Here is a 42,154-nt window from a genome sequence, read left to right as displayed (position 1 = left end):
TCAGGATGTCAAGGCAGTGAAGAACTGGAGAACCTGGCGTCGCACGGAAGTCCGAACGCGCTTCAAGCAGATTGCACCTGTGAGGAAACGGTTTTTTACCCGCTTTCCCCGGTTTTTTTAACCATGTATCATTCTTTGCTGCTGGAGGCCGGGTGAGGTTGTCCGTCTTACGAAACCGCACGCCGCATGACCTGGAACGAGGTGGATGATCAAAGAACAGCCCGTTTGCTTTCCTCAAGGAAAGCAAACGGGCTATTCGGGCGATACGCTTGATGGACAAAAGACAGGATGTAAAGTCAATTGTTATAAAACAGATTAATAATAAAAAAACAGTATTGCACAATGGTAAGTATTGTGATATAAAATATATATGAAATTCAAAACTGTATTAATACATTGGAGGAGGGGAGAACGACAATGGACTGTCCGAGATGTCACGGTAACGGAGAATTGGAGAGCAGCGCCGGGAGTGGAGCTTCAGGTTTGAATGAAGAGAAACATTACGGAGCGGACCGGGAGCGGGGAGCTTGGCCTGCCACCTGCCCCACCTGCGAAGGCAGCGGTTATTTAGAGGAATCGATGTAACTACAATATTAAAGGAGATTGATAACGATGAGTGATCGACAACAACAACAGGAACAATTGCAGGCAAGCTGGAGCTCCAAACGGTATGAAGGGATTACACGGCCTTATTCGGTTGAAGATGTGCTTCGTCTTCGCGGTTCTGTCTTGATTGAGCATACGTTGGCGGCTCGGGGGGCCAAGAAGTTTTGGGAGCTGGTCAACTCGGAAGATTTCGTTCCTGCTCTCGGTGCGCTCACGGGCAACCAAGCCGTGCAGCAAGCGAAAGCCGGACTTAAGGCGGTTTATTTGAGCGGTTGGCAGGTAGCTGCCGATGCGAATTTGTCCGGTCACATGTACCCAGATCAAAGCTTGTATCCGGCTAACAGCGTTCCGCAAGTCGTGAAGCGCATCAATCAAGCGCTGCAGCGGGCCGACCAGATTCAACATTCCGAAGGCCAAAGCAGCATCGACTTCTTTCTGCCGATCGTGGCGGACGCTGAGGCCGGCTTCGGCGGACCGCTCAACGTGTTCGAGCTGATGAAGGGAATGATCGAAGCGGGGGCGTCGGCCGTTCATTTCGAGGATCAGTTATCCTCGGAGAAGAAATGCGGCCACTTGGGCGGTAAAGTGCTGCTGCCGACGCAGCAGGCCGTTCGAAACCTGATCGCCGCACGGCTGGCAGCCGACGTCCTGGGCGTAGAAACGGTATTGATCGCCAGAACGGATGCGAATGCCGCTCGCCTGTTGACAAGCGATATCGATGAGAACGATCGTCCTTTCCTGACAGGCGAGCGTTCGCCGGAAGGCTTCTACTATGTAAACGACGGCTTGGACCAAGCCATTTCCCGCGGCCTTGCCTATGCGCCTTACGCCGACATGATCTGGTGCGAGACGTCCGAGCCGAATCTGGAGGAAGCGCGCCGGTTTGCCGAGGCGATTCATGCGAAATTTCCAGGCAAATTACTCGCTTACAACTGCTCCCCGTCCTTCAACTGGAAGAAGAAGCTCGATGATGCCACGACGGCCAGGTTCCAACGTGAGTTAGGGAAAATGGGCTATAAGTTCCAGTTCGTAACGCTGGCCGGCTTCCACGCCCTGAATCACAGCATGTTTGAGCTGGCGTACGACTATAAGGATCGCGGAATGGCTGCATACTCCGAGTTTCAGCAAGCCGAATTTTCCAGCGAGGCTCGCGGGTATGAAGCGACCCGTCACCAGCGCGAAGTAGGAACGGGTTACTTCGACGAGGTGTCGCAAGTGATTACGGGCGGTACCTCGTCTACCACAGCGCTTGAAGGCTCGACCGAGCAAGAGCAGTTTACCCATTGAGGACAGTCGACCCAAGAAGGAGAGGAATCGGATGGCCGGTAAGACGCTGCCGACAGGCATACAAATAACGGGCGAGGTTTCCAGCCCTGAACGGGAACATATCCTTTCGGCGGAAGCGCTTGAGTTCGTGGCCGAATTGGAACGCAAGTTCGGCGGGAGGCGGCAAGAACTTCTGCGCGAGCGCGACGTCCGGCAGGCTCGTATCGATGCCGGAGAACGACCCGACTTTTTGCCGGAGACGGCATCGGTTCGGGAAGGCGACTGGAGCATTGCTCCGGTCCCTGCGGATTTACAGGATCGACGCGTCGAAATAACGGGCCCGGCCGGTGACCGGAAGATGGTCATCAATGCGTTTAACTCCGGAGCTTATGTGTATATGGCCGATTTTGAGGATGCCAATTCGCCGACATGGGACAACTCGATGGACGGTCAGGTCAACTTGCGGGATGCGGTTAACGGTACGATCCGGTATAGAAATCCGGACGGAAAAGAATACCGGTTGAACGACAAAGCGGCGACTCTCAAGGTGCGCCCCCGCGGATGGCATCTCGAAGAGAAGCATATTCAAGTGGACGGCAAGCCCATTTCCGCTGCATTGCTCGATTTCGGACTTTTCTTCTTTCATAATGCGAGAGCTTTGCTGCAAAAGGGCAGCGGACCTTACTTTTATTTGCCGAAAATGGAGAGCCATCGGGAAGCCCGGCTGTGGAACGACGTATTCGTCCATGCCCAGGATGCGCTCGGCATCCCTCAGGGCACGATCAAGGCTACGGTGCTGATCGAGACGATTTTAGCGGCTTTCGAGATGGACGAGATTTTGTATGAATTGCGGGAGCACAGCGCAGGCTTGAATTGCGGCCGGTGGGATTATATTTTCAGTTACATCAAAAAACTGCGCAAACAGCCCGACGTCATTTTGCCCGACCGCGGTCTTGTTACGATGGAGACGCCTTTCATGCGATCCTATTCGCTGTTGGCCATCCAGACCTGCCATAAACGGGGGGCGCACTGCATCGGCGGCATGGCTGCGCAAATTCCGGTGAAGAACGATCCGCAGGCAAACGAAGAGGCGATGCATAAAGTGCGCGCGGACAAATTGCGGGAAGTCAGGAACGGCCACGACGGAACATGGGTTGCGCATCCGGGGCTCGTTCCGGTCGCCCAAGAGGTGTTCGACGAGCATATGCCGTCGGAGAATCAAGTGGACCGCCAACTGACGGATATCCGGATCGCCGCGAAGGATCTGCTTGAGGTGCCTTTAGGCCCGATTACGGAGAAGGGCGTTCGTACGAACGTGAGCGTTGGCCTGCTGTATTTGGAAGCATGGCTGCGCGGATATGGAGCCGTTCCCATCCACAATCTGATGGAAGACGTGGCGACGGCCGAAATATCCAGAGCCCAGCTGTGGCAGTGGATTCATCATCCGAAAGGGGTGCTGGAGGACGGCCGCAAGCTGACGGCAGATCTGTTCCGCCAAATTCAATACGAAGAGCTGGCGCGTATCGAAGCCGAGCTGGGCGAAGATACGCTCCGCACCCGGAAATTCGACGTGGCCTCCGCGCTATTCACGCAGATGACCGTCTCGCCGGAGTTTGAAGATTTTTTGACGCTGCAAGGCTACCGGTATTTAGATTAACAGAACAGCATCCGAACAGCATCCTTTTGGGGATGCTGTTCTTTTTGCGCCAAGTATACTATAATTGTCTAAATATTATAGTACAGTTCGGTGGGGTGCGGAACATGAACCTGGGCCATTCGGAGCTCAATACGAAGCATGAGCAAATTACGAAATACATCGAGTCGTTGAGTGTGGGCACGAAGCTGTCCGTACGGAAAATCGCTCAAGAACTGGATGTCAGCGAAGGAACCGCTTATCGGGCTATCAAGGAGGCGGAGAACAGCGGATTGGTCAGTACGAAACGCCGGATCGGCACGATCCGCGTAGAGAAGAAAGAGGAGCCCCACATCGATAAGCTGACGTTCGAAGAAATCGTCAATGTGGTGGAAGGGGTCGTGCTGGGCGGAGCGGCGGGCATCCAGAAGTCTTTGAACAAGTTCGTCATCGGCGCCATGCAGCTCGAAGCGATGCTTAAATATATTGAAGCCGGCAACCTGCTGATCGTCGGCAATCGTGTACAAGCCCATATGTGCGCGCTCGGTCAAGGCGCGGGGGTATTGATTACGGGCGGATTCGATACGACTCCGGAGGTCAAGAAGCTTGCCGACGATCTGGAACTGCCGATCATCGGTACGACTTTCGATACGTTCACCGTGGCGACGATGATTAACCGGGCGATCGAGGACCGGTTGATCAAGAAGCAAATTATGGTCGTCGAGGACATCATCCGCAAGGATTCCCCGGTCTATTCCTTGCGGCCGACCAATACGGTGGAAGAGATGCAGGAGCTGGTCGTGGAAACGACCCATACCCGTTATCCGGTCGTGGATGAAGAGATGAGACCGGTGGGCATGGTGACGACGAAAGATATCCTGGGGGCCAAGCCTTCCGAAACGATCGGCAATTTAATGACGCTCCATCCGCTTGTCATCAGCGCGCGAACGTCCGTCGCTTCCGCCGGTCATACGATGGTGTGGGAAGGCATTGAGCTGCTGCCGGTTATTGATGCAGAGCGGCGCATGATCGGCGTCATCAGCCGTAAAGATGTCATGAAAGCGATGCAATACATGCAGAAGCAGCCGCAAAATGCGGAAACGTATGAGGTACAAATTTGGTCCGGATTTGAAGAATTGCGCGACAAGGACGGCAAGCTGTTCTTCAAGGGGACGGTAACCCCGCAGATGACGAATTTTGAGGGCCTGGTCTCGGAAGGCGTCTTGTCGACCGTCATCATCAGGGCCGCTTACCGAACGGTACAGGAGCAGAAGAAGGGGGATTTGATCATCGACAGCTCCTCCAGTTATTTTCTGGTGCCTTTGCAAATTGACGATGTGATCGAAATCATACCGACGATCGTTGAGCTAAGCCGCAGATTTTGCAAAATGGATCTGGAAATAAGAAGCAATGGGATTCGAGTGGCGAGAACGATGGTAACGGCGCGCATTTTGTAAGGCCGCCGTCCCTGGAGTTTCATCGATAAGGAAGCACTGGCGATGCGCGAAGGCGCAATCGGCCGGTGCTTCTTTGGTTAAGACGCATACACCTTTCACGAATGTTATATAATAATGAATAAAAGTCTTGAACTGTTTCGAATACTGTTATATAATAAAACACATCAGATCAAAATATTATATGATAGTGGAGGGTTTTATGATGATGAAATCAACCCGGTTTCTAGAGACGCTCGAGCCCAAATGCTGTGAGAAGTGCGGACAATCGGTGGAGCAGCTTGCAGATTGTCACACGAACGTTTGCTTTCAATGCAATGAGTCGAACTTTTATCCGTTATCCCCGGTCAATACAAACAAACCGTTTCACACCGTTGTTTACGAATGAGGGAGGGTGCAGCCATCGCAGCCGTCCAAACAACAGAAGATCGCAACCCATGAAGCCAATACGGTTCGTGCGGGTGCGATCTTCTTTGTTGTTTTTGGGATCCCCCAAACGCAAACGAAATCGACAGCTTGGGTCATGCGGTATAGAAAAAGCCGGACTTTCCAAGAGATCGACTCTTGAAAAAGCCCGGCTAAAGCCATGATGGCGGTTTATACGACCGTATACCTTCGAATTACCTGCTGAAGCTCCTGCGCCGAAGCATGCAGCGCCTCGGCGGATGCATGAATTTCCTGCATGGTCGCAAGCTGCTCCTGCGACGATGAGGACACCTGCAGCGCATTGTCGGCGGATACGCGGGAAATGCTGACGATTTCGCCCATGGAGGCGGTCACCTGCTGCGTACCGGCCGACATTTGCTCCGCGGCCGCCGATACTTCTTGAATTTGATGGGCCACATGCTCGACCGCGCTCATGATCTGTTCGAACGCGTCACCGGTTTGCTTGATGACCTCTTGACCTCGTTTCGTTTCAAGTACGCCTTCGTTCATATGTACGGACGCATCCTTCGTTTGCCCTTGAATGTGTTGAATCAGCTCGCTAATTTGAGCGGCGGCCGTCTTCGTTTGTTCTGCCAGCTTCTTCACCTCGGAAGCGACCACCATAAACCCGGCCCCGTGTTCGCCGGCTCTAGCGGCTTCAATAGAGGCGTTAAGCGCCAGCAAATTCGTTTGGATGGCGACGTCCGTAATCAAGCTGCTGATGCTGCCGATTTCTTGCGATCGTGCGCCCAGCTCCTCAATGACCTTGGCGGAAGTGTCGACGTGCTTGTAAATATTTTCCATCTGCTTGACAGCCTTGCGGACAGCGTCGTTCCCTTTCTGCGCAAGCTGGGACGTTTGCGTTGCGGCTTCGGAGACACTGGAGGACGTCTCGGCGATCCGCTGTACGCCCTGAGCCATTTCTTCCATGGCTGTGGACGTTTCTTCCGCGCCCTTCAGCTGTGTATTCGCACCCTGGGCAACTTCCTGAATGGCATCCGTGATCCGATTGCTGGTCTCGGTCGACTGGGAAGCGCTTTGCGTCAGCGACTGGGCGGAGACCGCCACCCGTTCCGATACGGTAATGCTCGTCTGAATGGCGTTGCGGAACGCCTCGGTCATCTGATTGAACGAGTTGCCCACAATGGCAAGCTCGTCCCGGGTTTGAAGCTGTACCCGCGAGGTGAGATTACCGTTTGTCACTTCCGTGGCCGTTTGCTCCAACGCGGAGACGGCTCGTTTGACTGACAAATAAAAGCTGATAAAAATGTAGAGCAAAGCGAGCGGGATGAGCAGACCCAACAAGACGAACAGCGTGTTCTTCTGATGCAAGCCAGTCAGCCTCGTCTGCAGCAGATGCTCGTAAGCCTTCAGCTCGGTGTCGTAATGAGTTTGAGTTTGCTTGATGAGATTGGACAGGTCATCGAATACCGCTTTGGGAGTCTGATCTACTTGTTTAGGTATGATGATCTGATTGTTTATCCAGCGATTCAGTTGGAGTACGAGCTGGTTATGCTCCTGCCAAGCATCGAGAAGTTCGAAGCTCAGCATCTCGTTCTCCGTTCGGAGCGATTCAAGGTTGCCTTTAACGGTATCCATCGACGTGCGGATTTGGTCCAGCAGCGATGTCAGGGTTCGTTCTTCCGTGGTGAAAATCGGCGTCTTTGACCCCGCGTAATGAACGGCCAGAGCACGTGCTCGTCCGACGCGATCCATCAGAGTGGGAAATTGGCGGACTGTCGAGTCCATTAAATAATAGCTGTCCAGCTGGGAATCGAGCACGAGATGCGACGCATTGCCGATTTTCGTGATGATCGCCCGGGTATCCGTCAAGATGGCACCGTATTGGTCCAATGCATCTTGACCCGTGAGGCTGACGCCCCTTCCTTTCAGTTCCGACCATTTCGATTGAAGAGCTTTCCATTGTTCCGTCGAATTCAAGCTCTCGCCTAACCGGCCATCCAATTCGTTCAGCCCGGCCACGATTTGATTCAGGGCTTCCTCATTGGCGGCTAATTGGGACTTCAAATCTTTATCGCCGTGAATGGAACCGACAATCAATGCGCGGTGAACATCGACCGCGATCAGAAAGTCGTTTAACCGGCTCACGTACTCCAGACCGACCTGCTTTTGCTCGGTGAGAGCGATTTCTTTGGCGGACGCGGACAATTGCAAATACAAGAAGATGCTGAGCGGTACGAGCACAAGCAGTCCGATTAATAAAAACTTACTGGCATATTTGAAGCGGTTCATAAGCCCGATGCCGGGGGTGAAAATAATGAGGAACTTCTGACTGCGCTGAGTTCGATTGCCCTTTACCATGCTAATGCCCTCCTGATTGTTGATTGAATACATAAAAAAGAGACCAGCCATCACCGGTCTCCGCGCCAGGTACCAGAGCCGAGCGTTCGGAAGCTGGCTGGCATACGAAACTCCCGTTTCGTGAAGCCCCTGTAGCTTTGCGGCCTGCACTTTCGTACAGTGTGCCTTTTCGTGTCTTATTTCCTAGATCCAGTCGTTTATATGAGCTTATCATACTATTATGTAATAGAATTGTAAAGATTTGTAGAAAGTTGTTCCATAATGTAGAATGGAAGGGTTTTTCGTCTTAATGCTATCGCACTAGAGTCGGAGAGCGGCGGCCGGCTTTCGCCTCCGGTGCAGGTCCGGATTTGCGCAGCCTGGCCGCTTGGGACGCATCCTGCCGCTTTACTTCGCCTTAAAATGAACGACGGCGCTGTACGACAACTTGCCCGCATTGGGATCAAATACGGTGTGGTGCTGAACGGCAAATACGTCCAACATGAGCGCTTTGTTGTTTTCGATTTGCTGGTCGATTTGACGCTCCAGCGATTTCAAGTCGTACGCTTGAAAAAACTCCACCTTGTTTTCGATTCTTTCCAAACGGAACTCCACGGTAAATCCTCCTCGATCTCGGGTAGTATGCTGCTCTTATGATCACATCTTAACAGTATGCCGGGACGGATGCACGTACTTTCCGTTATCGGCTCCTCCCTCCGCGAACGCCTATCCCATCGCCTGCATAGGATGTAGGGCTTCACGAGTCAAGGCGGGAGGGTGGTTTCGAGTGGATATTCAACTGGTTCCTCTGCATGGCGTGTACCTCGCGTTTATCGTTTTCAGCATGGCGCTTCTTAATTATGAGACGCGACACGGCCATGATTTGCGTGGTCGGGATTTTGACGCTCGGCCTGCTGGCTACGGAAACCTTAAGCGTCTCCGTAGCCGGTATTTTTAACAGCTTTATTTATGCCACGAAGGAATTGATCGGCACCATTTTCATTATTTCCATCATCGTGGCGATGAGCAGGGTGTTGATCCAAACCGGCGTGAACGAGATGATGGTCGCGCCGCTGACCCGATTTTTGCGTACGCCGGCCTTAGCGTTCTGGGGGATCGGTCTGATTATGATGGTTCACCGAACTGTTCGGCAAACCGCCTTCCCCAAGGCTCGTACGGCATCGTCAACGACCTTGGCGTTGCGCTCGCTCACAATGTTCCGTTAAACGATGCGGTTGGTGCCCTCACGTTGGCCGTTACGGGTGCGATTACGGGTCTGGACGGCTCCGGGTTCTCCGGCATCTCGCTCGTTGGCTCGGTCGCGCAGCTGTTTGCAGGCGCAAGCGCCGCAGCTGCGGCCACCTTGACCGCGCTCGGGCAAGTGGCGGCCGTCTGGGTGGGCGGCGGAACCCTTATTCCGTGGGCGCTCATTCCGGCGGCGGCGATTTGCGGCGTGAGCCCCTTCGAGCTGGCGCGGCGCAATCTGAAGCCGGTGCTGATCGGCTTGGCGGTCACGACGATCGTGGCGATGTATCTGATGTGAGCAGGGAAACCGCGTTCCGGCAGCGAATAGATGAAGGTATATACTTGGGGATGAGGCTATGAATATAAAAAAAGAGCAGAGCTCTTCGTGAGCTCTGCATGTTTGCAGTCAAGCTATGAGATAATAAAATAATGGCCTAGAGGTATTCCCCTTATTTAATCACGCGACGTGCTGTTACGTAAGTCTTGTCCCAAATGCTGCCTTTAAAATTGGAAATGGTAACTCCCACGCCGACTTTATACGTATGAAGTATTTTTCCGTCGCCCATATAAATGCTGACGTGATTAATAACCCCGTCTCTGTTCGTATCCGAGAAGATTAAATCGCCCGGCTTCAACTTGCTTTTTGGAACATAGGTGCCAGCTTTAGCCTGGTCCCTGGACGAACGGGGAATGTTGATGCCGTTTCGTTTAAATACATATTGCGTGAACGAGGAGCAGTCAAAGGCTTTGGTATTTCCGGCTTTAGCTCCGAATTGATAACGTGTCCCGAGATATTGTTTACCCGTTGAGATCACTTTGTCCGCTACGGAAGCATTGCTTGCGACGGCCGCTTGAGCCGACTGAGGCGCCAAGAACATGCTGCCCGAAAAAAACAGGGAGAGGCTAAGGCTGACTCCCACCAAGGTTTTACCGAGACGGTTTTTCTTCGTGTTGTTCATCTCTTATTTCCTCCCTTTAGGTTGTTGTTTGGATACGGCTTGTCCGCAAGAACAACGATACCATATCTTAAACTTCCATGAATTACCGGCGGTCGGAGCGAAGCCCTTCGCGCCTGGGATGAGCCGCTACTATTAAAATTTCATTAGAAAAGTTTAATGAAAAATTTCTTGACATCGATAAATCTCAATAGCAGGGGGAGCTAAGCATGGTTTCAAGCCAAAATGACTTGCAGGAAGGGAGTCCGGGGAATTTGGCCCAAACGCAGCTAACGGATACGAATCAAGTCTTTGCCGGCATTAGAGGATGGCTGAGCCTGCCGGCTGTAGGCCTTGTTTATTCGTTGGCGGCAACGCTTGTCAGTTTGTTTATGAGTGACTCGAATGCTGCGGTCAGCAAGCCGCTTTATTACTTTTCTTATACGTTAAGCCTGCTGTCGATTCCTGTATATCTGATCCTCATTGCGAAATGGTGGAAGAGAAGCCGGACGCTCCCAAACTTAATGAAGGCTTATTATCTCGTAAATATAGGGGCTAGCTTGATGATCGCTATGTATTTGTACGCCGTTCAAAAGGAAAGCATCGATGAGATGAAGCTGGCAGCGAATACCGGCTTGACGGTAATCGTATCGTGGATCTGGATGATGTATTTTCATATATCCAAACGGGTAAAAGCTACTTTTACCGAGTAACGGTTTGATGAACGGAATTCAAGCCGTTAGAATCGTTTTCCCGCAAATGGGGTATACTCGTCGTAAACGTTGCAGCCGCGGCCGCCTCGGGCATTCGCTGGGGCGGAGCCGGATGCGCACTTTGCACCTTTGTGGGGGCCTTCTGCTGGAGCGCCTGATTTAACAAAATGTTTACATAGTTCACGTATGCGGTTAACATCCGTCTTCTATCCTATACCTATAGACTGAAGTACTCTCAGGAGGCGGATCTCATTGAAACATTGGCTTAAGAAATACGCTGCTCACCTCATGCTGCTGATCCTTCTGAGCTTGACCGCTATCCCGTTTGAAGCGATTGCGGGAAGCATCGGGCCTGCCGCGGCATTCCGGAACGAAGTCTTGCGTACGTCTACCGGGGAAGCGCCGCTCGTATCCGTAATGGAAGCAAAAGACCTCCCCGGTCAGCTCGTCACCGTACAAGGGGTCGTCGTGAAGAATCAGGTGCGAATCCGCGGCGGGAAGCGGTCGGTCCATATTCAAGACGAAACCGGAGGCATTCACATCTATGATTATCGGGGTCCCGATGCGAAGGCGGGGAATCGGATTCAGGTGACGGGCGTGGTTGGCGACCGCCAAGGCCTTCTGGAGATTCGTCCGACAACCGCCCCGATTCAGGTGCTGCAAAAGAATAAGTCCGTACCTGCACCGAGCTCACTGCAAATGGCCGATTTGAATCATGCCGGACGAGCGGAAGCGTTGAAAGGACAGCTGGTAAAGCTGCCCGGACAAATGAAGGAGCTTCCTGCCGGGCCCACGGATGGCGTTTACCGCATTCCGGTCGCGGATGAAGCAGGGAACGTCATTACGCTGGTTGCGATGGAGGGTCTGCTTGATCTTCATGAGATTCGAGTTGGGGGCACCTATGAAATTACAGGCATTTTGAGTCAATACGAAACGTACGAAATCATTCCGCAGAGCCCTGCAGATCTGGTTGCGATAAATCCGAACAAATAGAACGACCTATTCAATGCCGGCTGCTGCTTCAAGCCGGCCTTATTTGTTTTTCTCAAGGAAGCTTCCTATAATGAAAGAATCACACGTTTACTAACTTTAGAAACAGAAGGCGGAATGAAGCAATGTTAACGGTTACCGGATATGAAGTGGAATTGATCAAGGACCCTTATGGAATATTAGCGGGCAAGCGGTACGAGTTCGTCCTGGATATCGAGGTGCCCGAGGATGACGAATTGTACTCCGAACAGGGCCTGTATATTCGGGTCATTTATAAAGTCGAAGAAGACAGCAGCGGAATTGTCAAATACGAAATTTTCGAGCGAACGACGGAACGTTATCTGGAGTTTGAGATGGAAGACGATGAGATTGCGCTCGTGGATGCGTTTTGTAAAGAGCATTTGGCGCAAGCGGCGGAGTAGGATAAGGGAATGCCGACAGGCTCTCCCGAATCCCAAACCCGTTCGACCGTTTACAGGGCCTCTTCTTCGTTCGGATACCCCTGCATGCAAAAAGACTGCCTCTCGGGTAGTCTTTTTGCATAGGAAATTACGCTTCTATCGACTTATTAATCAGAACAGGGAGTTGTCTCGTGCCTTGTACCATATCCGAATTGCAAAATGGACAGACGGGACTTTTTTCAAACGTGAAGTTTTGTCTCATCCAACCGGTGCAGCTCTCTTCGCCGCACAGCCAGATGGATGTTTCCTCAATGGGGACCGGATCCGGTTTCCTGTACAATTGACGGCCTCCTCCTCGGCATCATGTTTGCCAGTGCATTTCTTACATGATATGCAGCTTATGGAGTGTTAGACCGAAAACTTGTCCGCGAGGAGCCAGGTGCCCATTAAGCTTACGAAGTGCTTATCCTTTACGGGGCAGGGGTTGGACGGACCTGTTGAAACAAGTTGATCGTGAACAGGATAACGCCGATGACGACCAACAGTGAACTCACGATCGTGATGGGCAGGAATGCCATATTTTCGGTCGTAATTTGCAAAGCGATGCTGATCTGCATGATCGGGAGGCCGATATTGTGGAGCCAGAAGTGTGTTTTGGCTAATTTGGTTTGCCCCGCACCCGGATAGAAATGATAGATAAGACCGAATAAAGCCATCGAGACCCAGCCGAGCAAGTTAAAGTGAGCGTGAACCGAGGTCAGCCTGAAATCGTGAATGATGCCCATCACCATACCGAGCAGGACCCCCACCGTAAAATAAATCGCTGCCAGCTTCAAGTAACGTTGTGCCACTAAAATCCCTCCATTTTCCATAGTCGTACTTTTCTCAGTATATGAGCCTTTCGTCATTTCAAGAAGTTACACGTGCCATATGCATCGCCCATTCATTGCTCGGTGCATGCCCTTTTTTCGAGGGTTAGAAGACGTCATTGTTCCGTATAATCTATGAAACTATTACCAAATGAATGGAAATGTATAGTTGTCCTCCGGCTTCATCTATGCGACATACTTTATATGAAGTGGGTTCAAGTTAATCTACTTGTATCGGCTAAAAATATGGAGGTGAGCAAAGTTGCCGCTAAACAATATTGTAGTAAACGGGGGGTTCGAAACCGGGTCGCTGGTCCCTTGGCTATCGCTGAACGCGTCTATTAACAGCGCTAACAGCCATTCCGGGTTCTTCAGTGCGCAACTGAATGGAGGAGGCTTAAACTCGTTCATCATCCAATTCGTTCCGATCACGGCGGGGGATAATCTGGAGCTGTTGTTTTCGTTGGCCAAACTTGGCGCCCTGCCGAACCCGATCGTCAGTACCTCGGTTTCATACTATGACGCGTTATTTAACTTTCTGGGGACCGGTTTGATTGTGAACAACATCTCCTCCCGTCTTCCGGATGCGGCGACGGACGATACTTGGCTCGAAGTGTACAATGTGACGACTCCGGCACCTGCAGGCACGACGCAAGCGTTGATCGCGATTAATGCGCTACCGCAAGCCGGAACGGCTGACGTACTGGTAGACGATGTCGAGGCTCTGGTGGTCACAGGTGCAGGGGGAGCGACAGGAGCGACGGGCGTAACGGGAGCAACGGGGGCAACGGGAGCAACAGGACCTACAGGTGTAGTAACACAAATTTTAAACCAGCAGTTTACAGATATTGTTCCGTTTGATGTCCAAAATAACGTAACTCTAACGGTTTAAACCCGTAACTTTAGAGTCTTACACCCTTATTCTCACGATTGCGTAATTTCTCATTGATTTACGTCGTTGTCGCTCGTTGTCGCCCTTGACATGGAGCCTCCAGCGGGCATGATTTTTCGCGATAGGGCGATGCGGATAACACATGCATCGCGAGGCTAACAAGCCTATCATGCCCGCCCCTCCATGTAAAGGGCTTTATCCATCATACCTTAATCACAAGCGGTTTTACGGCTTGCTGATGCATAGCTTGATGAAACTCCTGCGGGGATAGATCATACAAACTGCCATGGATCCGCCGCTGATTATAAAACAAGAGATAGTCAGATACGATACGGTATGCATCCTGATAACTCTCAAATTCATGCCTGGAGAGACACTCTTGTTCTAAAATGGCATGAAATGCTTCGATATGCGCATTTTTATTCGGCGTTTTCGGAGGAATCCGTTCATGTTCTACACAATACTCCAGGCATGCTTCTTCAAAAGCATGGCTGATAAATTGCGGGCCGTTATCGGTACGAACCACTGGCAGCTGATCTTTCTCAAAGAGCTGCCGTTTCCATAACGCTCTCTGCAGGATCTGCGCGGCATGCTTCCCTTCGCAAGAGAGGCCCATGTGGTAGTCGATAATCGATCGGTCGTAGACGTCAATCAGGCTGAGCAAGAAAAAGAAACGCTGCTCTGCTGCAATATAGCCGTATTTCACGTCCATCTCCCAAAGCTGATTCGAAGCGCGGATCTCACGGTTGTTCGCCAGCTTTCGGGGATATTGGATTCGCTTCCGACGTTGTGGCTGCAGGATGCCCAGTTCCTGACACAGCCGGTATACTTTTTTCTTGTTAATGATCAGCCCATACTGTCGTTTCAGGCATATGGTTAATTTACGGTAACCGTAAGTCGCTTCTTCCCCGGCAATAAGCTCCAGCAGCCATTCCTTGATCTGCTCGTCGCTGACGGGACGCCGCTTATGATCCAAGGAAAAGCCGGGAAGCGGCCGTCCGCCGTTATACACTCGCTCTTGCTTGAAATGTTTCTTACGGTAATAGTATGTCGCTTCACTGACGCCGACGATTCGCAGCACCACTGCAGCTTTATATCCCCGCGCAATCCATTTGTCGGCAATCTCTATTTTGTCCGATAGGCGGGGTTCACCTTTTTTACGAGATCACGAAGAATCGCAATCTCCAGATCCTTCTCGCCCAACAGCTTTTTCAATTTGTCGTTTTCCTGCTCTAATGCTTGAAACTCTTTAGATGATGGAGTGTAGGCTGCAACTTTTTTGGATTCTGGTGATGTGTTTTTCCAGTTTGCATGCTTCGATTGACGAATCCAACGAGCGAGCATTTTCCCGTCTATTCCATGTCGTCTTGCAACTTGACTTGCATTGCCTGCTTCTAAGGCCTCTTGGATGAGCTGCTGTTTAAATTCGATACTGTAACTCTTGCGCTGCATCTTTGATCCCTCCACTTTCGTTCATTCATATTGTAGTGGATAAGGATAAAAGACTCAAAGGTAATTATGGGGCTTTAGAGCTAACACTGATCGCCACATTAGGTCCAGGTCAAAAAATAAAACTGGACGGGAATGTTTCAGGAGTTTTTGAGCAATCGGCTAATTCCACCCTTATCTATGGATTTAACAACTTCTTTAGGAGAGGCGTAACCATTCTTAGCTAATGAAATTGATGATGTAGTTTATTTCCTTAGTGGCGGTATTACCATTCAAGTTTTTTTTCAACAGATAAGTACGATTACACGGGTAGATGATCCGCCGCCAGGAACTTATACGCACACTTTCTTTATTATAGCCAGTACGGGTCCAGGAGTGAATTTGGCAAACAGCAACTTTGGGGAAAGAAGTTTCACGGGTACCATTTATAATGGATAGACAGTGGACGGGCACTTGCCGATGTGTCTCATGATGAAGCAATGAAGGCAAGGAATCAGAGGAAGGGCTGGTAAGCAGCCTTTCCTCTCTTTTTATGAATCTTATATTTAGTGTTAATAGAACCAAAAAATGGTTACTTGAAGTCAAATGGGGCTCTGTTTTTCTACAAATCTACTAAACAATAGAGTAAGAATGGATGTTTGTCCTTTGGCATACGCCGACTCCATTCTCATTATGGTGACATACCGTAAATTAAGTTGGTTCAAGGCAACATATGTGAATCGACTTAAATGAACTGGAGGTGAGTTAAATTGCCGTTAAACAATGTTGTTGTGAACGGCGGATTTGAAACGGGAACGCTGGACCCTTGGCTTTCGCTGAACGCGTCTATCAACAGCGAACACAGTCATTCCGGTTTTTTCAGTGCGCAGTTAAATGGCGGAGGATCAAACTCTTTTATATCCCAATTCATTCCAATTACGGCGGGAGAAAAATTAGAGCTGCTGTTTTCGGTGGCCAAGATCGGCGACTTGCCGAACCCAATCGTCAGTACGAGTGTTGCATATTATGACAGTGCATTTAATTTCCTCGGTATTGGCCTGATCGTGAATAACATCTCCTCCCGGCTTCCAGACGCGGCGACGGATGATACTTGGCTCGAAGTTTACAATGTGACGACTCCGGCACCCGCAGGCACAACACAAGCGTTGATCACGATTAATGCGCTGCCGCAAGCCGGAACAGCTGACGTACTGGTAGACGATGTTGAAGCTCTGGTGGTCAGCGGAGCCACGGGAGCGACAGGAGCCACAGGAGCGACAGGAGCCACGGGAGCCACAGGAGCGACAGGCGCAACGGGAGCGACAGGCGCCACGGGAGCCACGGGAGCCACTGGAGCGACAGGCGCAACAGGAGCGACAGGAGCCACTGGTGCAACGGGAGCCACAGGCGCAACGGGAGCCGCAGGCGCCACTGGAGCGACGGGAGCGACAGGAGCCACGGGCGTAACGGGAGCCACAGGAGCGACAGGAGCAACGGGAGCCACGGGCGCGACAGGCGCCACGGGAGCCACGGGAGCCACTGGTGCGACAGGAGCGACAGGAGCCACGGGCGTAACGGGAGCTACGGGAGCCACAGGAGCGACAGGAGCAACGGGAGCCACGGGCGCGACAGGCGCAACGGGAGCCACGGGAGCCACAGGAGCGACGGGAGCGACAGGAGCCACGGGAGCGACAGGTGCGACAGGAGCCACGGGAGCGACAGGAGCGACAGGAGCCACGGGCGTAACGGGAGCCACAGGAGCCACGGGAGCCACAGGTGCGACCGGAGCGACAGGAGCTACGGGAGCGACGGGAGCCACAGGAGCGACGGGCGCGACAGGCGCAACGGGAGCTACAGGAGCCACTGGAGCGACGGGAGCGACAGGAGCAACGGGAGCGACAGGCGCCACGGGAGCCACGGGAGCGACAGGAGCGACGGGAGCCACTGGTGCAACAGGCGCAACGGGAGCGACGGGAGCCACAGGCGCAACGGGAGCGACAGGAGCGACAGGAGCCACAGGCGCAACGGGAGCGACAGGAGCGACAGGAGCCACAGGAGCGACAGGAGCGACGGGAGCGATAGGCGCCACGGGAGCCACGGGAGCGACAGGCGCCACGGGAGCGACAGGAGCGACAGGAGCCACAGGAGCGACAGGCGCCACGGGAGCAACAGGAGCAACAGGAGCAACAGGAGCAACAGGAGCGACAGGAGCCACAGGCGCAACGGGAGCTACGGGAGCTACGGGAGCCACAGGCGCAACGGGAGCGACAGGAGCGACAGGAGCCACTGGTGCAACGGGAGCCACAGGCGCAACGGGAGCGACAGGAGCGACAGGAGCCACTGGTGCAACGGGAGCCACAGGCGCAACGGGAGCGACAGGCGCAACGGGAGCGACAGGCGCCACTGGAGCGACGGGAGCCACAGGAGCGACAGGAGCCACAGGAGCGACAGGAGCCATGGGAACAACAGGAGCGACGGGAGCAACGGGAGCCACAGGAGCGACCGGAGCGACAGGAGCGACAGGAGCCACGGGCGTAACGGGAGCGACAGGAGCGACAGGCGCCACGGGAGCCACAGGAGCCACAGGAGCTACTGGTGCCACGGGAGCGACAGGATCCGGTTCGTTACTGTCCAGTACAGATGCAGTTGCAGCGCAAATCATTACCATCGGAGATCCTCCAGCAACGGTTTTATCGTTGGGGGTAGTCGCTACAGGCACCGATTCGTTCAAAATCGACTCCATGGTTGAAGTCGAAATTGTATCCGGCGCTGTCATCAATGCTGTTGAATACACTATTACGTACCAGTTGCTGCTCGATGGAACTCCTATTGCCACCATAACAAGAGAAGACAACTCGGCTCAGAGTATCGCTATTGCCCGTACCATCATTGAAATTCCCAACATGACCTGGGTGGATACGCCTGGAGCTGGGGCGCATACGTATTCCATAGCAATCGCCGTAAATGGTACCAATATTACGGATGCGCAAGTTAACATTCGCGCATTGAACGTCATACAATTCACGTAATACTTGGTTGGGGATTCGGGATGCCTTCTTCAGGAGAAGGCATCCGTTCCTTTATTTTTTCTCCTCTCTATAACTTCCGGAAATGAGGATGATTCATGATAACCATCAGTTTGTGCATGATTGTCAAAAACGAAGAAGAAGTGTTGGCCCGTTGTCTGGATTCCGCCAAGGATATCGTCGATGAAATCAACATTATCGACACAGGCTCCGAAGACCAAACCGTGGAAATTGCGAAACGGTACACGGACCGCATTTTTCATTTTCCGTGGACAGGAAGCTTCTCGGAAGCGAGAAACCATGCCTTCACCTACGCGACGAAAGAGTACATTCTTTACTTGGATGCGGATGATGTCATCTTGGAGGAAGATCGCCGTCAATTTCTCGAGCTCAAGAAAACGTTGAATCCCGCGGTCGATTCGGTCTCCATGTTTTACAACGCCGGCACGGATGAGTTCGGCAACGTCACGCTGCGCTACCGGCGCAACCGGCTCATCAAGACGGCCCGCAACTTTCAATGGCGCGGCGACGTGCATAATTATTTGGAGGTCTCCGGCTACATTATTAATTCGGACGTGGCGATCACGCACAAGAAAACGAGACATAAAGTAGGTCGTAACCTGCAAATTTATGAGCGTAAAATCGAACGCGGCGACAAGTTCAGTCCCCGGGATTATTTTTACTACGGAAATGAACTCAGAGAAAACGGTCATTATGAGAAGGCGATAGATAACTATAAAAACAATTTGGACCTTGCCGAAGGATGGGTCGAGGATAAAATTAATGCGTGTATCAACATGGCGGACTGCTACCGGTTCCTCGGCGATTTGAAAAAAGAACTGGAGGCTTTATGCAAATCGTTCGATTACGGCAAGCCCAGAGCTGAAGTAGCCAGCCGGATGGGGTTTTATTTTTACCGGAAGCGGGACTATCGTACAGCGATATTCTGGTATGATTTAGCGACCCGGCTGCCGGCCGATACGAATCAGTGGGGCTTCAGTTATCCCGCTTACTGGACCTGGTATCCCCATTTGCATATGTGCGTTTGCTATTATCGGTTGGGCGAATACGAGAACGCATACGTTCATAACGAAGAAGCCCGCAAGTACCGTCCCGAGGACACGAATGTTCTCCACAATAAAACGCTGCTTGAGGGACTCCTTACGCTGCCAAAGAAGGTGGATGAATGAATGTCCGTATTAACAGCGTGCTATTCATTCAAGTCATTCCCGATATCCGAACGAATAAAATCGCCAACGTGTTAAGCCAAGCCGGCATCCAAACCGATCTGCTCTATTTAAAGACGCATCCTGCGGAAGTTTATTGCGGCTATGCACTGCCATATTCCCGGATTTTTAAACTCCGGATGATTAAGGAAATCGTCGAGTTTGTCGATCAATCCTCCTATGATCTTGTCATTAGCTGTAATGAGCCTGACATCATCAGCGCCGTGCTGGCCTGCTCCACCAAACCTGTCATACATGATTGTCACGACATGATGTCGCTCCGCGGGGATATTACGAACGATCAAGCGATTTTGGAATTCATCGCCAATAAATATGCGTCCGCGAACATCTATGTGACGGATTTAATCAAGGAAATTGCCGTACAACGATTCGGTCTGTCGAATAAACCGGTCACGGTGCTGGATAACTATGTTCTTCGTGAACAGCTACCCCAGCAATATCTTCCGAAATTAAGCCAAACGGACGGCGAGATCCATTGCGTCTATGAGGGAGGCTTAACGAATCGCAGCGATCATCACCGTAATATCGAACCTGTTTTACTTGCCCTTGCGCAGGAGAAAGTTCACGTTCACTATTACACCCCGTTTCAGAGCTCATATTACAGCATGCTGGAGCAGAAATCCCCTTACCTGCATTGGGAAGGAACCCGGGAGCCGAACGAGCTGATTTACGAGATGACCCGCTATGACGTCGGGCTAACCGTATTGCATGTAACCGAACGAAACAAACCGTTTCTGGACAGTACATTTCCAAACAAAGCGTGGGATTATTTGGCGGCGGGGTTGCCCATTTTGTTCAGCGATTTGACCTCGTTTCAACAGTTTTTGAAAAGCTATGCCGTCGGCCGCATTTTGGACTTGTCCGGCCATCTATTCGAACAGGTTCGGGCCGCCTCCCTTATACCAATCAATCCCGGTTTTTTGAACGATTACCGTCTCACGATGGAAGATCAAAGCGATCGGCTTGTGGAATTTTTGGAAGAAGCCGTCATTTCTTTTTATAAGCGGAGCAGGGAATAGCTCCCGGCTTTATCTCGTTGTAACCTGCCCCCGCCTGCTGAGGCGGGGGAGCGCCCCTTTGAAAGAACAGGGCAGAGGTGACACAGGGGCTGCTTGAAAATAGAGGTCGGCGTTACAAATGATCTAATCAATAAAAGCCCACGGAAGGATAGCACACGTGAGCTTTTTGAGTTGTTCACGAACATACTTACGATATTTCAATAGTCCTATTTCGTCAGCAGCAGCTCTAACGATTTGCGCACGAAGCCGCCGGTTTCGGCAAGTGCGGCCTGGGCTTGGGCACAATGGACGCCTCCGAGGAGCATGACGATGGCGGTTTTGACATGGCCGCCGGAGTCGGCGAAGGCTTGTTCTACGGCTTCCTCCGAAGCATCGGTGGCGAGCCGGATGATCCGCTTGGCGCGATCAACGAGCTTGATGTTCGACGGCTGTACATCGACCATCAGGTTGCCGTACACTTTGCCCATGCGGATCATCGATGTCGTCGTCAGCATGTTCAAGATGAGCTTCTGGGCGGTGCCCGCTTTCATCCGCGTGGAGCCGAGTACGACTTCCGGGCCGACCACGGCCTCGAGCACGATATCGGCCAGCGGAACCATAGGCGTCCCCTCATTGTTGCAGATGCCGATGACCCCGGCGCCGTTCGCCTTGGCCCGTTTCATCGCGCCGAGTACATAGGGCGTCCGTCCGCTGGCTGCGATGCCCACGGCTACATCGTTCGGCCCGATTCCGTGGGCATCCACATCGGACATGCCGAGCTCTTCGCTATCCTCGGCGCCCTCGACGGGATCCTTCACCGCCTGGAAGCCGCCGGCAATCAAACCCAGCACCATATCCGGCGAGGTGCCGTAGGTCGGAGGGCATTCGGACGCATCCAGGATGCCGATGCGTCCGCTGGTGCCGGCGCCGATGTAGATGAGGCGTCCGCCTTGTTGAAAGGAGGCGACGATGCGGTCGACGGCCTGCGCCAGCTTCGGAATCAGCCCTCGCAGCACGTCGGCGACTAGACGGTCTTCATCGTTGATGAGCGTCAGGATTTGCTCGGTCGGCAGCTCGTCGATTTGTCGTGTCCGCGGATTGACCTGCTCCGTCGTGAGTGTGTGTAGCTGATGTATTTGCATGGAGATAGCTCCTTCTTGAATATTTTTTTGGGATACCGTGCTCCTGCATCGGGCAGCGGTGTCGATAGCAGTTGCTCCAGCCGCTGCAGTTGCGCTAGTTGGCTGGAGAGGGGATTGCTCACTCGCCTGGCAGGAGTTGCAGCGCCAGCCGGGCGGCGCCATAGGCGGGCGCTTGCCGCGCTTCGTGCAGCCGCAGATCCGGCCAAGCGGCCTCCAGCCGCTCGCGAAACGTCTTCCGGTACAGCTCGCTGTACCGGAAGACCGAGCCGCTGAGCACCAGGTCCGCCTGCGCGAACCAAGCGTGCTTGCGCACAAGCGCGGACGTTTGCTCTGCCAAGGCTGCGGCGCTGCGCTCGATCAGCCGCCTGGCCGGCGGATCGCCGGCAGCGGCCGCTTCGATCGCATACCGCGCGAAGACGGCGACGTCCTGCTTTTTAATGTGCGGCTGGTAGATATACCTCCGCAGCTCGACGATACGTTCCCAGCCGTATGCCTGTTCAATCATCGGCGTCATCGCCGTAGGCGGATCAATGCCGTCGTAGCTGCGCATGACCGCATGCAGCGTATCGAGACCGATGCGGTAGCCGCTGCCTTCGTCGCCAAGCAAGTGCCCCCAACCGCCGACACGGTAACAGTCCCCGTCCGGCGTGCGGCCGAAGACGATCGAGCCGGTTCCTGCGATGGCGAGCACGCCGAAACTGCGATCGAGCGTGGCCATCAGCGCTATTTCCGCGTCGTTCGTCACGAGCAGCTTCGCCTCGACGCCCGTTTGTTCGAAATAAGACCGGATTGCGAAGGTTACGCGTTCGCGATCTTCATGCGTATCGACGCCCGCCATGCCAAGACAGAGGCCGAGCTCCCAACGTTGTCCGGGCGCACCGAGCTTGTCAAGCTTTTCACACTCCCCAAGCACTTCGCGCTTGTCAAGCCCTCCAAGCTCTTCGGACCTCTCCGGCCCCGGCGTTCCCGTTCCCCCGTCGTCTTCCCGTATAGAAGAAAGCGCTTGATTCAACAGCTGGATCAGCTCGCGAACGGCGTCGTCGAAGCCAATCGCTTGCGGATTGCTCGGCCCTCCTGACAACCGGGTCAGCTCCAGTCCTGCGGCATTGATGACGCAAATCTCCGTTTTCGTCCCGCCGCCGTCGATGCCTACAAACAGCTTCACGAACATCACCTTCTTGCCACGTCATGTAAGATTATGTTTAAAGTATATACGAAAAGGCTTGTCCGTGTAAAACAAAATTTTATGATTGAAATATATGTTGAAATAAAGTTTCAGAGGCTTTATAATTGGAGTCAGTTGGAAATGAATTCTGGCAAGAGGGGGTGAGGGAGTTGAACGGCGGACTCGTCCGGTTAAGAGAAGCCCTGCACGATCTGACGCCATCGGAGAAGAAGGTGGCGGAATATATACTGGGCGATCCCAAAGGCGTTATTGCATTATCCGTAGCGCAGCTCGCGGAATACAGCGGGTCCAGTCAAGCCGCAATCGTGCGGTTGTGCAAGTCGCTCGGGCTGAAAGGCTTCCCGGATCTGAAGCTGAAGCTCGCGGGCGATTTGCAGGAGTCGGCCAAGGTGCCGGAGATGCAGGGCTATCAGGAAATCCGGCCGCATGACTCGATCTCGACTTTGATTCAGAACGTGTCGGCGAACAACATTCAGTCGATCCGCGACACCGTCAAGATTTTGGACGAAGCGATGGTAAGTCAAGCGGTGGAGGCGTTAGACCGGGCCGAGCGCATATTTTTCTTCGGGATCGGGGCCTCCGGATTGATCGCGCAGGACGCGCAGCACAAGTTCCTCCGTATAAACAAGACGGCGTTCTCGTTCGCCGACTCGCACGTGCAGTTGATGACAGCGGTTACCTTGACTCCCCGTGACGCTGCGGTAGCCATCTCTTACACAGGTGAAACCCGCGAAGTGATTACCGCATTGAAAGCGTCTTCAGAGCTGGGCGCCACGACGATCAGCATTACGAAATACGGTACGACGACGCTCCACAGCTACTCGCAAATTCCGCTCTGCATCTCTTCCACCGAGAACGAAATTCGCAGCGGCGCGATGGCTTCCCGCATCACACAATTGAATGTGATCGACATTTTGTATTTGGGAGTCGCCAGCCGCAACTACAACCAGTCGGTTCAATACCTCGACCGAAGCCGGGCGGTCATACGCGATTTGAACAAATAACCACAAACCAAGGGGGATTTAACGATGAAGCGTACGAAATGGCTGTCTTTAATGGTAATCAGTGCTTTGGCCCTAACAGCTTGTAACAACGCCGGCGGCGGTGCGGGAGAGACTGGAACGGCGGGAACGAAGACCGGCGAGCAAAGTGCGGCGCCGACCGACGATAAGAAGCCGGATACCGTCAAAGTATGGACGTATCCTGTGCATGCCGCGTACGAAGACGATCTGAAACAGCTTGTCGCTGATTTCACCAAAACGAACCCGCATATTAAAGTCGAGTACGAAATGCTGTCTTGGGCGGAAGGTCCGAAGAAGTTCGACGTCGCGCTTAACGCGGGCGATCCGCCGGACCTGTATTTCCACTCCGTCAGCGGTCAATACGTGAACACCGGCCTTGCCCTTCAATTGGACTCTTTCCTAACTAAAGAAATTAAAGACGATTACCAGCCGGGAACGCTGGAGCTCGGACAAATCCAGGGCAAACAGTACGGCCTCCCGCTGTACCAATTCCAATGGGCTTGGGGCGGCAACAAGCGCATCCTGGAGGAAGCCGGCATCGATTGGAAGAAAATACAAGCGAGCGGCTGGACGTGGTCCGAATTTAACGAAGCGGCCAAGAAGCTGACCAAAAAACTGCCGGACGGCTCTACCCAATACGGTCTCGTTACAGACGGCACGAGCCTTGACTTCATTCAAATGCTCTCACGCAACGCCGGGATGCCGGATGTGCTGGACAAAGACGGGAAATTCCAATGGAACGACACCCGGATTCTCGATACGATGAAATTTATCGAAGGACTGGTCAAAACCGGCGTTATGCCGAAGGAGAGCGCTGCCCTGGCGCCTCTCAAACGGACCGAAATGTTCTATGCCGGCCAAGCGGCGATCATCAGTAAAGCGATTCCATACTACGATGTCATGATCCAAAACCGCAACAAAGACATCGACGCTGGTAAAGTGAAGGGCGAGAAAATCGAGTTCATTCTCCTGCCTGTTCCGCACCACGACAACCAGCCGGCCAAGACGACGATGGGCGGCGAAGGCTATGTGGCCTTCAAGCAAAAGAACGATAAAGGCGAGCAGCACGCGAAGAACACGTTCCTCGTGATGGAAGCGCTCAGCGGAGCCAAAGCGGGCAATTCCGCCAACGAGCTGTCCCTGCCGTTCGTACGCAAGTCGCAAGCGAAGGAATTCGAAGGCAAGGGCAAAGCGAGCCAAGTGAACTCGGAGGCCGCCCAAGCGATGGCGAAAAACATCTCGATGCCGGTCGATCTCAGCATCGATGTCGATAAAGCCGCGAAGATGAAGCAGTTTAACGAGCAAGTGGTGAAACCGACGTTCCAGGCGGTGCTGGCCGGCGAGAAGACCGCCGATCAAGCGGTGGAAGACTTCAAGAACAAAGGCAAGCAAATGTTCGGCCAATAATTCAAGGGAAAACAGGAAACTGAGGCGAAGTACAAAGGGGAAGCCGTCCGATGAAGCTTAACGAAAGACGGACAGCCCGAAAGGGTAAGGCTTCCCCGTTTGTGCTTTCTTTCTTTCCTTTCAGAATGAGGACGAATCGGCTTTTTCGGCGGAAAGGAGACCCTCATGCAGCAAACTTCGGTTGCACGGCCCGTACCGGCACCAAGTCCCCTCAAGCGTTTTTGGCGGGAGTACGGGTGGGCGTATGCATTCATTGCGGTACCGGTGCTTTTGTTTCTCGTGTTTACGTTATATCCCGTCATTTCGGCGTTTATTATGAGCTTTCAGGAATACGGCATTCTGCAGTCCAAATGGGTCGGGGGCAGCAACTATTCGCGGTTGGTGCACGACGAAGTGTTCTGGAAATCGATGAAGAACACCGTCATTTTTACCGTCGGCACGGTGCCCGTCAATATTGTCATTACGTTCGGTCTCGCCTATCTTATTTTTCAAACGAAAAACAAGTGGCAGACGTTTTTCAAAGCAGCGCTTTATTTGCCGACGGTCGCCTCCGGCGTCACGCTGTCGCTTGTTTGGCTGGCGATGTTCGACCCGACCTCGGGCGGCTTGTTCAATAAGGTGCTCGCCCTCTTCGGCTTGGAGCCGGTCATTTGGCTCGGGCAATCGAGCTCGGCGCTGTTTTCGCTCATGCTGATGACCTACCTCGGCTCACATGGCAGCGGCATTATTTTGTATTTGGCGGCGATGGGGGGCATCCCGAAGTCGCTGTACGAAGCGGCGGACATCGACCACGCGAACGGCTGGACGCAGTTCACGAAGATTACTTGGCCGCTGCTTAAGCCGACGACGCTATATTTGCTTGTGACGGGCGTTATCACATCGTTTCAGGTGTTCATCAGCGTGTACCTGATGACGCAGGGCGGTCCGAACTTTGCGACCACGACGATCGCCTATTTGATTTATGACACCGCATTCGTCTACTACGATTTCGGGCTTGCCTCCGCGCAGTCGTTCGTGCTGGCGGCGATGATCGTGATCGTGTCCGTCGTGCAATTCAAATACTTCTCGACGGATATCGAGTACTAGAGGGGGCAATCGCGATGAAAACAACCAACAAAACGATACTGATTGCTCTCGGCGCGGTAATTCTCTCATTTTGGGCGTTCATCACGGTCATTCCGCTGTATTGGATGTTCATCGGCTCCTTTCAGGATTCGGCAGCGAGCGCGACGTTCAAGCCGCAGATGATTCCGGACATCTGGTCCATCGCGCCATACGAGCGTTTCTTCGACAAAACGATGGCGTGGCGCTGGCTGGTTAACTCGCTCTTCGTATCGGCGGTGCTGACGGTAACGAACCTGTTCTTCGCCTCCTTGGCCGGATACGCGTTCGCGAAGCTGAAGTTTCCCGGTAACAAGTCGATTTTCTGGGTGCTGCTCAGCACGATGATGATTCCCTCACAAGTCACGCTCATCCCGCTCTACATTCTCGTCATCAACATGTTTAATTTGGGCGACACGTATACGGCGATCATTTTGCCGGCGCTCGTCGGGGTGGGCAACATCTTCCTGATGAAGCAGTACATGTCCACGCTGCCTACGTCGCTCATTCATGCGGCGCGGATCGATGCGTGCAGCGAATTCGGCATTTTCTACAAAATCATTCTTCCGATGGCGAAGCCGGGGCTCGCGGTGCTCGCGATCTTCACGTTCGTAGCGCATTGGAACGATTTCTTCTGGCCTTTGCTCGTCACGCGCAGCAATGAGATGCGGACGATTCAGGTAGGCTTGGCCGGCTTTAAGTTTGCGGAATCGACCGACTACGGCGCGATCATGGCCGGGGCGACGATCGGGGCGCTGCCGATGATCGTATTGTTTTTCGCCTTGCAAAGGTATTTCCTGCAGGGCATCACCATTGGAGCCGTTAAGGGCTAGCTGGGAGGAGAACGTATGGCTCGCGTTGTATTCGAAAATGTCCGTAAGGAATATGAGGATGTCAAAAGAGGCAGTTTTACGGCGGTAGCGGGCTCGAGCTTCGTCATTGAGGATAAAGAATTCGTCGTGTTCGTCGGCCCGTCGGGCTGCGGCAAGACGACGTCGCTGCGAATGATCGCCGGACTGGAGCAGCAGACGAGCGGCGATATTCTGATCGGCGACCGGGTAGTCAACCAGCTTCATCCCAAAGACCGCGATATCGCGATGGTGTTTCAAGATTATGCGCTGTATCCGCATATGACCGTTCGCGAGAATCTGTCGTTTGGTTTGAAAAATTTGAAAAAAAGCAAAGCCGAAATCGAAGAGAAGGTGAAGTCCGCCTCCTCGATCCTGGGCCTTGACGAGATGCTCGAGCGAAAGCCGCGGGAGCTGAGCGGCGGGCAGCGGCAGCGCGTTGCCGTCGGACGCGCGATCGTCCGCGATCCGCAGGTGTTCTTGTTCGACGAGCCGCTGTCCAACCTGGATGCGAAGCTGCGCATTCAGATGCGCGTGGAGCTGTCGGAGCTGCACAAGCGGCTCGGCGCGACGATCGTGTACGTGACGCACGATCAGGTTGAGGCGATGACGCTCGGGGAGCGCATCGTGGTGATGAACCACGGCGTCATCCAACAAATTGCGCCGCCTACGGAGCTGTACAACAACCCGAGCAACATGTTCGTCGCCGGGTTCATCGGCTCCCCGGCGATGAACTTCATCGACGCGCAGATCCAAGGGGACAAGGCGATCGTGGAAGGCGCGGCATTCACGCTGCCGGAGCGGATGGCAAGGAGCATGAAGGCGTACGAAGGACGGAGCGTTATCTTGGGCATTCGCCCGGAGCACATTTTCGGCGAAGACTTTGCGCTGCACGTCTCTCCCGAGCACAAGCTGTCGGCTACCGTACAGGTCGTCGAGCACCTGGGCTCGGAAAATCTGGTTTATTTCCGTGTCGGTGAGCGGATGGTAACGGCTAAGGTGCACCCGGAGACGAATGCTTCGATCGGACAGCTGAAGACGTTCATTATCGATCTGAGCAAGGCGCATTTCTTCAATCCGGATACCGAAGTGCGCATCATACTGTAACGATTGCGGGGCTTGAATAAGGAGGGAAAGGCTGCATGCGCAGTTTAAGTCAACTGATCGTACAGGCCGGCGGCCTGGTGTACCGGGAGATGATCGCGGTATTTCTGTTCAGCGCGGTCAGCTCGGCTGTACTGATGCCGCTCGTATTTTTGTTCTCGGCGGGAACGGCGCTTCTGCTGGTGCCGGTCGTCTATGCTCCGCTGCTGGCAGGCGTCTTCTATGCGGCTCACCGGATGGTGGCGGGCGAACGGCCGAGGCTGAAGGATGTGTTCGCCGGGGCGGTTCGTTTCTTCATCCCGTCGGCCGTTTTCGGCCTGCTGTGCTCGTTGTTCGTGCTGATTCTGGCCTCCACCTGGTGGTATTACGGGCAGAAGGACGGCATGCTGCACTGGGCCCTGGCCATCTTCCAGACTTACTTTGTGACGATGTTCTTCGTATCTCAGCTGTATACGCTGCCGCTCATCGTGCAGGAGAACGAGCCTGTATTTCGCGCCGTAGGCCACAGCGTGAAGCTGACTGTCACCCATCCGGGGTATACGATCGGGGCTTTCCTGCAGCTGCTGTGCGTCACGGTGCTGCTCGGATTGACCGTCGTCGGTTTCGCCTTCCTGTTTGCCGGAATGGCGGCCGTATACTCGAATATGGTTGCCCGTAACGTGCTCGCCGGGCGCGAGGAGAAGGCGGAGAACCAAGGCGGGAAGACGTGGGGGGGCATAGCCGGATGAAGGCGCGGGTTGCGGCTGGCGCCGATCTGCTTCCTCGCATCGCGGCGAAGCTGAGCGGGCTGCGACTCGGCTTGCTGACGAACCCGACGGGCGTGGACGCCCGTTTCCGGACGACGCTTGCCGCGTGCGCGGAGATGCCTTCGGTGCGGTTGTCCGCGCTCTTTGCCTGCGAGCACGGCTTGCGCGGCGAACGGCAGGCCGGCGTTCGCTTCGAAGACGAAGAGCATCCGGAGCTCGGCATCCCGGTCTACAGCTTGTACGGCACGCGCAAGAAGCCTGACGCTGCCATGCTGGAAGGCGTCGATGCCGTGCTCTTTGACATTCAGGATACCGGCGTCCGGTTCTATACTTATTTATCGACGCTTGTGTACATGATGGCGGCTTGCGCCCAAACGGGGCGTGCGCTGTACGTGCTGGACCGTCCGCATCCGCTCGGCGCCCTCCGGGCTGAAGGCGGGCTGCTGCAGCCCGGATACGAGTCAATGGTCGGGGCGGTCGCCGGAACGCCGTATGCGACAGGCATGACGATCGGCGAGTACGCCGGGTGGGTTAACGACCGGCTGGAGCAGCCGTGCGCGCTGACGGTTGTACCGATGGAAGGGTGGAAGCGGGGCATGCGGTTCGATGAGACGGGCTTGCCGTGGATCGTGCCGTCGCCGAACGTGCCGACGCTTGACACGGTTCGCGTCTACGCAGGCACCTGTTTGTTCGAGGGCACGAACGTTTCCGAAGGACGAGGCACGACGCGTCCGTTCGAAACGGTAGGAGCGCCTTGGATCGACGGCGAACGGCTCGCGCGCGAATTCGCTTCGTTCGGACTGGCCGGGGTGCACGCGCATCCGCTTTATTTCTCGCCGACGTTCTCCAAGCATCAGGGCGAGCTGTGCGGAGGGGTTCGGCTGTATGTGACCGAGCCGGATGTTTTCGAATCGGTCCGGGCAGGTCTGACGCTGCTCCGGTCGATGCAGAAGCTGTACCCGGAGACGTTCCGGTTTCTACCCCCGGTCCGCGAAGGCGGAAAGGCGTTCATCGATTTATTGACGGGGGATTCGCTGGTAGCCGCCGAATTGGCGGAAGACGGCGGACTGCGCCGGGTGCTGGACCGTTACGAAGCCAACATAGAGGGTTGGAAGAAGGAGCGGAGCGGTTATTTACTGTATATGTAATGCACTTTATTTAACAACCCGGAAGGGGAGGAAATCGGGATGGACGTAGTGGAACGGAGCGCGGGGGAAGCAGGGGACAAAGCGGAAACAGCGGCTGTAGCGGCCGCGGAACTCGTGAAACGGATGACGCTGGAGGAGAAGATCGGGCAAATGGTGCTGTGCGGCTTCACCGGCACGGAGCCGTCGGCCGATATCGAGCGGTTGATTCGCGACGAAGCGGTCGGCGGCGTCATCTTGTTCGCCCGTAATGTGCAGAGCACGGAGCAGGTGGCCCGGCTCAACCGGTCGCTGCAAGCGGCCGCATCGATCGCCGGGCGGCTTCCCTTGTGGATCAGCATCGACCAGGAGGGCGGCATGGTCGCGCGGATCACCGACGGGGTTGCGCTGATGCCGGGTGCCATGGCGATTGCGGCCGGCGGCTCCGCCGAAGACGCCTATGAAGCGGCTTCGATCAGCGGCCGCGAGCTGAAGGCGCTTGGAATTAACCTGAACTTTGCCCCCGTTCTGGATGTGAACAACAATCCGGCCAACCCGGTTATCGGGGTGCGCTCCTTCGGCGAAGATCCGGGCCGCGTGGCGGAATTAGGCGTTGCGACGATCCGCGGGCTGCAAGAGGCCGGCGTTGTGGCGACAGCCAAGCATTTTCCCGGCCACGGGGATACGTATGTGGATTCGCATCTCGCTCTCCCGACGGTCGCGCATCCGCTCGAAAGGCTGGAGCAGGTTGAGCTGCGGCCGTTCCGGGAGGCGATCGCGGCCGGCGTCGACGCCATCATGTCGGCGCATATCGTATTTCCGGCGTACGAGCCGGCGAAGCTGCCGGTGACGCTGTCGCATGCGGCGCTGACCGGTCTGCTTCGCGGGGAGCTCGGCTATCAGGGCGTCATCATGACCGACTGTTTGGAGATGAACGCAATCGCCGAGCATTTCGGCACGGTGGAGGCTGCCGTTATGGCGGTCGAAGCGGGGGCCGACCTTGTGCTCATCAGCCACAGCCATGAGCGTCAGCTGGGGGCGCTGGAAGCGCTGCGGCTGGCGGTGCTAGCCGGACGCATCCGCGAGGAGCGCATCGACCGCTCGGTCGAGCGGCTGCTGGCGCTGAAGGCGCGGCGCGGCGTGCTGGCACCGGCCGCGGCTGGCGGCGTGCCGGGGGGAACAGCGGCAGAGGAGCCGCAAGACGAAGCGGTCGAGCCGGCTCTTGTGCCGCCGCTCGTTGGCTGCGAGGCGCATCTGGCGGCGGCGCAGCGCATCAGCGAAGCGAGCATCACGGTCGTGCGCAACGAGCGCGGACTGCTGCCGCTTGCGAAGGACCGTTCGCTGGTCGTGATCTCGGTGGAGGCTGCCGTTCAATCGGAGGTCGACGAGCTGCTGGAGGCCCCGCTTTCGCTGGGCAAAGCGCTTGTGGAGCTCGGCGCTTGCGAAACGGAATGGCTCGTGCCACTCCGCAAAGTTGGCGAGCTCAAGGAGGAGCTGGTGCGCAGCGCGCTGTTCGCCGATCAGGTCGTCGTGGCGACGTATAACGCCTATTTGGAGCCGGATCAGGCTGAATTGATAAGGGCGCTGCAGGCAAGAGGGAAGGATCCGATCGTCGTCGCGCTGCGCAGCCCTTACGATCTGCTTGCGTTTCCCGATGTCGGCGCATTCATGGCCGTTTACGAGAGCCGGCCGCTGGCGCTGCGCAGCGCGGCCAAGGTGCTGACTGGCGGCATTCCTGCCGCCGGCCGACTGCCGATCTCTCTTGGCGGGCAAGCTGCGGCGGGTTCGGGTGCTGACGGCAGCCAAGGAGGAGACGCCGTATGATCCATTGGCTGCAGGCCGCTTTACACAAGCCGGAGCGTCTCATCGTCGGGCTTATGTCCGGTACCTCGCTCGACGGGATCGACGCCGCCGTCGTAAGGATCGCAGGAAGCGGGCTCGATTCGCGAATCGAGCTGGTGCATTATCACAGCGTCCGGTATGAGGAACCGCTTCGGGAGAAGCTGAAGCGGCTTTGCAGCCCGGATCACTCTTCGACGCCGGACATATGCGCGATGAACTTTTACATGGCGGAGCGCTTTGCCGAGGCGGCGAGGGAAGCGGCCGCGGCCGCGGGGCTGCGGCTGGAGGACATCGATCTGATCAGTTCGCACGGCCAGACGATCTGGCATATCCCGGTCGCGGCGGAAGCGGCGGTCGACCCGTTCGGCGTTCGCTCAACGCTGCAGATCGGCGATCTGTCGGTGCTCGCGAAGCTGACGGGCCGGCCGGTCGCCGGCGATTACCGCACCGCCGATATGGCCGTCGGCGGGCAGGGAGCCCCGCTTACGCCTTATGGCGACCTGATTCTGTTCCGTGACGAGCACGTCGGCCGCATCGCGCAAAATATCGGCGGCATCGGCAACTGCGCGGTGCTGCCCGCGGGCGCGAAGCCGGAGCAGGTGACGGCCTTCGATACGGGGCCGGGCAACATGCTGATCGATCAGGCCGTGCTCGAGCTGACGGACGGCAGACTGACGTATGACGCGGACGGCGCTTGGGCGGCGGCCGGACGGCCAGACGAGGCGCTGCTCGGCGAGATGCTGAGTCATCCGTACTTCGCTCTGGAGCCGGTCAAGACGACCGGCCGCGAGCTGTTCGGCAAAGCGTATGCGAACGCGTGGATGTCCCGCATGCGGGCGGCGGGCCTGCAGCCGGAGGACATCGTCGCCACGTTCACGGCGTTCACCGCCCGCAGCATCGCGCAGAGCTATCGCGACTTCGTGCTGCCCGGCCAGGCGATCGCCGAGGTCGTCGCCAGCGGCGGCGGCGCGCACAACCGGACGCTGCTGCGCATGCTTGGCGACCTGCTGCCGGGGCAGCGGGTGCGCACCGCTGCATCGCTTGGCGTCTCGGACGACGCCAAGGAAGCGATTTGCTTCGCCGTGTTCGGCAACAACCTGCTTCACGGCGAGCCGAACAATCTTCCGTCCGCCACGGGAGCCGCGCGGCAGACGGTCATGGGCAAGCTGGCGCTGCCGGAATAGCGCCGGCGAATAGGTGAACATCCCGAAACGTCAGCCCAACGGGGCCGAACCTCGTGACTAACAATCAAAACGGTTTGCAAAATCGTTATATCGTGGATGACGAAGCTCCTGATGACCATCGGGGGCTTTTTTTCATGAGCGCTGAAAGATTTGGTCGCTGCGGGGCCGACCGATCTGCTGGAATCATTTCTGGAAGAATTAACTTATTGTTTCCCCGACTAATTTTCCGTAAACTAATAAATGTTTTGTAAAAAGAAGAACATAACATGACGAAGACCCTTGATTGCAGCAAGAAAATGCATCACGGCGAACGATGTCGGGGGACGACTATGGACAACAAGAAGCACACAGCAGCGCCGCAGCGGGCGAACGAATTGAAGCGCGGATTGAAGGCCCGCCATTTGACGATGATCTCGATCGGGGGATCGATCGGTACCGGACTGTTCCTGGCCAGCGGAGGGGCGATTCATTCCGCCGGTCCGGGCGGGGCCTTGCTGGCCTATTCGGCCATCGGTTTAATGGTTTATTTCCTGATGACGAGCTTGGGCGAGATGGCGGCATGGATGCCGGTATCCGGCTCTTTCAGCACCTATGCCGGCCGGTTTGTCGATCCGGCGCTCGGTTTTGCGCTGGGATGGAACTATTGGTTCAACTGGGCGGTTACGATCGCGGCGGAGCTGTCGGCGGCCGGGCTTATAATGAAGTTTTGGTTTCCGGATACGCCGTCGCTGCCATGGTCCGTCCTGTTTCTGGCTTTCATGTTCGGGCTCAATTACTTGTCCGTACGGGGGTATGGGGAATCGGAATACTGGTTTGCGCTCATTAAAGTGGTGACGGTTATCGTTTTCATCGGCGTCGGCCTGTTGATGATCGTCGGCATTATCGGCGGCGAGGCCATAGGCTTCCGTCATTTTACGGAAGGCGACGCGCCGTTTCACGGAGGCTTCATGGCGGTGCTCGGCGTCTTTATGGCGGCAGGCTTCTCCTTCCAAGGGACGGAGCTGATCGGGATTGCGGCAGGGGAGAGCGATAACCCGCGTGTCAACATTCCGAAAGCGATCCGCCAAGTGTTTTGGCGCATCCTGCTGTTCTACATCCTTGCGATTTTCGTTATCGGGATGCTGATCTCGTATACGGACCCGGTTCTGATTAACGGCGATGTCGCCAACATTGCGGTCAGCCCGTTTACCATCGTATTTCAAAATGCGGGTCTTGCGTTCGCCGCTTCGGTCATGAACGCGATAATTCTGACCTCGGTGTTGTCCGCCGGGAACTCGGGCATGTACGCCTCCACTCGGATGCTCTGGGTGCTCGCCAAGGAAGGCAAGGCGCCGCGCCTGCTGGCGTCGTTGAACCGCCGCGGCGTACCCGTTGCGGCGCTTGCCGTGACGGCGGCGATCGGGATGCTCGCGTTCTTCACCTCGCTGTTCGGCGACGGGATCGTGTACATTTGGCTGCTGAATTTGTCGGGGATGTGCGGGTTTCTCGCCTGGCTCGGCATAGCCGTCAGCCATTACCGGTTTCGCCAGGCCTTCCTGTTGCAAGGTCACTCGCTGAGCGAGCTGCCGTTCAAGGCCAAGTGGTTTCCGTTCGGGCCGTTATTTGCCTTGGTGCTTTGTTTGTTCGTCATGTTCGGGCAAGGGTATGCGGCGGTAACCGGGGAAGAAATCGATTGGTACGGCCTGCTTTCCTCGTTCATCGGCCTGCCGTTGTTTGCCGCCATCTGGATCGGCTATAAATTGAAGCATAAAACGAAAGTCGTTCCGCTCGGGCAGTGTAAGCTGACCGACTGAACAAGATGAACAAGCCGTTGAACTCCGGCCAGCTGGAGTTCAACGGCTTTTTTACAGCGGATGCCCCTTATCTCCCGGTTGTTAGGCTAGTAAACGCGATGAATCACGTCTTCGAAAGCCGGGTCCTCCATAAGAATATCGTCGGGTTTCGCCCCAGCGGCTCAGCTCCCGCAGCATGTCCATCGCTTTCGCGTCCTGCCGGTTGCCCTCGATGACGACCCCGCTTTCCGACGTTTCGGCGATGCGGAACGGCAGCGATTCCGTCTCGGACGGCGCCGGAATGTGGAAGGCGCCGCGGAAGGTGACGCGGATGACGGTCGGCAGTCCGATCATCTCGCGGAGCTGACGGGTCGTGCCGTCATAGGCGAGCCTGCCATGGTTGATGACCATCACCCGGCCGCACAGCTGTTCGATGTCGTCCATATCGTGAGTCGTGAGCAGGACGGTTTTGCCGAAGTCGCGGTTCAGCGTCTTCAGGAATGCACGGATGTTCCGCTTCGCCGAGACGTCCAGCCCGATCGTGGGCTCGTCAAGGAATAGCAGGTCGGGGTCATGCAGCAGGGCCGCCGCCAAATCGGCGCGCATCCGCTGGCCGAGCGACAGCTTGCGCACCGGCGTCTCCCAAAATTCACGCAAGTCGAGCAGGTCCGACAGCTCCTTGAGCCGACGGCGTTTTACCGAGCTCTCGACCCGGTACATCTCCGCTAAAATATCGAACGAGTCTTTAACCGGCAAATCCCACCACAGCTGGCTGCGCTGTCCGAACACGACGCCGAGCCGGCGGACGACGCGCCGCCGGTCCCGATGAGGGCTGTCCCCGCCGATGCGCACCGTGCCGGACGTCGGATGCAGGATGCCGGTCAGCATCTTGATCGTCGTCGATTTGCCGGCGCCGTTCGGACCGATGTACCCGACGAACTCGCCCGGTTCGATCGAGAAGCTGATATCGCGCACCGCTTCCTTCACCCGATATTCGCGGGAGAACAACGTGCGCAGCCCGGCCCATGGACCTTCGCGAACGACAGGGGTTTTAAATGGCTTAGACATATGATTGACTTCTATCCTCGATGGAGCGCTCAAGGTTTATTGCCGCCTCCCTAACTCCCCGTACTTTAATACTTTGTTAATCCGTAGCGCCAGAACGCCAAGCTGCCCGCCAAGCACAGAAGAGCGGCCAATGCCGTCCCCGCAAGCAGCCAGACGCCGTATTCGCCCCGCACAATGTAAAGAGAAGGGACGTAACTGACGAAGCCGACCGGCACGACGACAAGGAGCAGCGATTGCAGCCACTTGGGATAGAGCGCAAGCGGATATTGCGCGGCCGTGCGGGCGGCGTCCTCGGTGATGTTCTGCAGCTCGGCGATCCGGGTGATCCAGAAGCCGACGGTCGCTGTGGCCAAACCGATCGAGAATAAAAGGATCGCCTCGGTCCCGATGGCGAATAAGGTCCAGGGCACAGAGGTCAAGGGATTACAGCAGCTTGATGCCGCTGAGCAGAATGATGGCGGCCATGGCGGTGCGCAGCGGCTTCGCCGGGATTTTCGCCGAGAGACGGCTTCCGAGTAGAACGCCCGGAACCGAGCCGATCAGCAGCTGGAAAGCAAGTCCGTAATGGATATGCCCGAGACCCGCATGCATGAGGCCTGCCGCCGACACGAGCAGGAAGGCATGGACGATGTCGGTGCCGACGAGCTCGGCGGCGGTAAGCCGGTAAAAGAACATCATCGCCAGCGCAAACAACGAGCCTGAGCCGATGGAAGTGAGGCCGACCAGAAAACCGAGGACAAAGCCGATGCTGATCGTCAGGACCAGCTTCCCTTCCAGCGGCTTGTCTTGAATGGCGCCGGTGGCTTCGTCCCCCAGCCACAGCTTGACCAAATTAAGCAGCGCAACGACAATGAGCATAATCCCTAGCGTATTCCTGATGATCGTATCTTGATAGGCATGCAGGGGCGGGTATGTTTTCAGCAGCAGGATCGAAGCCGCGGCGCCCGGTAGGCTGCCTAGCGCGAATTGCTTCACTAACGGCAGGTTTACGGTTTGTTGCCGGACATGCTGAACGCTGCCGAACAGCTTCGTGACCGAGCTGTAAAATAAATCAGTGGCGACGGCCACTGCCGGCTGTACGCCAATGGTGATGAGAAGCGGCGTTAAGAGTGCGGCTCCGCCAACGCCTGTCAGTCCGACGAGCATCCCGACGAAGGCGCCGATCAGGATAAGGCTGGGTTCGATAAGGCATCCCCTCCATGTGTATGGATTAAGTGCTTGTATCCTTGTTAGTGCTTATCGGTCTAATCTATGCGGGACAAGGGGGCGGCTTGCTTTTATTTTTGGCCCCGCACTCATCCCCTGTTGAAGCCCATGTACAATGGCGGTCGTCTGTGTCGTCTCGTCATCGCGCCACGCGCTAGGCTCATCGGGCGGAACTTTTTTCGCAAGGTGTTCAGCAGAGGCGGATCGTATGTTAAAATATTGAAGCAGCTTATGATCGGCATAAACCGTTTTCATCAGATTCCCGGGCTGCAGGCTTCGCGGATGCAAGTGCCGCAGCGGGCGGCCATGATGCCGTTGCTCCGAATGAAGTGCGGCCGAATCAACCTCCAGGACAGACAGTCGGTTGGGTTCTGGTCGAACGACCGCCCAAAACCACCCATAGGATGTGACGCGTCTTGAGTTCAGAACGATTATTGTTCGATTTCGTACGATCCAAGTGGCGTCAGTTTGCGTTTGCAATCGCGCTCATTGCGACGGCCAACATTGTTCAGTCCTACTACCCGAAGCTGCTCGGCAGCTTTACGGATCAGCTGCAGCGGGCAGAGTTAACACCGCCCGTCATCGTCGATTACAGCTTGATGCTGCTTGGCATCGGGGTGACGTTCGCGTTGTTCGGGGGTGTCGGCCAGTACATCATTATGCGGATCGGACGTTATTTCGAGTTTGTGACCCGCAAAAAGCTGTTCGACCATTTCACGCAGCTGAGCGAAAGCTTCTATTCGCAGCACGGGGTCGGCAAGCTGCTCAGCTACGTGATGAACGATGTAACCTCCATTCGGGAATCGATCTCGCTCGGGATCAATCAGACGACAAACGCGGTCATGCTGATTGCGGCCGCCGTCACGATGATGGCAATCAGCGCGATCCCGCTTTATTTGATCGCCGTCTGTATCGCGCCGCTGCTGATCATCCCGTTCGTCGTTGTCAAGCTTGGGCCTGTCATCCGTATGCGATCCTTAAGCGTACAGGAATCGCTTGGGAAGATGACCGAGTCGGCGGAGGAGCAGTTCGCTGGCATCCGCGTGACCAAGAAATTCGCCGTCGAGCCGATTATGATCAGGCGCTTCGGGGAGTCCGTGGACCGCATTCGCGACAACCAGCTGCGCCTGGTACGGGTATCGTCGTTATTCCAGGCGATCATCCCGTTTCTCGGCGCGCTTTCACTTGTCGTGACGATCGCATACGGCGGGTATTTGACCATCGAAAACCGCATTACGCTCGGTAATTTCGTCGCGCTGACGCTGTACATCCGGATGATGGTCAACCCGCTGCAGCAGATCGGCAATGTCATCAACACGGTCCTGCGGTCGCGGGCCTCGTTGGAACGGATCAACGACCTGCTGGCGCGGCCGGCTGACATTGCGGAAGATGAGGGAGCGAAGCCGGTCAATTTAGACCGCTCGGGCATTCGCGTCAGCGGCTTGTCGTTCGCTTATCCGGATGCGGCCAAGGATGCGCTGCACGGCATCGACTTGACGATTGAGCCGGGCAAGACGCTCGGTATCATCGGCAAGACGGGGAGCGGCAAGACGACGCTGGCGAAGCTGTTGCTGCGCATCTACGATCCGCCGGCCGGCGCGATCCGCATCGGCGGCGTCGACATCCGCGAGATGACGCTGGAAAGCTTGCGGACGCAAATCGCCTATGTGCCGCAGGAAGGGTTCCTGTTCAGCACGACGATTCGCGACAATATTGCCTTCTACCGCCGGGACTCGTCGCTTGGCGAGGTGGAACGCGCGGCGAAGCAAGCGCAAATTTACGCCAGTATTATCGCTTTCCCCGATCAGTTCGAGACGATGCTCGGCGAGCGCGGGGTAACGTTATCCGGCGGGCAGCGGCAGCGAACAAGCCTGGCCCGCGGCTTGATCAAAAATTCGCCGATTCTGATTCTCGACGACAGCGTGAGCGCGGTCGACGCGGTAACGGAGAAGGCAATAATCGAGACCATCCGCGCCGAACGCCGGAACAAGACGACGATATTGATCGCGCATCGGATCAGCGCGCTTCAGCACGCCGACGAAATTATCGTGATGGACGAAGGGCGCATCGTGCAGCGGGGAACTCATCAGCAGCTGCTGGCTCAGCCGGGGATTTATGCGGTTTTACACGCCATTCAAGAGGAGGGGAGCCACTATGCCGAAGGAATTCGGACGCCCGGTTCCGGATCCTAGAAGGGATTCGACCATGGACGGCGCTCCGGAGACGCCGACGCAGTATAAGTCGGCGTTTCGTATCTTGCTCGGCTACGCGAAGCCGCACCGGTTGACGTTCGGCTTGATGGTCGTCTGTGTGCTGCTGGCGATCGCCGCCGACTTGCTCCAGCCGTTCTTGGTTAAAATCGCGATCGACGATCATCTCATGATCGGGGATACGAATTACGGGACGCTGGTGATGATCAGCGCCGTCTATTTGGGATTGTCGTTGACGAGCTTGCTGTTCACGTACTTGCAGAACAATTTGCTCCAGCACGCCGGACAGAGCATCGTCGCGACAATCCGCAAGGAGCTGTTCGAGCACATCTCGAAGCTGTCGATGTCCTACTTCGACCGGATGCCGAGCGGGAGCTTGATCACGCACGTGTCGAGCGACACCGAGACGTTGAACCAATTTTTTAATCAAGTGCTCTTAAGTCTGGTGCGCGACGGGATGACGCTGGTGTTTATCATCGTGATGATGTTTCAGCTGGACGTGGAGCTGACCTTGTACTGCTTGATTCTGCTGCCGGTGATCGCGCTGATTGCCGTCTCTTTCCGCTCGTATATGCGCAAGACGTACCAGATGGCGCGGACGAATTTATCGCGTATGGTGGCGTTCGTCGCCGAGAATTTGGCCGGGATGAATGTCATTCAAGCGTTCCATCAGGAACAGGAGCAGCAGGGGCAGTTTACCGATAAAAACCGCAGCTACTATCGCTCGAATTTGCGCGAGATCCGCACGAGCGTCCTGTTTAACCGCTCGTTCGATATGCTCGGCAACTTGTCGGTCGCGTTCGTCACGTGGCTCGGCGGCATCGCCGTATTCGACAAAAGTATCGAATTCGGCGTGTTGTATGCGTTCATCACGTACATCCGCCTGTTTTTCCAGCCGATCAACACGATTACGCAGCAGTGGAACACGCTGCAATCGGCTACGGTGTCGGTGAACCGGATCTGGCATATTTTCTCGGAACGGCCGGAGGTGAGGGATGCGGCGAAGCCTGCCCGCATCGATCTGGGTTCGGTGCGCGGGAGGATTGACTTTAACCATGTGCACTTTGCTTATCAGGAAGGCGTCCCGGTCTTACGCAATGTCGATTTACATATCCAGCCGGGCGAAATGATCGGTATTGTCGGTACGACCGGCGCGGGCAAAAGCTCGCTGATCGGCTTGCTGTGCCGGTTTTACGACGTGACCCGGGGCAGCGTGAAGATTGACGGTACGGACATTCGCGATATCCCGCAGGCGACGCTGCACCGGATGATCGGACTTGTGCAGCAGGAGCCGTATTTGTACTCGGGCAGCATCATCGACAACGTCCGCCTGTTCGATGAATCGATCTCGCGCGAGGCCGTCATCGACGCTTGTCGCTTTGTCGGAGCGGATGCGATCATCCGCCGCATGAAGGACGGCTACGACACGCGGTTGTCGGAACGGGGCAGCGGGCTGTCCGCGGGCGAGCGCCAGTTGATTTCGTTCGCGCGCATCCTCGTGTTCCAGCCGAAAATTTTGATTCTCGACGAAGCGACGGCCAATCTGGACTCGCATACGGAGCAGCTCATCCAGTCCGCGCTGCACGTCGTCTCGCAAGGCCGGACGACGCTTGTCATTGCGCACCGGCTGTCCACGATCATGCAGGCGGACCGCATCCTCGTCATGCGCCAAGGCGAAGTTGTCGAGGAAGGCGACCACCGCGGGCTGCTCGAGCTGCACGGCTACTACGAGCAGCTGTATTTGCACTCGCAGAGCGCGGGGTAAGGCAAGCGCGCTGCTTTCAGAGCTTGGCGCCCATTACACGAACAAAGAAGTCGGCTTTTGCCCGGTGCTTCCCGGGGAAAGCCGGCTTTCTGTTTGTTGCGGCGGCTGTAATTTTTGGTGCCACGGCTGCTGCCTTCGTGTATAATTATGGCGAATATGTAAGCGGGAGGATGCCAGGATGGAATTATTCAACAAGCCGATGGGCGTCGGGACGATTTTGGACAGAAGCTTTCAGCTGTACCGCAAACATTTCACCATGACATATCTTCTTGCGTTATTGTTCTTCGGACCGTTTTATTTCGTGCAAAACGTGCTGTTGTACGACATGAGCGGCGTTTCGTTCCTCCCGCAAAGCGAGCATTCGATTTCCGGTTCATTCGATCTTTTCTTGAATGGCAACAGGAGCGGACAGGCGGAAATGTCGGGCGGGCTTGCCGGGCTTGCCCTGCTCATGCCGCTGTATATACTGGCGTTCTTTCCGTCGTCGGTGGCTGCGCAGCTGCACTTGGTGAACGCGGCAGGCAAAGGCGAGAGCATTCGTTTCGGAGACCTGCTCCGCCAATCGTTCACGCCCTATTGGCGGATGGTCGGCAATACGTTTTTGTTCGGCTTGATTGTAACCGGGATCTATATCGGCCTAATTATCGTGTTTGTCGCTGTGTTCGGGGTGCTGGCCATCGTCGGCACGGGTTTCGGAGCAGCCTTTACGAGGATGGGCGCCGATCCGTTAGGCGGCGGCATCGCGTTTGTGGCGCTGATCGTCATTCTCTATTTGCTTGCGCTTTTCGCCGTGCTGGCCGTTGTCAGCTACTTCGTCGTGCGATTCGGCTTTTATTTGCCGGTTGTCGCCGTGGAGAAGGAGAGACAGGCGCTGCGCCGCAGCTGGAGGCTGACGAGGGGCAGCTTTTGGCGTATATTCGCCATTTATTTGGTGTTGACGGTCATTTATACCGTATTTCTGCTCGGCATCTATGCGCTTCTTGTGTCGGTGTTCAAA

36 protein-coding genes, 2 pseudogenes and 1 riboswitch (1 of these 39 running past the window's edge) are annotated in these 42,154 nt (G+C 55.5%); of the genes and pseudogenes, 26 read left to right on the top strand and 12 right to left on the bottom strand.

The window, feature by feature from the left end; translation table 11 throughout:
• Nucleotides 1-417 precede the first annotated feature (417 nt).
• From FKP33_RS26990 to yhfH, 5 genes are all read left to right on the top strand, one after another.
• Nucleotides 418-585, top strand: a complete 168-nt coding sequence (locus FKP33_RS26990; RefSeq protein ID WP_155614220.1) for a hypothetical protein — start codon at nt 418-420, stop codon at nt 583-585.
• 27 nt (nt 586-612) lie between these two features.
• Complete coding sequence (gene aceA / locus FKP33_RS04955; protein WP_141334060.1) at nt 613-1,893, top strand: isocitrate lyase; 1,281 nt, start codon at nt 613-615, stop codon at nt 1,891-1,893.
• A 31-nt stretch (nt 1,894-1,924) separates the two neighbouring features.
• Nucleotides 1,925-3,529, top strand: a complete 1,605-nt coding sequence (gene aceB / locus FKP33_RS04950; RefSeq protein ID WP_127606372.1) for a malate synthase A — start codon at nt 1,925-1,927, stop codon at nt 3,527-3,529.
• A gap of 104 nt (nt 3,530-3,633) precedes the next feature.
• Nucleotides 3,634-4,962 carry a DRTGG domain-containing protein gene (locus FKP33_RS04945; protein WP_141334059.1) on the top strand — a complete coding sequence of 443 codons (1,329 nt, stop codon included), beginning with the start codon at nt 3,634-3,636 and terminating at the stop codon, nt 4,960-4,962.
• Nucleotides 4,963-5,164: 202 nt separating this feature from the next.
• Entirely contained in the window at nt 5,165-5,347 is a 183-nt protein-coding gene (gene yhfH / locus FKP33_RS04940; RefSeq protein ID WP_164751762.1) for a protein YhfH, read from the top strand.
• Nucleotides 5,348-5,556: 209 nt separating this feature from the next.
• On the opposite strand, the gene FKP33_RS04935 is transcribed toward yhfH, so the two are convergent.
• Both FKP33_RS04935 and FKP33_RS04930 read right to left on the bottom strand, forming a co-directional pair.
• A complete protein-coding gene (locus tag FKP33_RS04935; RefSeq protein ID WP_181410046.1) occupies nt 5,557-7,707 on the bottom strand; it encodes a methyl-accepting chemotaxis protein in 2,151 nt (716 codons plus the stop codon).
• Nucleotides 7,708-7,792: 85 nt separating this feature from the next.
• Nucleotides 7,793-7,883: riboswitch (cyclic di-GMP riboswitch) on the bottom strand.
• Nucleotides 7,884-8,094: 211 nt separating this feature from the next.
• Nucleotides 8,095-8,301: a YrzA family protein gene (locus FKP33_RS04930; RefSeq protein WP_127606364.1), complete on the bottom strand. Its 207-nt coding sequence runs from the start codon at nt 8,299-8,301 to the stop codon at nt 8,095-8,097.
• 172 nt (nt 8,302-8,473) lie between these two features.
• Between FKP33_RS04930 and FKP33_RS04925 the strand changes: the two are divergent.
• A pseudogene (locus tag FKP33_RS04925) lies at nt 8,474-9,229 on the top strand (hypothetical protein).
• A 151-nt stretch (nt 9,230-9,380) separates the two neighbouring features.
• Here the strand turns inward: FKP33_RS04925 and FKP33_RS04920 are convergent.
• Nucleotides 9,381-9,890: a C40 family peptidase gene (locus FKP33_RS04920; protein WP_127606362.1), complete on the bottom strand. Its 510-nt coding sequence runs from the start codon at nt 9,888-9,890 to the stop codon at nt 9,381-9,383.
• Between the two features lie 206 nt (nt 9,891-10,096).
• On the opposite strand from FKP33_RS04920, the gene FKP33_RS04915 reads away from it, so the two are divergent.
• From FKP33_RS04915 to FKP33_RS04905, 3 genes are all read left to right on the top strand, one after another.
• Nucleotides 10,097-10,579 carry a DUF2569 family protein gene (locus FKP33_RS04915; RefSeq protein WP_054797259.1) on the top strand — a complete coding sequence of 161 codons (483 nt, stop codon included), beginning with the start codon at nt 10,097-10,099 and terminating at the stop codon, nt 10,577-10,579.
• Nucleotides 10,580-10,831: 252 nt separating this feature from the next.
• Nucleotides 10,832-11,572: a hypothetical protein gene (locus tag FKP33_RS04910; RefSeq protein ID WP_141334057.1), complete on the top strand. Its 741-nt coding sequence runs from the start codon at nt 10,832-10,834 to the stop codon at nt 11,570-11,572.
• Between the two features lie 122 nt (nt 11,573-11,694).
• Nucleotides 11,695-11,991 (top strand): DUF6509 family protein, encoded by a 297-nt coding sequence (locus FKP33_RS04905; RefSeq protein ID WP_141334056.1) that lies wholly within the window; start codon nt 11,695-11,697, stop codon nt 11,989-11,991.
• 127 nt (nt 11,992-12,118) lie between these two features.
• Here the strand turns inward: FKP33_RS04905 and FKP33_RS04900 are convergent, their stop codons facing one another.
• Together FKP33_RS04900 and FKP33_RS04895 are read right to left on the bottom strand one after the other, a co-directional pair.
• Nucleotides 12,119-12,310 (bottom strand): cold-shock protein, encoded by a 192-nt coding sequence (locus FKP33_RS04900; RefSeq protein WP_127606358.1) that lies wholly within the window; start codon nt 12,308-12,310, stop codon nt 12,119-12,121.
• 130 nt (nt 12,311-12,440) lie between these two features.
• A complete protein-coding gene (locus FKP33_RS04895) occupies nt 12,441-12,821 on the bottom strand; it encodes a cytochrome-c oxidase (RefSeq protein WP_141334055.1) in 381 nt (126 codons plus the stop codon).
• A gap of 280 nt (nt 12,822-13,101) precedes the next feature.
• Between FKP33_RS04895 and FKP33_RS04890 the strand changes: the two genes are divergently transcribed.
• Nucleotides 13,102-13,731 carry an NTTRR-F1 domain gene (locus FKP33_RS04890; RefSeq protein ID WP_141334054.1) on the top strand — a complete coding sequence of 210 codons (630 nt, stop codon included), beginning with the start codon at nt 13,102-13,104 and terminating at the stop codon, nt 13,729-13,731.
• 202 nt (nt 13,732-13,933) lie between these two features.
• Here FKP33_RS04890 and FKP33_RS04885 read toward each other — a convergent pair whose 3' ends face one another.
• On the bottom strand, nt 13,934-14,839 hold the full coding sequence (locus FKP33_RS04885; RefSeq protein ID WP_258313375.1) for an IS3 family transposase: 906 nt from the start codon (nt 14,837-14,839) through the stop codon (nt 13,934-13,936).
• Between the two features lie 17 nt (nt 14,840-14,856).
• Entirely contained in the window at nt 14,857-15,183 is a 327-nt protein-coding gene (locus FKP33_RS04880) for a transposase (protein ID WP_141334052.1), read from the bottom strand.
• Between the two features lie 746 nt (nt 15,184-15,929).
• On the opposite strand from FKP33_RS04880, the gene FKP33_RS04875 reads away from it, so the two are divergent.
• From FKP33_RS04875 to FKP33_RS04865, 3 genes are all read left to right on the top strand, one after another.
• The gene (locus FKP33_RS04875; RefSeq protein WP_141334051.1) at nt 15,930-18,188 is read left to right on the top strand and encodes an NTTRR-F1 domain; all 2,259 of its coding nucleotides are present in this window, start codon (nt 15,930-15,932) and stop codon (nt 18,186-18,188) included.
• Nucleotides 18,189-18,283: 95 nt separating this feature from the next.
• Nucleotides 18,284-19,375, top strand: coding sequence for a glycosyltransferase (locus FKP33_RS04870; protein WP_141334050.1), 1,092 nt, complete (start codon nt 18,284-18,286; stop codon nt 19,373-19,375).
• Entirely contained in the window at nt 19,372-20,451 is a 1,080-nt protein-coding gene (locus FKP33_RS04865; protein ID WP_141334049.1) for a glycosyltransferase, read from the top strand. Before FKP33_RS04870 ends, FKP33_RS04865 begins: the two co-directional genes overlap by 4 nt.
• Nucleotides 20,452-20,657: 206 nt before the next feature.
• On the opposite strand, the gene murQ is transcribed toward FKP33_RS04865, so the two are convergent.
• A complete protein-coding gene (murQ, locus tag FKP33_RS04860; protein WP_054800401.1) occupies nt 20,658-21,572 on the bottom strand; it encodes an N-acetylmuramic acid 6-phosphate etherase in 915 nt (304 codons plus the stop codon).
• A gap of 118 nt (nt 21,573-21,690) precedes the next feature.
• Entirely contained in the window at nt 21,691-22,737 is a 1,047-nt protein-coding gene (locus tag FKP33_RS04855; protein WP_181410044.1) for an N-acetylglucosamine kinase, read from the bottom strand.
• A gap of 170 nt (nt 22,738-22,907) precedes the next feature.
• Here FKP33_RS04855 and FKP33_RS04850 point away from each other — a divergent pair, with 170 nt between their 5' ends.
• The 10 genes from FKP33_RS04850 to FKP33_RS04805 all read left to right on the top strand — a co-directional run bounded on the left by FKP33_RS04850 (nt 22,908) and on the right by FKP33_RS04805 (nt 34,929).
• Nucleotides 22,908-23,762: a MurR/RpiR family transcriptional regulator gene (locus tag FKP33_RS04850; RefSeq protein ID WP_054798416.1), complete on the top strand. Its 855-nt coding sequence runs from the start codon at nt 22,908-22,910 to the stop codon at nt 23,760-23,762.
• Nucleotides 23,763-23,786: 24 nt separating this feature from the next.
• Entirely contained in the window at nt 23,787-25,187 is a 1,401-nt protein-coding gene (locus FKP33_RS04845) for an ABC transporter substrate-binding protein (RefSeq protein WP_141334047.1), read from the top strand.
• 165 nt (nt 25,188-25,352) lie between these two features.
• Complete coding sequence (locus FKP33_RS04840) at nt 25,353-26,273, top strand: carbohydrate ABC transporter permease (RefSeq protein ID WP_141334046.1); 921 nt, start codon at nt 25,353-25,355, stop codon at nt 26,271-26,273.
• 14 nt (nt 26,274-26,287) lie between these two features.
• Nucleotides 26,288-27,121 carry a carbohydrate ABC transporter permease gene (locus FKP33_RS04835; protein WP_054800397.1) on the top strand — a complete coding sequence of 278 codons (834 nt, stop codon included), beginning with the start codon at nt 26,288-26,290 and terminating at the stop codon, nt 27,119-27,121.
• A 15-nt stretch (nt 27,122-27,136) separates the two neighbouring features.
• Nucleotides 27,137-28,243 carry an ABC transporter ATP-binding protein gene (locus FKP33_RS04830; RefSeq protein WP_141334045.1) on the top strand — a complete coding sequence of 369 codons (1,107 nt, stop codon included), beginning with the start codon at nt 27,137-27,139 and terminating at the stop codon, nt 28,241-28,243.
• Nucleotides 28,244-28,278: 35 nt separating this feature from the next.
• Nucleotides 28,279-28,968 carry a DUF2189 domain-containing protein gene (locus tag FKP33_RS04825; protein ID WP_141334044.1) on the top strand — a complete coding sequence of 230 codons (690 nt, stop codon included), beginning with the start codon at nt 28,279-28,281 and terminating at the stop codon, nt 28,966-28,968.
• On the top strand, nt 28,965-30,134 hold the full coding sequence (locus FKP33_RS04820; RefSeq protein ID WP_141334043.1) for an exo-beta-N-acetylmuramidase NamZ family protein: 1,170 nt from the start codon (nt 28,965-28,967) through the stop codon (nt 30,132-30,134). The genes FKP33_RS04825 and FKP33_RS04820 overlap by 4 nt, the downstream gene beginning before the upstream one ends.
• A 39-nt stretch (nt 30,135-30,173) precedes the next feature.
• Nucleotides 30,174-31,934: a beta-N-acetylhexosaminidase gene (gene nagZ / locus FKP33_RS04815; protein ID WP_258313370.1), complete on the top strand. Its 1,761-nt coding sequence runs from the start codon at nt 30,174-30,176 to the stop codon at nt 31,932-31,934.
• Nucleotides 31,931-33,136 (top strand): anhydro-N-acetylmuramic acid kinase, encoded by a 1,206-nt coding sequence (locus tag FKP33_RS04810; RefSeq protein ID WP_141334042.1) that lies wholly within the window; start codon nt 31,931-31,933, stop codon nt 33,134-33,136. Before nagZ ends, FKP33_RS04810 begins: the two co-directional genes overlap by 4 nt.
• Before the next feature lie 329 nt (nt 33,137-33,465).
• Nucleotides 33,466-34,929, top strand: a complete 1,464-nt coding sequence (locus FKP33_RS04805; RefSeq protein WP_127605687.1) for an amino acid permease — start codon at nt 33,466-33,468, stop codon at nt 34,927-34,929.
• 86 nt (nt 34,930-35,015) lie between these two features.
• Here the strand turns inward: FKP33_RS04805 and FKP33_RS04800 are convergent.
• From FKP33_RS04800 to FKP33_RS04790, 3 genes and pseudogenes are all read right to left on the bottom strand, one after another.
• A pseudogene (locus tag FKP33_RS04800) lies at nt 35,016-35,976 on the bottom strand (ABC transporter ATP-binding protein).
• A 65-nt stretch (nt 35,977-36,041) separates the two neighbouring features.
• A complete protein-coding gene (locus FKP33_RS04795) occupies nt 36,042-36,386 on the bottom strand; it encodes an ABC-2 family transporter protein (protein ID WP_306439333.1) in 345 nt (114 codons plus the stop codon).
• Between the two features lie 13 nt (nt 36,387-36,399).
• Nucleotides 36,400-37,161 carry a sulfite exporter TauE/SafE family protein gene (locus FKP33_RS04790; protein ID WP_127605683.1) on the bottom strand — a complete coding sequence of 254 codons (762 nt, stop codon included), beginning with the start codon at nt 37,159-37,161 and terminating at the stop codon, nt 36,400-36,402.
• A 437-nt stretch (nt 37,162-37,598) separates the two neighbouring features.
• Between FKP33_RS04790 and FKP33_RS04785 the strand changes: the two genes are divergently transcribed.
• From FKP33_RS04785 to FKP33_RS04775, 3 genes are all read left to right on the top strand, one after another.
• The gene (locus tag FKP33_RS04785; RefSeq protein ID WP_141334040.1) at nt 37,599-39,374 is read left to right on the top strand and encodes an ABC transporter ATP-binding protein; all 1,776 of its coding nucleotides are present in this window, start codon (nt 37,599-37,601) and stop codon (nt 39,372-39,374) included.
• 13 nt (nt 39,375-39,387) lie between these two features.
• A complete protein-coding gene (locus FKP33_RS04780) occupies nt 39,388-41,157 on the top strand; it encodes an ABC transporter ATP-binding protein (protein WP_141334067.1) in 1,770 nt (589 codons plus the stop codon).
• A gap of 178 nt (nt 41,158-41,335) precedes the next feature.
• Nucleotides 41,336-42,154 carry the 5' portion of a DUF7847 domain-containing protein gene (locus tag FKP33_RS04775; RefSeq protein WP_054800434.1) on the top strand. It continues 282 nt past the right edge of the window, so only the first 819 of its 1,101 coding nucleotides appear in the window; the start codon lies at nt 41,336-41,338; the stop codon falls past the right edge of the window.

This window comes from Paenibacillus sp. tmac-D7, assembly GCF_006519665.1.
In the GTDB taxonomy this organism is placed as follows: Bacteria; Bacillota; Bacilli; order Paenibacillales; family NBRC-103111; genus Paenibacillus_G; species Paenibacillus_G validus.
Note: the sequence above shows the minus strand (reverse complement) of the source record. Positions and strands in the feature narration are given on the sequence as shown.

Coding starts and splice junctions, on each gene's coding strand:
- FKP33_RS04845 (WP_141334047.1), top strand. CDS start 23,787: ATGAAGCGTACGAAATGGCTGTCTTTAATGGTAATCAGTGCTTTGGCC.
- aceA (WP_141334060.1), top strand. CDS start 613: ATGAGTGATCGACAACAACAACAGGAACAATTGCAGGCAAGCTGGAGC.
- FKP33_RS04825 (WP_141334044.1), top strand. CDS start 28,279: ATGCGCAGTTTAAGTCAACTGATCGTACAGGCCGGCGGCCTGGTGTAC.
- FKP33_RS04820 (WP_141334043.1), top strand. CDS start 28,965: ATGAAGGCGCGGGTTGCGGCTGGCGCCGATCTGCTTCCTCGCATCGCG.
- nagZ (WP_258313370.1), top strand. CDS start 30,174: ATGGACGTAGTGGAACGGAGCGCGGGGGAAGCAGGGGACAAAGCGGAA.
- FKP33_RS26990 (WP_155614220.1), top strand. CDS start 418: ATGGACTGTCCGAGATGTCACGGTAACGGAGAATTGGAGAGCAGCGCC.
- FKP33_RS04810 (WP_141334042.1), top strand. CDS start 31,931: ATGATCCATTGGCTGCAGGCCGCTTTACACAAGCCGGAGCGTCTCATC.
- FKP33_RS04935 (WP_181410046.1), bottom strand. CDS start 7,707: ATGGTAAAGGGCAATCGAACTCAGCGCAGTCAGAAGTTCCTCATTATT.
- FKP33_RS04945 (WP_141334059.1), top strand. CDS start 3,634: ATGAACCTGGGCCATTCGGAGCTCAATACGAAGCATGAGCAAATTACG.
- FKP33_RS04835 (WP_054800397.1), top strand. CDS start 26,288: ATGAAAACAACCAACAAAACGATACTGATTGCTCTCGGCGCGGTAATT.
- FKP33_RS04870 (WP_141334050.1), top strand. CDS start 18,284: ATGATAACCATCAGTTTGTGCATGATTGTCAAAAACGAAGAAGAAGTG.
- FKP33_RS04805 (WP_127605687.1), top strand. CDS start 33,466: ATGGACAACAAGAAGCACACAGCAGCGCCGCAGCGGGCGAACGAATTG.
- aceB (WP_127606372.1), top strand. CDS start 1,925: ATGGCCGGTAAGACGCTGCCGACAGGCATACAAATAACGGGCGAGGTT.
- FKP33_RS04865 (WP_141334049.1), top strand. CDS start 19,372: ATGAATGTCCGTATTAACAGCGTGCTATTCATTCAAGTCATTCCCGAT.
- FKP33_RS04840 (WP_141334046.1), top strand. CDS start 25,353: ATGCAGCAAACTTCGGTTGCACGGCCCGTACCGGCACCAAGTCCCCTC.
- FKP33_RS04780 (WP_141334067.1), top strand. CDS start 39,388: ATGGACGGCGCTCCGGAGACGCCGACGCAGTATAAGTCGGCGTTTCGT.
- FKP33_RS04920 (WP_127606362.1), bottom strand. CDS start 9,890: ATGAACAACACGAAGAAAAACCGTCTCGGTAAAACCTTGGTGGGAGTC.
- FKP33_RS04880 (WP_141334052.1), bottom strand. CDS start 15,183: ATGCAGCGCAAGAGTTACAGTATCGAATTTAAACAGCAGCTCATCCAA.
- FKP33_RS04915 (WP_054797259.1), top strand. CDS start 10,097: ATGGTTTCAAGCCAAAATGACTTGCAGGAAGGGAGTCCGGGGAATTTG.
- murQ (WP_054800401.1), bottom strand. CDS start 21,572: ATGCAAATACATCAGCTACACACACTCACGACGGAGCAGGTCAATCCG.
- FKP33_RS04830 (WP_141334045.1), top strand. CDS start 27,137: ATGGCTCGCGTTGTATTCGAAAATGTCCGTAAGGAATATGAGGATGTC.
- yhfH (WP_164751762.1), top strand. CDS start 5,165: ATGATGAAATCAACCCGGTTTCTAGAGACGCTCGAGCCCAAATGCTGT.
- FKP33_RS04905 (WP_141334056.1), top strand. CDS start 11,695: ATGTTAACGGTTACCGGATATGAAGTGGAATTGATCAAGGACCCTTAT.